Genomic DNA, 57,671 nt, shown 5'->3' with positions numbered 1-57,671 from the left:
GCGCTGCCTGCTTCTTCTTGAGTCCATTCTCAAAACGCCTGCGTTGGTGGATCGCTTAGGTGCAGTACTTGCGCCGATAACTCAGACCGCTAAAAAAGCCTCTCCGGTCTCCAGAAAGAAGTCTGTGAAATGAACACGCTCTACCTTATCTGCTTCGTTCTCGGTCTCGTCCTCAGCCTTATATCCGCCTTTTCAGGATTAGGCCGTCTCCACTTCGGCCACACCCATACCGGGCATCTGCACTCCAGCCACCAAAGTTATCTTTCGGCTCTCAACGGCTTCACGCTGCCGGCGTTCCTCTGCTGGTTTGGCGGCGCTGGTTACCTGCTCCACAACTACAGCCCGTTGATGACCTCCGTGGTCCTGCTTCTGGCGATTGTTGCGGGCCTGCTCGCGGCAGCCTTGTTGTACGCTGCTCTCTTCAAGTTCCTGCTTCCGCGCGAGCGTGTCCTCTCGGAAGAGGACACGCGGATGGAGGGTGTTCTCGCTCGCGTCTCCGACACCATTCGTAGCGACGACGGAACCGGGGAGATACTCTTCACGCAGCTCGATACGCGTCGCTCCGCAGCAGCCCGTAGTGAAACAGGAATACTAATTCCGCGCGGCACCGAAGTGATCGTACTTCGCTATGTGCGTGGCATTGCGTATGTCACTCCACTTGAGCATCACCTCTCCTGATCTCGCCAACGGCGCAGTCTCACTCTTAACCCCTAACCTGCTCTTTACAAGGAACGACCATGCTAACCCCCGTAACAATCGTTGTTGGTCTTTGTGTCATCGCCGTACTTGCCCTGCTCTTCGCAGTCGGCAAGATGTTCCGCAAAGCCGCTCCCAACCAGGCCATTATCGTCTACGGTTTTCGTAAGGCCCGTGTGATCAAGTCCGGTGCGGCAGTCATCTTTCCGGTCATTGAGACGTACCGTGAGCTCACCCTCGAGCTTATGAGCTTCGATGTCGCACCCCAGCAGGACCTCTACACCAAGCAAGGTGTCGCTGTCACTGTCGAGGCCGTCGCACAAATCAAAGTTCGATCGGACAACGAATCCATCCTCACGGCAGCAGAGCAATTTCTCTCGAAGTCGCCTGACCAACGCGAGTCCCTGATCCGTCTCGTCATGGAGGGTCATCTTCGCGGCATCATCGGCCAACTCACGGTCGAGCAGATCGTGAAAGAGCCAGAGCTTGTCGCCGAACGCATGCGCTCTACCTGCATGGACGACATGTCGAAGATGGGCCTTGAGGTCGTCAGCTTTACGATCCGCGAAGTGCGCGATAAGAACGAGTACATCACCAACATGGGCCGTCCCGACGTAGCCCGTATCAAGCGTGATGCCGAGATTGCGACCGCTGAAGCCGAGCGCGATACAGCGATCCGCCGCGCCAACGCACTTCGTGAGGCGGCAATTGCCCGTGCAGCTTCTGACCAGGATCGTGTGATCGCCGAGACAGCATCGCTCGGTAAACAGGCCGAAGCCGAACGGGATCTGGCAATCCAAAAAGCGCAATACACAGAGCAATCGCGTCGTCAGGAGGCGCAGGCCGATAAAGCATACGAGCTCCAGACCAATGTCATGCAGCAGCAGGTCGTTGCAGCACAGGTCAAAGTCCTTCAGATCGAGAAGGAACAGCAGGTCAAGGTGCAGGAAGCCGAGATCCTGCGGCATGAAGCCGAGCTCATTTCGACTGTTCTAAAAGGTTCAGAGATCGAAGCACGTCGCATCCAGAACATCGCAACCGCAGAGAAGGCTCGCATCACCATTGAAGCGGAAGGCCACGCTGCTGCGGCCCGCGCTCAGGGCGAGGCACAGGCCGCTGTCACGCGACTTCAGGGATCTGCCGAAGCTGACATCATCTTCTCCAAGGGCGAAGCCGAAGCCAAGGCGATGAACGTCAAGGCCGAAGCCTACCAGGAGTGGACTCAGGCCGCGGTCGTCGACAAACTCATCAGCAACATGGCCGAGGTCGTCCGTGCGATGGCTGAGCCCCTATCAAAGATCGATAAGATCACCATCGTCTCAACCGGAGCCGACGAACACACCGGTGTCAACAAGCTGACCGGTGACATGACACGCATCGCTGCCCAGGTGCCAGCGCTCTTCGAAGCTCTTAGTGGTATGAAGATCTCCGACCTCATGGCTAACGTAAAGCCAATGCAGCCTCGCGTCGTCGATGCCGAGGACTCCAAGTAATCACGTGGGGCGCCGCTCCTTCTCAGGGCGCCTCTTCGCCTCTTTCCTCAACCAGAAAACCCCCAGGGAGCTCTGCCATGGCACTACTGGAACGCGTCTCGACACTTCTCCGCGCCAACCTCAATGATCTCCTCGCTCAAGCTGAAGATCCAGAGAAGCTGGCCCGGCAGCTTGTCCTCGATATGGAAAATCAACTCATGCAGATCAAGACTGAGGTGGCAATCGCCATCGCCGATCAACATCTCTTACAGAAGAAGCAGTTTGCACAGCAGGAACTTCACACGCAATGGCTGCGCAAGGCTGAACTTGCTGTCTCGAAACAGCAGGACGATCTGGCTCGCGCCGCCTTGGAGCGGGCACTGTTCACCCAGCGAATTGCCGAAGCGCTCGAGCAGCAACATGCCGAGCAGACCGCTGAAACGGAAGCCCTTCGTGCTGCCTACAATCGCCTGCAGCAGAAGCTGTCGGAGACGCAGGCCCGTGTTGATCTTCTGAGCGCACAGCTTCGTCGCAGCAGGGCGGTTCACAAAGCAGCTACAACTCAGAGCGCTCTGCAGACGGCTTCGGCTCAAGCAACGCTCGCTCGCTTGGTTGCCGCCGTCGACGAAGCTGACTCTCGCAATCACGCCTCGCGCGTCTTGCTTGCCGCTTCATCAGAAACACTTGAGGAGCGCTTTGACTCACTCGACCGTACTGACAAGATCGAGGCGCTCCTTCTGGAACTCAAGGAACGCCAGCATCGGCTCGCGTAAATGAAACAATATCGCCCTGCACATAAAGAATCGAAAAATCACTTCGTTAGGCTAAATCATTTGTCGTTAGAGGAGAGTAATTCTGAGATGCCTAGGTATCGGAAAGGGAGGAGAAAATTCTAATTCTTCTTTCGTTGCGGTTCTTCCCATTGGGATGAACACGGGTGGATGTTCCCCCGATTTGCTATACAGAATGTGCTGGTAGCCTTCAAATACAAGAGTTTCCAACTTGTGAAATGGCGCATTATGGGAAACGCTAAGCTCTCACGGATCAGTAGATACAGTCTCAATCGATGTACGATTCGCTACGGTGACTCGAAAGCTTATTACCTGAGACCTGATGATCGCAATATTCTTCATCGCTCCTGAGCCGCGTTGCTGCAGTTTCTTCAAAAGCGTATTGGAGAATCTTCAAACTTAGCGGATAGCAACGGTATTTAGTCAAACGATTCGTCACACTCGATCTTTCATTTCAGAAGCTTTGCCTTCATAGAATTCGAATGAGGAGGAGCGTTCGGTCGTCTTCCTGCGGTCCGAGCGTCTTTACGGCGGTAAGAATCCTGTGTGCGATCTCGTGAAGCGAGAGATCGCGGCTATCCAGAAGGAGTTGTTCAAAGAGGTCTGTGCCGAACTCGACGCCATCTTTCCCTGCGGTCTCAAGAACTCCGTCGGTTGTGGCGACGAGCAGGTCACCGCAGTCGGCGTGGACGACCTGGCTGCGATAGATGGCATGGGGCAGAATCCCGAGTGGAAGTTGCTCATCTGCGAGCCGGGGGTGGGGGTTTCCCGATGCGGCGAGGTGGTAGATGGCAGGATGCCCGGCGAGGGCGTACTCGATGTTGCATCCGGCGCCACTGCAGGGTTGAATGTAAATCGCAGCGCAAGTGGCATACATGTTTGCCTCCTTCACCTTCGGCAACACCTGGTTGAGATTGGTAAAGAGAGCTTGTGGCGAGGGAAGGTTCAGCAGGCTTGTGCGGGCGGCTGCTTTGACCATGCCCATAAGGATGCCTGCCTGGAGACCGTGGCCTGCAATGTCCGCCACGTAGGCGACGGCTGATCCGTTCGGAAGCGTTACGAGGTCTACGAGATCGCCCCCGACTTTATCGCTGGGGATCGACACACCGTAGATTTGAAATCCGACACCAACGGTATCGATGATGGGGACGAGAGTGGCCTGGATGGTATGCGCGAGGGCCAACTCCGTCTGACTGCGAAAGGCGTGCCGACCTTCGGTCTGGATAAAGTAGAAGAACAGGGTATAGGCGAGGGCTGAGAGGATGGTCGCGATAGATGCGTATAAGCTGACCACCTCACGATAGCTGGGGTTTGTCCAGACGAGACCGCTGGCCGCAAGCAGAGATGGCATCGCTTTGATCACAGCGAGTTGTGACAGGATGGCGATCGGGAAGTATCGGGGTTTGCGGGTGGCTAACACAATATAGACAACACCCATGACACCCGTGAGCAGCGCTGAAGTTGAACTACGCAGAAGGTCGGTCGCATGCTCTCCACGAATATTGGAGATGAAGCCTATGGATGCGAAGAGGCAAAAGACAGCGGCGCACAGCAGGGCCATGCGCCTCAGCTTAATGGACCGAAAGTATGCGAAGCGCTCTTTGCGGGCAGTGGTCCAGATGCTGCTTTGAATGCGGTCGCGGATGGATTCCAAGAAAGACACGATAATGGGCTGAGGATAGCAGAAGACGAGAGAAGGTCCTGCGCACTGATGCTGATAGACGCTTTTCGTTTGTGATCTCTCAGCTGAAACCGGCGGGCGCGGCCGGGTGATCGTTGCGAGAGCACAGTCTACATCTTGCGGGTACACGTTTGTCTTGTAGTTGTGCGGGTTGCGGTGAGTCGATACCTCTGAGGATAAGATTGATCCCTGCAAGAAAATTTACTCTGTCATCGTGATGTCGGATCTGCCCGGCTGCGCTTCGTGTAAACGGATGTGGCACTCCTTTATCGATTGGCTGTTGGAAAGACAGGCCGCATGACGACCTAACCATGCGGTGGAAGAAGAAGGCGTGTCACGGAGTGACATCGTAGAGACAACTGGCAATGGGCTGAAGCTGCCGGCAGTTTCGATCTCTTCAGACAAGGCTGGTGAACACTGAGGATATCGCGCGCTTTGCGATGCTGGACATGCCGGTTTCGAGCAAGTGGACGCGCAAGATTCTGGGATGGGAGCCAACCGGACCGGGGTTGATCGAAGACCTCACGAACATGAGGTACTTCGAATAGCTCCGCACTGATTAACTTCAGCCATCGTTTGTTGAGACAAGAAGGGCCTAAGTTCTGTGAGCCCTTCTTTGCAACTAATTTAGTGTCGATAAGTAGTCTTCTCGCCAGCTGTTTGCTGAGTACTACTAGCCGTCAAACCGGTGCAGCACAGCACGATGCTGCCCATGCCCAAAATCTACTTGCGGAGCAGCAGCACATCCCGGCAACCTCGACGATTTGCTCAATCACGGCCCACGGCCACCCGTCATTTCAACACTTGAGGTCGTTCAGCCCGTCCTCTCGCCTCTTCAAAGAGAGAGGCTCCCCATACCTATGGCACCAGTAACGGCAGTAAAACAGAGGAGCGCCCGAACGGTCTCGATGTTCTTAGGGCGTCGCGGGATGGACTGCTGGTCAGCCCCTCGCCAATCACACCCGAAGCCGCAGACAGGTAGTAGGTGCGCTGCACCTATGCTGGAACTTGAAATGCGCATGGCGCTTCGCGCTCTCGGTACCAGTTTGCTCATCGCACTTTCCGTTGGCTGTCGATCACAACCAAGATCCTAAAGATCTGTGGGTTCAAATGGCTTAGCAATTTTATTAGCAGCATCCTCAAAGCCATGCTATTCTCCAATTCATCCGAGTCACAATATGTTTTTAGAGCAAGCAGGCTCTCCGCTTCTTTATGTGTCGAAGCGAAGAATTCTCTCCCTACCCTTTCGGGGCTAGGGGCTCGTCTCACCATTGTTCAAATGCATGGTCCGTTTACTCCTCACTATTCGAAACAACTGGAGGATCACCGAATGCGTTTACGCCTTACACTCATCTTGCTGTTGGTCATGAGCATTTCAGTGTTGTCTCCTCTGGCTTTCGCCCAACAAACCGGTTTAAGTGGTGTTATCACGGACGGGCAGGGCGGCGTTTTGCCAGGTGTAAATGTGGAAGTGAAGAAGACAGATGGATCATCTTTCTTCTCTAAGACCAATGAGCAGGGTGCCTACGTGATCCCGAGCCTGCTTGCAGCCGAGTACACGATCACGGCATCGGCACCGAATTTTGCTACAGTGCAAAAAAAGATTCAATTGCTTGTTGGACAACTGGCGCAGGTCGATCTTTCTATGCCTATCGCAACTGCGACATCTGCGGTGATTGTGGAAGCTAGCGATGAAATGGCGATCGATACAACTTCTTCTGTGGTGTCCGGCAATGTAACTCCAAAGGAGGTTCAAGATGTGCCCATCAACGGGCGCAATTACATCAGTCTGTCGACACTTGTACCAGGCATCAAAGGAAACTCTTTTGGTGATGTCCCCGTTTCTGGGGGAGATGCAGAGACAGGGAAAGTTCAGATCACGCTTGATGGCCTTCAGGTTTCACAAAACTCAGTTGGGTCAAGCTTTGGTCAGCCGCGATTTTCGCAGGATGCCATTTCACAGTTTCAAATAATTACGAACCGGTTTGATGCGACGGCTGGTCGCTCCGCTGGAATCTATGTAAATACACAGTCTAAGGTTGGCACTAATCTCATCCACGGCGGAGCTTTCGGTTATTTTCGCAACTCGTTCTTCAATGGATCGGATCCTATCGCTAAGCGAGTGCTCAACTTTTCCGACCAGCAATACGGCGGAACATTTGGCGGGGCTATCAAGAAAGACAAACTCTGGTACTTCGGATCCTATGAAGGCGAGCATCAACCGAATACGTTTACTGTTACACCTACGGTGACGAATGTTCTCTTTACGCATCCCACGCTTCTTCAAATTAATGAGTATCTTGGTCGTGCCGACTATCAACTCAATGATAAGAATCACATCTTTGCGCGCGGCGATGCATTTAACTACAGTTCAAGTTATGATGGTGCGGCTGATCCCAGTACGGCAAGTTCCGATGCACGAAATAGTTACGGTTATGTCGCTGATTGGAATCGTAATGTCAGCGATCATTTCATCAATGACTTGCACGTGGGCTTCCATTATTTCAAAACAACATTTCTCGAATTAAATGAAAGCCCTGTATTGCAGCTGCCAAATCCTACGATTACTATAGGAGCGCCTTACAACCGCCCGGAGACATTCACGCAGCCGACACAACAGTACCGCGACGATATTTTTTGGCTCAAAGGAAAGCACAATATTAAGGTTGGCGGAGAGTTCTTATATCTTGTCAACAATGGATATTTTGGACAGAATGTACGTGGCTCCTATAGCTGTACAAAGACCGGTACTGCGGCACCTTCTTATGCAACACTTTTTCCAAATGGAACGACCGACTCTTCAACTTGGAACTATGCGTATCTACGTTCCTACTGCACTTCCATCAGTTACGTAAAAGGCTTTGGCAACTACACTATCCATATTCCACGCAAGATTATTGGCATCTGGGCACAAGACGATTGGAAGATTCTCCCGCGTTTCACCGTCAATCTTGGCGTTCGATATGATAATGACATCGGTGCGTTCCTCAACAACCTCCGCTTCAACAATGGTCTTCTCACTCCGACAACAAATCCCAACCTGAATTTCGCGCCACGGCTTGGATTTGCATACGATGTCTTTGGTGATGGAAAGACGTCAGTCCGGGGTGGAGCCGGTCTCTACTTTGCTGACATCAATGCAAATCCAACCATCGACGACCAACTCTTCAATGGAGTTACAACGGTTCAAGCGACCGTAAGCAATCCTACGAACCTGGCAGACCCCTTTGCAGGACAGGATCCTCTGGCTAACCCTAGTCTCTATCAGCAGACCCCTCAATTCCTAGCGCAAGGCGCAAGCACGCCCTATTCACTGCAGGCATCTTTCGGCATGGCGCGACAGCTCCCCATGAACACAACCATGACTGCGGATCTTGTGCATACGCGGACTTACAACGACTACATACTCCTGGACGGAAATCTACTCCAAAATCCGACGAATCCTCAACGAAATTTAGATCCTACCTTGGCGCTTTCTCCCTCAACTACGCGCGTGTGTGCTAACGGAGCGATATCGCTTGATACCGTTACAAACTTTGCGACGGCCAAGAACCTATGCAATCAACACTTCGGTGGATCATCTGCAGCCACGGGTGGCAATCGACAATTCACTACGACTCCCGGTGCAGGCATGCTCTCTGACGCTCTTCAAATAGGTGTGAAGCATGCAACGACAAAGGGGTTTACGGCTGCAATTGCATATACCTGGGCACGTACCAAGAATTCTACAAATGGGGCATTCTCTTACCCCAACAAGCCTTTCTTGCCAGGCATACAGCAGGAGTGGGCAAATGGTACAGACGATCAACGTCATACGCTGACAGTGAACGGGCAGTACAACTGGAAGTATGGATTGATGCTGTCTGGTCTCTATCACTTCGGATCCGGTCTTGCCTATGCGACTACCTCCGGGAACTCAGGCGTAAATGGCTATACTGCCGCAACGCGAACGTTTGCTGCCAATACAACACCGATTGCACCGGGCCAGACTTGCCCCGCTGCTCCCTGTATTGTCATATACGCTCCCTTGTCAAAGGTATCGTTTGACCCCGGATATGGATATTGGGTCATTCAACGTGATGCTTTCCGAGGCCAGGCTTATCACCGTCTCGATTCCAGATTGCAGGAGTCCTTTACTTTGCACGATCGTTATAAAGCGATTGTTGCAGTGGAAGCTTTCAATCTTCTCAACCACTCTAACTACGCTTCCTACGGAGGGGTTGCTACTTCCGCTACTGCTGCGAACGGTTATGGAATACCAACCGCTGCCGGGTCCAGCGCCTTGGAATTCTCTGCGCGATCCCTGCAATTTATCGGACGTCTTCAATTCTGATCTCAGACCTAGAGAACGAGCTTTAGCAGACCGTCTCGAGTTGGTCTTATGACAATGGTTCAGAGTACAGCAACCACAGGAGCGACATTGATGAAATGGAAGAACGGGACATTCAGTCTGATCATTTGTGCTAACACGTTAGTGCTGAGCGTTTCCGCCCTCCATGGTGAAGTCGCCCCCACACAATCCTCGCCAAAAAAGCAGACCTTGATTGATGTCACCGTGAGTGAGGGAACGTCGATGTCCGTAGGAGTATCTCCTGACGGCAAGACGGTCGCAATGGATATGCAAGGAAGTATCTGGACAATCCCCGCATCAGGAGGAGTTGCAAAGCGGATCACCTCTCTCTTTAACGATGCTCGGCAGCCTACATGGTCCCCTGATGGGAAGTGGATCACGTTCTTTGGCTATCTGGATGGGGGTTACGATATATGGACCATAGCGCCAGATGGCACCAACCAACACAAGCTTACCTGGGGGCCCTACGATGATCGTGAGCCTGCTTACTCTCATGACGGTACGCATATCGCATTTGCATCTGATCGCGACAATCCTCTAGGGAGCAGTTACAACATCTGGACACTCGATCTTCGTAGTGGTGAGCTAAAGCGAATGACCAATGATCCCTCCGAAAATCACATGCCTACCTGGTCCCCAGACGACAAAGAGATTGCGTTCTCGTCGACCAGGGATGAGGGAGAGGCCATCTGGGCGATAGATGTAGCAACTGGCAACGAGCGGAAGGTTTTGAGTGCCCATGGCACGGTGAGCGCGCCATCATGGGGTCCCGATGGCAAACTCGTGTATCACAGCACTAGCGGTAATGGAAGCCAGCTTGAAGTCGATGGGAAGGCCATCACCACTGCGGAAAATGCCTTTCCTTTCCGCGTTTCCTGGGATTCATCCAACGAGTTTTTCTATGTCTCCGATGGAAAGATTCGCAAGCGGTCGCCAGGTGCAAATGAATCGCGAACTGTAGACTTCAGAGCAACCATGCAGGTGATGCGCGCTTACGGCACGTACGTTCGACGCAAGCGCGACTTTGATTCAACAGCGCCCCGGCCAGTACTTGGGATCGTCCGTCCAATGATTTCGCCCGATGGAAAAATGGTGGCATTTGCGGCTGTTGGCGACATCTACGTGATGCCAATCGGTGAGAAGCCGGTGAATATCACGAAGGATAAATTTCTCGATACAGACCCAGCGTGGTCTCCTGATGGCCGCCAGCTTGTGTATTCGTCGGATAAGGGCGGCAACCATCTACAACTTCGTATCTACGATGTTGAAGCTAAAGTCGACCGTCAGCTAACAGATCTGCCCACGCAACCACAAGGGGCGTCATGGTCTCCCGATGGAAAGCGGATTGCCTTCTTCGACGTAGACAACGTTTGGCGCGCGGCACAGGTGTCGGTAGTTGATGTTCAAACGGGTAAAGTGACAAAGATCCATGAGACGTTGAATGCACCGGGAATGCCAACTTGGTCCCCCGATGGCAAACGGATTGCGCTGGCAAATATTGCGCCGTACTCCAAGACGGTTCGCGAAGGCACAAACCAGATCCTAACGATGTCTTCTGAAAATGGTGCAGACAAACCAGATGACAAATGGTTTGTACCCGTGCCGCACCTCTCAATCGACTCCCGCGGCTATTGTGGACCTGTATGGTCCCCAGATGGAACGAAGATGGCTGCAATCTATGAGGGCGTCCTCTCGGTATGGCCAGTGACGGCTGCCGGCGAGCCTCTCGGGCCACCTCGCCATATTACAAGCGAAATCGCTTACGCCCCAAGTTGGCAGGGTGACTCCGAACACATCTTGTATCAGTCGCTTACTAAGCTGAAGACAATCGATATTCAAAGTGGCGAAGTACATGAGGTGCCTCTAGACCTGAGATACACTCCTTCGATTCCAAAGGGTCGGATGATCGTCCATGTAGGCCGTCTGGTCGATGGTAAAAGCCAGACAGTGCGAACCGATATGGACATCGTCATCGAGGGCAATCGGATCAAGGCCGTAAGAAAGCACTTGGCGGGTACTGTTCTGGGAGCCAAAATGATCGATGACTCACACTATACGGCTATGCCAGGTCTGATCGAATCTCACTCTCATTTGCAGAAAGATTATGGTGAAGCAGAGCATCGCGCTTGGCTTGCTTTCGGTATCACTACAGTGCGAAGCCCGGGCAGCACACCATACGAGGCCGTGGAGGATGTCGAAGCCAACGAGTCGGGCGTACGGCCAGGCCCTCGTCTTTTCAGTACAGGCTATCTCTACGAGTGGGGACGGACTTACTACAAGATGGGCATCGCGATATCCAGTCCTGCTCATTTGGAACTAGAATTGCAGCTTACCAAAGCACTTCAACATGATCTGCTGAAGAGTTATGTACGGTTACCTGATCTACAGCAAAAACGTGTCGTCGAATTTGCCCATAGCATCGGAATTCCGGTGACAACTCACGAAATCTATCCAGCCGCCTTCCTTGGGGTGGACGCAACAGAGCACATTACTGCAACGAGCCGGCGAGGGTACTCTCCCAAGCAGGGAACACTCCAAAGAAGTTATGACGACGTTGTTCAACTCTTTGGTCAATCGCAGCGCTACCTCACTCCGACCGCATCGGCACCTGGTCTCAAGAAACTGTTCGCCAGCGAACCTGAGCTCAAGAACGATCCACGCTTCAACATCTTCGCGGAATGGCTACGCCTGCAGGCTACCGGGCAAGTAGAAGGTGAAGGAGGAGGACGAGGGGGCCGAGCCGGTGCTCGTGCTGCTGCGGCCAGGAGTGGCATCGGTGGTGTCAAGATGGCCATTGATGCAATGCATGCCGGGGCAAAGATCGTTGCCGGTACTGACACGCCTAACGCCTTTGCTCTACACGGGGAACTCCAAACGTATGTCATGGCAGGCATGACACCATATGAAGCTCTTAAGGCAGCAACCGTTACCCCCGCAGAAGCTCTGAACCTGGATGCCGGGTCGATCGAAGTTGGGAAGCTTGCGGATATTGACATTGTGGACGGCAATCCTCTAGAAGATATTGCTAATGCACATAAGATCAAAAGCGTGATTGCGAACGGAAGACTATTTGAACTAAATGATCTAGTTACCGGAAATACGACGTCTTTTGTAGCTAAGTAGGTCTAGCTCGCAAATGACACGAAGCAGGATGTGCACCTGTAACTCAACTGGAATTCCGAACGCTTGGCAGACTGGCATCGATCAACTACTTGGAACTCGCTGTTGGCGGAGTCGCCTACCCTCCTATGGTTAGTGCGGGCAAGAACGCCCACTGCAACAGGTGTTCCGGTCGAGTGGCATCCCCGATCCCTGTAGTTTCTTACTGGCCTTCAATTCTAACGACGTAACCACGAGATCATATTTGAGGTCTCGCAGCATTAAATGCTGCGAGGCAATACTAGGGGACTAGCAAATGGAAAAAACAACAACGCAGGCTCGCATCCTTCCGCTTTTGGCCATTCTTTTTGCAGTCACATGTACTGCCGTTGGTGCTCCACCGGCAAGAGAAAAGATGATCACCATCTCCGAAGGCACCAATGTCTTCGTGACAGCGTCGCCGGATCACAAGATGATGATCGCCGACCTGCAAGGTCTTCTGTTCTCGATCCCTTTCGAGGGCGGCCCTGCAACCCAAATCACCACTGCCTATCAGGAAGCTTCCCACCCTGACTGGTCCGCGAAGGGTGATCTCGTTGCCATTCAGTCCTATGCAGGCGGGACTTTCCATATTTGGACTATGCATCCTGACGGCTCTGCGCTGAAGCAGGTAACTAAAGGTCATGGCGATGATCGCGAACCACGAATATCTCCCGATGGCAGCACCATCGCCTTCGCCTCGGATCGTGCTTTCAAAGGAAATTACGACATCTACACCGTAGCAATTTCGGGGGGCGAGCCGAAGCAAATCACCTCCGCCGATGCCGATGAGTTCGGGCCCACCTGGTCACCCGACGGACATAAATTGGCTTTCGTAAGTGGCATTGGTCTCAACGCGAAAACAGTCGAATCGATTGACCTCTTAACGAACAAGCAGACCACTCTCGTTACCAGTATCCCGGAAGGCCGTGTAGAAGCCCCCAGCTATTCTCCAGATGGAACATCCCTCGCCTATGTGCAATTCCATGGAGCTGGTCTTTTCGTCAACTCTGCTCAGCTGATTGTGACAGGTTCGATTACGTACACCGGTAAAGCTGGAGACGCTTTCCCGTTTCCCACGACTTGGCTCTCGAATTCTGAACTTCTCTATACGGCGAATGGACACATTCTGCGCACCAACCTCACTTCCGGAACTGAGACCCCGATCCCGTTCACTGCGGCAATTCACTCCGTTCGCCCTCAGTATGCCCACAAGGCCTATGACTTCACCAGTACTGCTGCCCACCAAGTAAAGGGCATCTATGCGCCTGCCCTTTCACCTGACGGGACGCAGGTCGCCTTTGTAGCCCTCAATCAGCTCTACCTCATGAAGGTAGGGAGTGCCCCTATCCCGCTTACTCATGATTCGTTCTATAAGCAAGGTCCGGCATGGTCTCCTGATGGTAAGAAGCTGGCATACGTCTCTGACCGCGACGGTATCGAAAATATCTATCTGCACGATCTCTCCTTATCGGACACGCTTACCGATAAAGCCATCGCACCCAGCAGAACAGCGCAGATCATGCCTGCCTGGTCCCCTGATGCTTCCATGATTGCCTTTCAGGATCAGGGCGGTGCCACACTACTTGTCAAGGTAGCGACAGGTACGATCACGCCACTTGCACCATCCACCTTTTTCCCGGGCCGACCTGCCTTCTCAGCAAATGGGAAGACTGTAGCGATCGCTACCATCAAGCCCTATACCAAACGCTTTCGCGAAGGGACAAGCTCGATTCTCACTGTAGATATCACCACCGGTAAGACAGAGTTCTTCGCGCCCGCTCCCTTCGAATCCATCACCACTCGAACCGAAGACGGTCCCATCTATTCTCCCAACGGGAAGGAAATGGCCTTCGTCATGGACGACCTGCTCTACACGATGGCGGTGGACGGTGCGGGACACCCGAATGCCGCCGCAGTCAAACTCAATGATGAAGTGAGCGACGCACCCACCTATAGCAGCGATTCTTCCAAGATTCTTTATCTTCACGACGGCCAGCTCAAGCTTATCAACCGCGCAACGAGATTGATTACTCCAGTTGCGGCAGATCTTACGTTCACTAACACAAAGCCCTCGCAAAGACTCCTCATCCATACGGAACGGTTCTGGAAAGGATCTGGCTCCGAGGAACTCCACGATGTTGACATCCTCATCACGGACAATCGCATCACCAGCATCACTCCTCATGCTGCGACACCACCTGCAACTGTCACTCAGACTATTGAAGCTGGTAACAATACAGTCATGCCGGGTCTATGGGAAAATCACGCTCATACGGATTCCGATAACTCCATCTACTATGGAGATCGCTTCGGTCGCCTTTGGCTTGCCTACGGAATAACCGAAATCCGCGCGATTGCCGACAATGCCTATCGCGCACTCTCGCACCGCGAAGCCTACAACTCCGGAGCTGCCATTGGGCCGCGACTTTTCACGACTGGCGAGGCCATAGACGGTGAACGTATCTACTATCCCATGATGATTCCCACCACCAGTGAGGCTCAGCTCCATCGTGAGTTTGAGCGTCTCAAGGCTCTCGATTTCGACTTTGTGAAGCTTTACGTTCGGCTGCCCTACTCCTGGGCAGAACAAGGAATCCAGTTTGCTCACAGTCAAATGGGTGTCGAAACTGCTTCGCACTATCTACTTCCGGCCGTTTCTCTTGGCGAGGATGGCATGAGCCATCTCAGCGCCACGGCTCGCACCGGCTGGGCCTATTCACGGTCGCTCAGCGGAGTCAGCTACTCTGATGCCCGCACCCTGCTCGCTCAGTCCGGTATGTGGACCATCTCTACCACCTTCAGCCAGGCGCAATATGCGGACGATCCAGATCTTGCCACCGACCCTCGCCGCGCCCTTTCACCTCCTTGGGAAAACGTCCGTCTCAACCTCGCATTGAAGACAGCACAGACTACCGATACGGCTTCGGCCTTTGCCCATCTCAAAGAAGAAGAATCCACCATCAGCGCGGTCCTCAATGACGGAGGAACCATCCTCGCTGGCACAGATTCTCCTCTCGATCTACCCGCAACCAGCCTCCACTTGAACCTTCGTGCTCAGGTAAAGTATGGCCGTGCTCCATGGCAGGCACTCGAGACAGCAACAAGCCTTCCGGCGAAAGCCTACGGTCTGGACAAGGATCTCGGCACCCTCGAACCGGGACACCTTGCCGATCTCATCATCGTTTCAGGCGATCCGCTCAAAAATATTGAAGATGCCGCCAGAGTTCAGTGCGTGATGAAAAATGGTCTACTGCTCTCCGTGGGAAGCATTATGGCTCCATTTGCCAGCAGCACCATAGGTAGTTCAATCTGCCCGTGAATGTAAAGAAGCACCAGAGTTATAGACAAGCTATTTGTGGCTCAGCCGACCCTCCTGATCCGCTGAGGTATGACTTTGGAAGACACTGCAATGCCTATTCTCAATTGTCGCGAAAACTGATCAGTAGCGTTGCTGAGGACCTGAAAGACGGTGACACACACACGTGGCCATCGTTGCTCATTTGGGTAGACCATCTCTGATGGTGATTACGCGCTGCGCGTACAATTTGAGGCATCTTGGTAAACGTCGGGGAAGCAGCGTAATGAGTGAGTCAAAAAATCCTTTAGAGTCCAGCCGCCGCTCTTTTCTCAAGTCAACAGGCCTTGCGGCTGCGGCGGTAATGGCGCCTGTTGCGATGAGCTCGGAAGCGCAGGTACCTACGGTTACACAGCATGCATCGACTAAGGGCGCACGGTTGGTAAGCCCTGTCACGCTTGTCAACATTCTGCAGGGAACAGACTCTACGCCTTCTTTCTCGCGCGGAAACACATTGCCAATCGCAGCACGTCCCTTTGGCATGGCGCACTGGACGCTACAGACGACACCAAGCACTCCATGGATGTTTCAGCCCGGGCAGCGACGCATCCAGGGGTTTCGCTCTACGCATCAGCTGAGCCCGTGGCTCGGTGACTATGGTCAGGCAACGTTCCTACCCATATGCGGTAGACCCGAGTTGGACTATGGGGCGCGCGCAACGTCATATCGTCCGGAGGATTCGCTGCTGTCGCCACACACAATGGCGATGAGGTTGCTGCGCTATGGTGTCGATGCCGAACTTGTGCCAAGTGAGCGCGGTGCGCTGATTCATGCGAAGTACACGAAGGAGCAGACGCCCGGCTTCGTCTTCGATGTGCCCGGCAACCCTCCTGAGCCAGAGCCAGATGCCGCAAGGCGCAGAGTTCGCTTCAGGTCGACGGTAAACTCGGGGGGTGTACAGAAGGATTTTGCCTGCTACTACGTCCTGCAGTTTTCAGAACCATGGACGGCGATCGAGAACAGAGACCTGAAGACTCATCGCTCAACGCATGTCAGCTTTGCGGAGAGTGTTCGTTCTTTGGATGTACGCATCGCGACATCCTTCATTTCGTTTGAGCAGGCAGAGCGAAATTTGCAACTTGAGCTCGGAACGAAATCAGTGGACACGTTACGGACCGAGGGAGAGCAGGTGCGGAACAAGTATCTGAAGCGCATCGAGATTGAAGGCGCAACTGATGGGCAGCAGCGTACGTTCTACTCCTGCCTTTATCGCACCCTCTTGTTTCCGCGCATGTGGCATGAGCCTGATGCGAGCGGCGCTATGCTGCACCGCAGCCCCTACAACGGCAAAATCGTACCTGGTGTGATGTATGCGGACCACGGTTATTGGGATGTCTACCGGGCCTGGTATCCGATGATGACGATTCTGCTTCCCGAGCGGCTGGCAGAGATCCTGCAGGCTTGGGTAAATGCATTCCAGGAAGGCGGTTGGCTGCCCCAATTTCCATGTCCCGGATACCGCGCATGCATGACAGGTAGCCTGATCGATTCACTCTTTGGTGAAGCAGCCGTAAAAGGTATCAAGGGCTTTGATATGGCTGGGGCTTATGAGGGATTGAAGAAGCACGCTACACAACCGGGCAATGCGGATGCAGGCTATGGACGGCGCGGTATCGAGGAATATCTAAAGTTCAACTATGACCCTGCGGACAAGGTCGATCAGGCAGCCGCAGAGACTGTCGACGCGGCTTATGGTGACTACTGCATCGCACAGGTTGCGAAGGCTCTGGGCAAATCCGATGACCATGCAATGTTTATGAAGCGCTCAGAGAACTGGCGCAACGTCTTCGATGCGAAGACGGGTTTCTTCCGTGGTAAAAAATCGGATGCAAGCTTCCTCGAGCCATTCAGCCCGATACGCTGGGGCGATCCTTATGTCGAAGGCGCAGCGTATCAGCATCGGTTTGACGCGCCCCATGCCATGCTGGCACTAATTGAAGCTATGGGTGGCAAGGAAAAAGTGGTAGTCGAGCTCGAGATGATGCTAACAATGTTTCCTGAGTTCGAGGTGGGCGCCTATGGCAGCGAGATCCACGAGATGTCGGAGATGGCGGCCATCAACTTTGGGCAATATGCGCACAGCAATCAGCCATCGCATCACATCCTTTATGTCTTTACCCTGGCAGGCAGACAAGACCGTGCGGCTTACTGGACGAAGCGCGTAATGGATGAGCTTTATACTCCGGATCTGTTCGCAGGCGACGAGGATACGGGATCGATGGCTGCATGGTACATTCTCAGTTCGCTTGGGTTTTATCCACTTTGCCCAAGCAAACCGGAATACATTCTTGGAGCGCCTCTATTTCCACGGGCTACAGTGCATCTGCCGAATGGCAAATTGCTGGTAGTAGAAAATGCTTACAAGGGCGGCCGTCTGGTTCGTACCTCGCTCAACGGAAAGGCGTTAGTCGGTGGCGTAATTCAGCACGATGAGATAACGGCTGGCGGAAATATTCGCTTTTCTTAAAAGATGATCCCAGACGAAGGACGGGCTGCTACGCACCTCGGAGAGGCGCACAAGCGGGTTCCGGGAAGGAGAGCGTGCGTCCGAAAAGCGTGCATGCTTTGAGCACAGCACGCTGCACGCAGACAGACAGGTCGAACCGGAAGGGAGACTCGCCTGCTCGACTGGCATCGCTCATGGACCTGAATCCATGGAAGCCTGCTCAGAAGGGGCGATGTCACCCTTACCTTACGCTGCTAATCGTGAAGCTCCTGGTGCCGATTCCAAAGAGAAGAGCTTAAACTCTCTCCGCGCTTTCGATGCAATTGAGGTGCCCCTTGGCGTGAGTTGCGGCAGGGGATGGAAGTAGAGGTTGCTCGAGTTGCAAAGGAACAAAAGAGACCTGTGTTGATCGCATGAGACCACAACAAGATTGTGAAATTATCGCCTTATCTCAGATGACCCAGCTATCCCTGGAGAATAGCCCGAGTCGAACTCTCGGGTTCAGCAGCGAGTCGAAGAGAGGATCAGACTTGATGTTGGGGGACCCACCACCAGCCGATCGAACCGTTGAACCGAAGGAACTCACCCCTGAATGTGTCGAGAAACCCTACTCGGTCACATCGGCAGACGCTAGCCAGGCGAAGGCGTTCGCAATCGAGAGGAAGGCTCTTCTTAAGACTGGCAGGGGCTATCGAGAAGATCGCGTCTTCAGGGCGGAAGCATTGGAAATGCTGAACCTAAAACTGCTACTAAGAAGAAGCCCTGTGCCGAGTGCCAGGCAGAACCGAAGAAGGGAATCGGGTTAATCAAAACACCTGCCAAGGTGGCTTTGAAGAAGTCAGCGAAGAGGGGAACTGCAGAATTCAAAGAGAGTGTTCTTTGGTGGCAACGGAAAGCGCCCGCTGCAATGAAGCACAAGGGATACCGTATAGAAGTATCATTTCGTATCACTTTTCTGACTTAGCGTCCTAGCTGAATGTTTTGGGGTTGGCTAACTCCATTGTCTTTGTTGGGGTTTTTGGTTAGAGCGCTAGGGCTCGAACCAGGACCAACGCCCTAAAAAAGGGCGATTCAGAACATTGCAATGGGTCGCAGGAACTAGCTTGTGGTCCCTAAACACCAGTAAATACGGGCTTGCTGGACGGCGTGCTTGCTGTACGCTGCAAGAAGGCGCAAGGGATACAAGAAACAAGTATCACTTTACCCCGTATGCTCAAGCTAACGCCCGGAGCGAAAATAAGGCACCGGTAAAGGAGCTGATTTGCCGCCTCAAACCAAAAAAGTCAAAGGCGTCTATGAATGGGAAGTGGGGAACTGGTGTGGTCGGTATCTGACCCCTAACGGCAGGTGGGTCCGGAAGAGTTTCGGACGTGACCGGGCAGCCGCATTGGATTGGGTGGACGAAGCATGTCGGTTGCGCCGGACAACCGATGGAGTGCTGGCTACAACCGCTAAGACACACAAAGTGGTCGAAGAGGTCAAAGTCGCTGTGGTCACAGTAGACATGCTGTGCATCGAATTTCTTGCCTACATCAAAAAAAATTTGGACGAATATAGAGACCAGGAGAACCCTGCACGACGGATTGAAGAGATCAGGGGTGCCTTCGGTTACAGGGAAGCAGCAGGTGTAAACGCTCCCGAGATCGAGGATTGGCTCGACACGACGCAAGACGATCGTGAACTGGCCAACGCTACTATGAATTAGCTTCGAGGTACGTTCTCGATGCACTACAAACATGGAAGGCGCTAAGGATTAGTGGACTTGAATCCCGCAGGGGACGTCCCTCTCAAAGACCCGGGTAATGGGCTGGAGCGTTTCCTTTCACTTGATGAGGAACGCCGACTAAGGAAGGTCTTGCAGGCAGAGAATAGGATCCCACGATCCTGACCGCCATCCACAACTACGCAAGCAAGCTTTGCCCAGAAGCCTGAAGATCAGACACCATCGACGATTGCCCAATGGTGATCGAGGTAAGCTTGTTGCTCCGCTAGACTTTTAAACTGGAAGAGTCCCTCGATCCGCCTTCTTCCTTGTAAAACCCTGATAAACGCAGTGACGAGCCGTACCAGAGATTCGAATTTGCCAGCATGAATGATGGCATCTCGAATTGCTTCCTGACGGCTTTGCCAATAGGCAAGCACAGAAGAAGAGAGGTCTCCGCTGAGTGTCTCGAAACCTTTAGTCTCTCCCTGGACGGAGTAAGCCCGAGGAAAGCGTGCAAGTCATTGCATGCGAGCCGACGAATAGCTGCGCTCTTCACCTCCAGCAGGTACTACTGGGTGGGGTTGATGTCTACGGCGAAGATTTTACCTGGGTTGTCCAGCAGCGGCGTAAAGGTATTACAGCATCCGAAGGTCACGGTCATGACCGTCTCGCCCGGTCTTATGGCCAGCGCCCTGCGATCCGCTGCGGGATCTTACCAGTTCATGGCAAACAGCAGCTTATAAAGGGCGCCCTGGTCCTTGTGGTCCGCTGGTGCGGCACTCATCTTATTTTCATTTTCACACAGAATCGCGGAGATGAGATGCGGGCCGATTGCGCTGCAAGTGGAAGAGGAGGATCATACACGCTCCTCTCAAGTTCTTTTGAAGATGTTCAAAGCAAGTCGCGAATTGAAGCTTGCTCTTAGTCGCAGGGTGATGGAGTTTGGCAGCCAAAGAGTACCTGGCCCGTCCCATAATCGAAGGTAATGTACCCGGGGTAACTTGGTTTTTGTATAGCCACGCGCGCTTCCTCTCGGCTACGATGCTGCCACACTTAAAATTCAACCTTGGAGGAGCAGATGACCGCACCGGTGAAGGAATCAATTTATATTATTCAGGACGACATGGAAGCAGTAAGCGGAAAGTTCAAGGACGAGGCATTACTGGAACGCTTTGTGGCGGACCCGGAACTCAAACAGCACATCCGCCAGACTGAGAAAGCATTCCCAAAATATGAACTCATTGCCGAATAGATTATCTCAGAGGGAGATACCGTCGCCCTGAGAGGCACCTTTCATGGCACGCACTTGGGTCCGTTTGCAGGGATTCCAGCAACTGGGAAACAGGTATCGGCTCCAGTGATGTTGTTCTACAACGTAGAGAACGGTCGCATCAACAAGCACTGGATGGTTCTGGATACGATGACTCTCTTCGGTCAATTGAACAGTTAGGTTTAAGGAATCACGCTAAAGAGAGATGGCTTCGGACGAAAGTATTGATTCTCAACTTTAGGAACCTTCAGCATACTTAGGTTCGCATCGAGGAGCTATCTATGGTGAACAGCAAAACATCCGACTGGATAAGCCGTCTTCAACAAGGTTTTGGAGGTGTACTCCTCTTGCCTCATCATGAGGAGTATCACGGTGCACGTCGCATCTGGAATGGCATGATCGATCGCACACCTGTTGCCATCGCACGTTGCGGGTGTACTGCTGATGTGGTTGCCGCGGTGAAGCTTGCCCGTACCGAAGGTCTGCACCTGAGTGTTCGTGGAGGAGGCCATAGTGTGGCGGGGTTGAGCGTCTGCCAGGACGGCCTCATGATTGACCTTTCGACGATGAAGGGGATCGAGGTCGATCCTGAGGCACTTGAACTCAGTGCTGAGCCTGGAGTGCTATGGGCAGAGCTCGATGCTGCTGCTGAACTTCACGGTTTGGCGACAACCGGAGGTCAGATCTCGCACACAGGAATCGCAGGGCTGACGCTCGGCGGCGGTATGGGTTACCTCATGGGTAAGTTTGGAACTGTCTGCGATAATCTGCTCTCCGTCGAGATGGTTACGGCCGAAGGGGAAATCGTCACGGCGAGCGAACGAGAGCGGCCTGATCTCTTTTGGGCCATGCGAGGGGCGGGAGCAAACTTTGGCATCGTGACCAGGTTTCATTATCGTCTTCATCCGCTCGAAGGTGTGCTTGCAGGGCTTCTACTTCATCCGCGGAGTCGTGCCGAAGAATTGTTTCGCTTCTATCGGGACTTTCTGGTTGGTACACCAGACGAGTTGACGACCACCTTCCTGTTGCTCAACGGTCCAGACGGTAGTCCGCTCGTCGCTGTGATCGCAGTGTATGCGGGTCCACCCGAAGAAGGTGAACGCGTACTAAAGCCTCTGCGAGAGTTTGGGCCACCGATCGCGGACCTCATCCAGCCGATGTCCTATACAGCCTCGCAGAAGATGGTCGATGCAGCGGCGCCTGCCGGGAAGAGGTATTACTGGAAGTCTAACTTCGTCGACAGCCTGGACGATGGCCTTGGCCGCATTCTGGTCGCTGGTGCAAACGTAAAACCCTCACGACTCTCGATGATTCTGCTCTTTGAGATGAAAGGTGCGATTCACCATGTCCCCAGGGAAGCGATGGCTTTCGATCATCGTGATGCGAACTTTGAGATGTCAATCATTGCCGAGTGGGACAGCCCTGCGGACGATGAGGCTAATATGCAATGGGCACGAACCCTATGGGAGAGCACACAGGCTTTTGTATCGAATGCTGTCTACGCAAATCACATGACCGCGGATGAACCGGAGGAACGAGTGAGAGCAGCCTACGGCACGGCAAAGTACGCTCGATTATCCGCGTTGAAGGCGAAGTACGATCCCACAAACCTCTTCTGCCATAACCACAACATTCCTCCTGCTCATGCATGATCCCTGGAGGCCATAAAGTGCTGTTGAACAGAGTGCTTCTTTGCTGTCACCGCTGCAAACATCGCGAAGACGATGTATGAGCGAGGTAGTCTTAGTCCGACATTTCACATTCTGCACGTTGCGTCGTTGCCGCTCCTATGTCGAACCCCTTAGCTCCCGTAGGAAGGTTGTCCTCAATACCCTCACGCTGGATGACACAACGGCGATGCAGAACCGCATGGCTTAGCGGCTTGCCCAGTCTCTCGCCTTCGTCATGGTCCTCCGGATGTACGCAGATCGTTTCGAAAAACTGGGTCGCGAGAGAGATAGTCGTCCTCAAGGGCTCGTTCGATCCGAATTTCACCATGCCATTGGCAAAAGCGGCAACGCAGAAGGCGATGTCTGCAGCGGCGGGGCGGTAGTTGTATTTGCTGGAGGTGCGGAAACGTTCCAGTGATAAAGTCGATAACCTCGGTCCCCTTTGGGTAGAAAGAGAAGCCTGCAACCGTCGGCCTCACGTTCCTGCTCGCGTGCTTCGTAGAGCTTCGTGATCTCCTGTACGAAGGCTTCGGCCATCGGGCACTGCTCGCCGGTGTGGATGCGCAACTGTACGAAAGGGAAGAGCCCGTCAGGCCTCTTGTACTTGGGTTTGCAGTTGGTAAAGCCAAGGAGTCTGCCGAACCGTCTCCAGTCTGCTGCGCTCGGATCGGCGTCGTAACGGGCGGCGAGCGTCTGCGCGGCGAAGGTGCCGATCAGCTTCTGAAAGAGGGCGGGGTGTCTGAGCCATGCCTGAAAGTTGCCGGCACTGGTCTCGACGACGGCGCACGGAGTCAAGCCGTCCACCGTAGGTTTTACGAGCGAGATCGCGGAGAGATCGTCGAGAAGGTGCATCCGGGTTGGTGCTTGTCTCAGGCTTGCCACGCGGCTTCGTGGATCGCGTCCATGGAATCGCTTTCCTTAGAAATTCCCGATGGGCAGAGTCGAGCATGAGCCGTGCCTGGTGGAGGTCATAGAGGGAGTAGCAGGTGGAGCATCCACCCTTGATGCCGTTGCGTCCATCCCGTTCGGGGTTGTAACGGGGATGCCGCTCGCACTTGGCCTTTACCCTCTCGGCACCTTGAGTTTGTAGCTGAACTGGAACATCGTCTTCCTCTTTGGGTAGGAACGTGCGAGGGAGCCGATGGGCTGACTCCCGCTGTGGTTTTAGGCTGCAATCTGCTTCTTCGCTGTCTTTTGCTTTTTGGTTAGGGTGGTGGATTTAGGCATCTCGACAGGAGTGTTCCTGGTCCTCTTCGCTTTTGCCTTCTTCTGCGGTGGGGCGAAGACGGCTTCGGCTTCGGTGAGGAAGTCGGGTTCGTTCTCGCGCGGGATGCCGACGTGCCCGGCGAGGGCGAGGCGAAGCGCAAAGCAGGTCAGCTTGTCATCGGTGGTGTTGTCGATGGCGGAAAGCAGAACCTCTTCGGCACTGCGGTGATCGTTCTCATCGGCAACGTCCTCGGACAAATCGTCCGCGAAGGTGTAGGGGTCAAGCTTGACGATGGCGCGTAGCAGAACACGCAGTTGCGCGGCGGTAAAGCTCTCGGGTGCGTTCTCAAGGATGCGCTCGAAGGTGCTCTCACCGCCCGCAGTGCGGCATCTCAGGCAGAAGAAGTTCTGTATGAGTGTTTATGCGAGTGTGGCGTCGTCCGCAATCATTCCTTGTTTACCAAGAAGAATTGAAGCTGAGCCTGTCAGTGCTGTCTAGAAGGCAAGCGCGCCTGACACACGCATCTCATTGGCTTCTACAGATTCAGGCAATTCCGACAGCCAGGATCAGATTTAGACGTTGACTTCACGCCGTGCGGACCTTGCCGTCCAGGCTCTGGCTACCTCTAGCGTGCAGACGCGCCAAAGCGGAAGGGTGGGGGCTCCACCATGACGAGTTCCGGGATTGCGTCCGCAGACATGCCCGGGATGTCCTCGAGAGGTAAACCGGCAAGTTGATCCAATACTGAGAGGATAGCGTCGACGGCTTCAGGGTCCAGACGATGAGGAACGTCGAGCGCAAGCTGTTGCTGGATGTGCGCAGGGCTAAGATCCTCTCGGTACGGTCGGCTTTCCATAAGAGCGCTGAAGACGTCGGCTACCTTCAGGATGCGATACTCCACCGAGAGTTGCTCGGCACGAAGCCGCGAGGGATAGCCACGGCCGTCGAGGCTCTCGTGATGTTGTCCTGCGAGGACTGCGATCTCGCTGAAGGCGCCGACGCGCGAGAGTATTTGCTGACTGAGAACCGGATGGCGGTGAATTAGAGACCATTCCTCGCTCGTGAGCGGCCCCGGCTTATCAAGAATCGTGTTGGGGACGCCTAGCATCCCGATGTCGTGCAGCATGGCGGCGCGGCGAACGACATCCACGCGATCAGAGGCTAACCCCATGGCATTGCTGATGAGCACCGCCGCCTCGGTCGTGCCCACGGCATGACGATAGGTGTATGGGCTTTTGGCGTCGATCACGTCGGCAAACCCGCTGCAGATCACGTCGATGTCACGAGCGGCGAGAGCAGTGGAACTGCCCGGATCGAGCGCGAGCACCGCGGACTGCAGCGTCCCAGGGTCGGTGCTAGGCTCACATTGAGGCCACAGAATTCCTTGCTGATGCAGGCTCTCCGCCGCGCGTACGAGGTCCGGGTCATACCAGGTACCCGCGCGCCCGGCGAGCGTATCCATCGCCTTGGCTGAGCCGAACTCGCTGCAAAATAGATCGAGATGTTGAGCGACCGAGCAGATGCGACCAAGCAGGGGAATGTCATGACCGACCAGATGATCGGGCAGCAGACCACGGCCGTTCCAGTGCTCGTCCAGCGAGTACACTGCGGCGCAGGTCTCGATTCCCATTCCCAATTTGTGCAGGATGACGCCACCACGTTCGCACCGCGCCTCGATCATCTCGGCGGTCAGATTCCCGGGGCTGCGAACCATGCGATAGATCTGACGAATGCGGTTCCATGCGTTCGCCGTCGGCGCTACATTTTTCCAGACAAAGGTGAGCGCCTCGCGGTTGGGTTTGCCAAGCTTCTCCTGGTCGATGAACTTGAAGTGCTGCTTGACCACCTGGTCGTCTGCGGCGAACGCATCGGCCATGCGCGCGGAATTGCTGCTGCAGCCAATGTCTTTGAGCAGAAGGGCGTAATACAGGTCGGCGAGCGCCTGTTCGGACAACCCGATCTGCTTGCCCACGCGCATCCCCAGGAGGCAGGCACGGATTGAGTGCCCGGGACGCGCACCCTCTGTAACATCTAGCGCAAAGGACAACGCAGACAGGGTCTCGCCAAGAGACACGGGCTGGGTAGCGGCAGAGTGGTCCGACGGGTTAGGAGAGGGCTTGGACATCACATGATAGGACGGCAATTTATTTAGTTAGATGGGACATTTCTGAATTGCGCTGCACCCGCCGTTAGGGGCGGCAAATCTCACTATCCGCGTTCCGAGGGCGAAATGCAACCGATCTGAGGATTCGTCGAGCGCGCAGTTGCGTACTGCTGGGGAACCGTGTGTTCGCGACGATCTGAGTGCCGTCTCGACAGCACCACCTTCAGCTGGCCTTGATCGTTGGTAAGGATCGGTGAAGATGCCTGGATCTGTAAGGCCAATTCGAACGACTACTCTCTCGGAGCAATAACTTCAGATGATACCGCAACTCTCTGGCCAACCTCATTTTCTACACGCCGTCAGAGACCAAGATGACAATGTGCCGATCCCTGGAGAAGGTGACGAGCCTTACCCAAGTTCTGTCAGGTCAAAGCGTCGTCGGACCATGGTAATGTGGAATCCCGCTGGGATATCCAAGGCTTCTGGAAAGGGTGGAAAGCTCCTTTTGCTTTCCATGCTTTCCATACGCCGTCATTTCCATGGTCAGTTTTGGGACTTCTTTGATTAGCGGAATCAGAAAAGCCTTGTCATGCACCTTTGGCCCGGCTCTCCTCAACGAGTGACGCGGCCTGTTATTGTCGTCAGTTCAGGGCGCCCTCTGCGCGTTGCGCCAGTATCCCACCTACTACACATCCGTCGCTTCTTCCGTCAAACGCTGAAGAGAGGAATGAGCGCCTTCACACGCTCCTTGTGCCGGCCGGGTGGAAGCCGCTTCATTCTTGTGAGTTCCGCGATGCCATGCAGGCTTGCCCAAAACACCTCTGAGAGCACCTCTGGCTTCGAACTCTGCCCTTGAAACAGCTCTAGGATCTGCGAGAATGCAAATTGCAGTTCAGACGGAGTCGCCGCCTTCCCGAATGGCACGTTCAGGCTGAGCGAAAACATCGCCTCGTATAGTGCGGGTGAAGATGCGGCGAACTCGAGATATGCGTTCGCGACCAATTCGAGCGTGTTCCCAAGCTTGACCCGCTTGCGTGCCTTCTCCATTGTCAAGCCAAGCTCCTGAAATCCCTCGGTTGCAACTGCGGCAATAATCCCTTCGCGGCTTCTAAAATGACCGTAAAGAACCGGTTGGCTATAAGAAATCTCGTCAGCCAATCGTCGAACCGTTACATTCGACCATCCTTCAAGCTCCGCGATCCGCCGAGCTACTTGAATTATTTGTGCCCGGCGAGCCAGGTTGGCCCGCACCTTTCTTTCCGCAATCCTGCCTAGTGGCGTTACTTCCATGAACCAAATTATAGCATTGCTAGATAATATTTGAACCTTATGACAGAAACTTTGCGTCTTATCTAGCGTTGCTAGAATATCTATAAAGGAGAGTCCCATGTACGCCGCAATTCCGTTTGCCCTCGCCGTTCTCGTCTCTGCTGGAATCATTTTCATCGGCTGTTTGTACGTTGCTTCTCCGGAGCGCATCATCGGCGGCTTCGGCCTCAAGCCGCCCGCACCCGATGCTGACACGCGTGCTTGGCTCCGCTTGAAGGGTATTCGCGACATCACATCCGGACTTGCCGTGCTGACCCTGATGCTGACCACGAACAGCCGAACCGTAGGGATACTCCTCCTCGTTTTCGCCGTTATCCCCTTCGGCGACATGTCTAACGTCCTGGGATCAGGCGGCCGCAAGTTCACCGCGTTTTCCGTTCATGGCGTGACCTGCGCGGTCATGCTGCTCGCCGGCCTCCTGTTGATCCACGCATCTTGAGAAAGCGGCTCAACCTGACCGGCAAGTTCACGAAGGACAAATCGATCTACCAAGGAAGCGTATTTTTATGTGGATTCATGCCATAGCCGGAACTCTATCGTTTTCCATCTTCAGCCTCGGTCTTTTTCTCGGAGCTGGCGTGCGGCCATTGCTGATGCCAGCAATGAAGAGTGAACCGGCTCTCATCGGGCCGGTGCTCACGGGGATGTTCAGTAGATACAACCTTGTTGCGTTGGGGCTGTCAATCGTAAGCCTGATTATAGAGATGACGTCCGCGCCTTCGCTGACCAAAGTCTCGGTCTCGGCCTCGCTGACGCTCATCCTCGCCCTCAAAATCGCCTTCGACAGAGTAATCAAGCGCAGAGAAAGATCCGCACAAGTCCGTGGAATCGGCGAGGAAGGCAAACGGCTGAACCTACTTCATCAGATTGTGGAAAGAGCGACCCTTGTGGTCATCATGCTCTCCTTCAGCTTGTTCGTTCTGAACCTGCTCGCGGTTGGCAAACCGTAACTCCAGAGAGTCACGCTGTTTCCTTCGCGGGAGGTTCACGTTACAGAAGTTAGGATAGGCTGCCAACTTCCATTCGTCGCAAATATTCCGGATTCGTCGTGGGGATTCAGAAATCCTCTGTTTACTTAGGTAGTAAGCGTCGAATGAGGCCTTCAACGTATGACGTTGAGATAGGCTGTCCACTCACCAGTACACGATAGTAAATCGGTGAGAGCAGCTGTTCTACAGCAGCCTCAGTGTCGAATTCCCAGGAGAGCTCACCGCGCTTGACTGCCTGTTCGAAAGGAAAGAGATCCCGAAGACGTTGAGGCTCGATAAATTGAGTTCTAAGACGAATAGCCAATTCCGAGTCGTGTTGTGCCTCTGCGAGCAAGGCACGGAAGACAGATCCCGTATCTGATTCTGCCAACATTTTTGCCAGCCCAACGAGATGATGCTTAAGATCAGTCTTCAAGTTTCCTGAATTCGGAGGAAGTGAGGCTTGTGCCACATCTTCTAAAAAAGCATCCATCAGGACGTCCGTCTTCGATTTCCACCAGCGGTAAATTGTCTGCTTAGCGACACCTGCCGCTGTTGCGATGCCTTCGATCGTCACACCAGCAAATCCGCGCTCAACTAGAAGATTATCGGCTGCTTCGAGAATCGCTGTTCGGGCCTCCTCACTCCTGCCATGACGATTTCCACGATGTTCGACAACAACTGAGACTGTCTTAGCCACTGTTTTTTTGGCCGCTCGTCGGGGCTTGCTCATCTTTTGAGTCACCGGGCTCCTTGACTAGACGATTCGTTGCGTCTAGTGTAGCTTCATGTCTTACGTTAACCTTATCTCCAATTACTCTCCAGTGAGACAACTCAGAGTCGTAGCGCTCCTTGTATCTGCTTTCTTATCTACTTCGTTGATCCTCCTTGAGAAGGCGTCCGCACAGGCGGGCACGATTCTCGCGATCAACGAGGGAGAATCAACGCTTTCGATCATCAATGCCGAGACCGGCCAGGAAATAGCCAGGATTGCGGAGGGTGGAGTTGCCGGCCACGAGGTTGTGGCTTCGTTCGATGGAAAGACAGCGTATGTCCCTATCTACGGCGACTCAAGTGCAGGGGACCCGGGATCGGATGGCAGCGAGTTGGTTGCTATCGATCTCGCATCACACAGGATCGTGGGGCATGTCGATTTTGGCCACGGTGTGAGACCTCACCAACCTACGCTCAATCCAAACGACGGCATGCTTTACGTCACCACCGAGCTGGACCAGAGCATCACGGTCATCGATCCCAAAACTATGAGAATTGTGGGCACCATCCCAACTGGCCGGGCTTTGAGCCACATGATGGTGATGGATCATGAGGGGCGATTCGGATACACGGCGAACATTCAGCCGGGAAGCGTGTCCGTGCTTGACATACGGGAACGGAAATTGCTGACCATCCTCCACGTTGCCGCAAAAATTCAGCGAATTGCAATCTCTACAGACGACAAGAAAATCTTCACAACCGATCAGACGGAACCTAGAGTCGCGGTAATCGCTACGGCGACTCGTCAGGTTGCATCGTGGATTCCGTTGCCGGCGATCGGGTATACCCTCACCACGACCCATGACGGACGTTGGTTACTGGTCGGCATACAGAGTACATCGCAGGTCGCCGTTATTGATCTTGCGTTAAACAAGGTCGTAAGGACAATCGATCTTCCGAAATCACCACACGAAATTCTGATGTCGCCTGATGGAACAACAGCCTACGTGTCCTGCACAGCCAATGACCAGATTGCGGCAATCCGTGTTTCAGATTGGACAGTGACAAAGCTTATTAAGGCCGGGACTCGGGTCGATGGACTGGCGTGGGCGCAGAAGCGCTGATCGCACGCTGTTCCGTTATCAGGCAAACAAAAGAGAGTAAGTTGAAAGGTCCGGACTATGGCTGAGGGAGTACAAGTTCTAAACGAGCGAACAATAGGCCAGAGGCCGTATTCATTCATCCAACGCATGCGCAGCTCGAACGTGCCCACGGTCGATGCCCGGTATTGGTCGGCGATCACACTCGCAAGCATCTTCGGTTGTAACCTTGGTGATTGCCTTTCGTTCTACGCGCATTGGAATCACTGGATAGGGTTGGCTCCACTGGCTGCGACCTTTGCCCTACTAGTCGCGGGTGAACGCCGATCAACCCGTGCCACACAAGCCTGGTATTGGATCGTCGTGATTGTGCTACGCGCAACAGCGACGAACTTAGCGGATCTTGCCACCCACACATTTGAGTGGCCCTATGTGCGAGTCATCCTTGGATTGGTCGTCCTCCAGATACTTGTGGTCTGGCCAGTCTTGCCTCGACCATTTCTGCCAGCGGGCGATCCAACGAACAGGCCGGCGACGACTGGCTGGTACTGGCTCTCTTTACTAACTGCCGGGACTCTGGGCACCGCAATAGGAGATTGGTTCGCAGAAGAGCTCCATCTTGGCACCGGATACGCCACCCTGGCATTGGGCGCTATCTTCGCGGTAGTGCTCTTCATCGGAAGAGAATCGAAATGGACGACCAAACTGGCTTTTTGGTCTGCGATTGTCGCCGTACGAGCCGCCGGAACAACAGCGGGCGATTGGATGGCTTTCCGAGAGGAACCGGGACTAAGCAATGGTCTTAACCTTGGACTGCCTCTCAGTACAGCCCTGAACTGCGCTTTATTCGTGGGTCTTCTATTCTTGTGGAAGCCAAATCGTGGGATAGATTCTGATTCACTTTAGGATGCGGTCGGGAAAGCTGTCCCGCTTGCCGAGGCGACGAACACCTCGGCAAGTTCCTCGACGCCTTTGCGACAAGCGATCTGTTCTGAGTCGTTCCAGCAGCGACTTTTTCACTCTTTATTAGCCGCGTTGGTAAAGCGTTCTTTGAGGAATTCCCCGATAAGTTGAAGGGTCGCTGCCGAAGCTGCCAGGCGTCCCAAGCCCCCGAGATACCCATGAACCATCCCGTGCCACAGGTCGAGCCGAACGTCGACTCCTGCCGTCGCCGCCCGCTTGACCAGGCGGATCGAATCGTCAAGCAGGACCTCGTCGTTGCCGACATGCACACGGAGCGGTGGCAGCCCTCTAAGATCAGCGTAAAGCGGTGAGGCGACCGGGTCTTCCGGACGATGTTCATCCAGATAAGCCCGCACCAGTTCGTCAGCTTGCTGCCGGATGAAGTACGGGTCGGCAACTGCCCGCGTCGACCAACTGTCTCCTGACAGGGTGAGATCGGTCACCGGCGAAAGCGCCACTCCGCCAACCAGCGCTCTTCTCCCCGGCCCATTGCTCGTTGTAGCAAGAACGAGCAAAGCAAGGGCCAGGTTGCCGCCAGCCGAGTCACCCGTGACGGCGATCTTCGTAAAACGTCGCTCGATCAGACCGAAATAACAGGCTCGTACGTCTTCAGCCGCAGCAGGGAATGGATGCTCCGGAGCGAGCCGATAGTCAGGCACGAAAGCCGCTACGCCAGCACTCACCGCGATATGGCCCGCAAGATGGCAAAATGCCTGTGCGGAGCCCCAGTTGAACCATCCACCATGGAGGTGCATCACGGCCTCGCCGGGCCGAGCGTCTTCGGGCCGGCACCACCATCCCGAAATGCCCCCCACAGTGTCGGCCTCGTAGACTACGCCAGCCGGGGCAGAGACGCGCTTCATGATGGCGTCGAACGGAACGCGAGCGGCAACTCCTCGAAGCTTCCCTTTGTTGGGCTCGACGATGGAACGCATAGCGGTCATGGCAGCTTCATCCTCCGCGCTCAATGGATGATGCACTAACCATGAAGCTGGACCTTGATCCTCTCGAAGCGTCTGCATTGTTGTTCCTCACTTTCGTCCAGTTTTAGAATTAATACACTTTACTAGACGTAAAGAAAAGTTTATCGATGCATTTATTTTTACGCTTCGTTCAGGTAAGTTGATGTCATGTCGAAATCGAGACCCAAACCGCTGCCGATGGGAAGACCACGCAGCGACGCGGCCGTCTCACACACCGCGATCATGGACGCCTTATCCGGGCTGCTGGAAGAGAAGCCCGCTCGTGACCTGACCATGGATGCGGTCGCAAAACGAGCGGGAGTCGGAAAACCGACACTGTACAAGTGGTGGCCCTCCAAGGCCGCTCTCATCATGGCCATGTTCCATGAGCGGTTCAATGTCATTCTCGAGATACCGGGTGCAACGACGGCAGAAGAGGCACTGCGAATAAGGGTGAAGCACCTCGTCGTCCAATGTAATGGCTTGTTCGGAAAGGTTGTCGCGGACTTGATCGCTGAGGGCCAGGGTGATCCGTCGATCCTGGAGGAGCTCTACGAAAGCCACATCCGCCCGCGACGGGCTTCCACCGTGGCAGACATCGAGCGTGGAGTGGCATCGGGTGAGTTCGTGGCTGAGACAGACCCTGAACTCCTCCTCGATGCGATTGTCGCGCCACTGTACCTTCGGCTTCTGCTTCGCCACCCCGCTGTGACGGAGGAATATGGAGATCAACTCATCGATAAGGCGCTCCTCGGTATCCGGGGCTCCAGGTTGAAAGCCGGACGGCGAAAACGGAACTTCGGTCAGCCAGGATCGGCAACTTAGAGTGCTTGGTGCAAACAGGCGCCGATAGTGCAGACCGTCCCACATGTCTTGCAACCGTTTCACCTCTCGCCCGAACCGGGCTGCAACATTGCAACGCCGGTGGATGCGAGGTGGGTTATCTTCCGTGTGGGAGACTCCATATGTTCGCAATTCGCCATTTCGTGATCACTACTGTCCTGTTAACCACTGCTTCTATGCCTCTAACCGTGACGGCGCAAACGGCGGCAAGGCCCGACCCCTTAAGCCAGTCGTTCGATAAGGTCTTGTCACAGTTCGAACTTCAGTTCCTGGCGGTTTCGAAGGCGATGCCTAGTGAGAAGTATGACTTCACCCCGGCTACGCTTGAATTGGCGGGGGCTGATTACAAGGGGGTGCGAACCTTCGCTGCCGAGGTGAAGCACGTAGCCGAGATGAACTTCGTCATCTATAGCGTCATGAGCGAACTCAAGCCCGATATGGACATGGATTCCATAAAAGACCTGAAGAGTAAGGACGAAATCATCTCTGCCCTGACTCGCTCGTTCGCTTACGGACACAGAGCGTTACTCACTCTGAATGCTGGGAATTCTAGCGAAATGCCTCCAGACTCCCACGGAATGACGAAGACTGGAATCGCTGCATACGTGATGGTTCATGACGCAGACCACTACGGGCAGCTTTCAGAATACTTGAGGATGAATGGAATCGTTCCGCCACAGAGTTTGAAGTGAAAGAGAGTATCGGCTGACGGTACGGTTCGCCGCTCAGGGTGTGATATTTTGCATGCGAGCACGTTGTAACCTGGGTTTACGGAGAAGACTTTCCAACGCCGAAGTCGGCTGCCCAGGCTAACTGGGCCATGAAGCCATTGCAGCCAAACCGCGCTCCATCCTGCTTCCTGGGCAGGACAACTTACGGCATAACTGTTGGCAGCTTTATACGGTTCGACGCGGTCATTCCGCCGTCCGTGGAACTAATGTCTTTCAATCCCTGAGCTTCATGCAGGCTTGCTGCGATGAGATAGCCACTGCCGCAGACTGTAACGACGGCCAAATTCCTCGGAAGTTCTCCGATTCTGCCAGCGAGCTCCCCAAGTGAGATGTGAATGGCTCCAGCGATGTGACCCTCTGCTCACTCTCTCTCGTTGCGAACATCGAGTCTCCGCGCATCCGGACGTAGCTCGGCGACCTCTTTTGTTGACACTTGACAGGTTCGGTTGAAGTCCATACCCGCATCAATCCATGCGGGTGTACCCTTCTGGAGAAATCCATCGATCTGATCCAGTCCAACCCGGACGAGCGCACGGCGCGAGACTTCGTCATCCCCCTGATCGAGCTTCGATGCCAGAGTGATCACTTCCGTGACACCGAGGAGGTCGAGATCAACGAGGAGTCACTGGACTCGCCGAATCGCTGATCGCTAAGCGAACTTCGAAGCTCGACATGAGCAAAATTCACGGACGGGTATGAGGGTGGCGGTGAGGAACTGGTCAATGCCAAGATTCATCACTTGCCGTTGCCGAAGGATGAGGTGGAGCAGCCGACCCGTGGGAAGGTTGTGACCCTGATGGACGCGCTCAGGAAGAGCATCGGGGACGCTGGCACGGAAGTTGCGCCCAAGAAGAAACCTGTGGCGAGTACAAAGGCCGAGCCCAAGAAGGGAATCGACCTGGTCAAGACACCTGCTAAGGAGGCCCTGCGGAAGAAGTCAGCCTAGCCGCAAGCTATAAGACTTAGAAAGCCTTCTAGGGTGCCGAGGGACAGAGGCAGCGACTGCAAGGAAGCGCAAGAGATCCCGAAAAAAGTATCACTTTAGTATCACTTCGCTGAACCAGTGTCTTAGATGAATGTCTTGGTTCGAGCTAAAACCCTTGTCTCTATTGGGTCTTATGGTGAGAGCGCTGGGGCTCGAACCCAGGACCAACGCCTTAAAAGGGCGATGCTCTACCAACTGAGCTACGCTCTCATGCCACTCAAGAAGGTTACCACGTCAAGGCAGCCTACAGACCTTTACCAGGGTGTTTTGGTATGGGCAGACAGATGCTGTTTGTGCATCATGCTGGAGGACGACCCAGTCTGCGTTGAAGGCACGCAATGCTGCCAGGCGTTCCGCGTCGCTCTCTGCGCTCAGGTGGGATTGTGCGTGTTGACCGCTGGTCCACTCACGGGCGAGTGAAGGGGTGATTGAGGCTTCGCCACCATCTTTGGAATAGTCAGGAAGAGCGCTGCGTTCAGCGATAGCCCGGAAGCTTTGGGCATCCTCGCCAGGCAGCGAGATGTAGTCAGCATCAAGAGCAAAATTGGCGGTAGTCGGTGTGTTGTGACTGATCCAGAAAAAGGCTTGCTGCCATCGATTTACTGGCCTTGAATTCGTCCATTCGATATGGGCTGACGACGGGTAGGTACTGCGCTGGACATAAAACATGATGCTTCCTAGCATGCTGAAGACCGCCAACCAGCGCCACATATTGCTGCGAAGAAAGTGTTCGCCGAGTGCCGCACCCAGGGTGAGGATCATCATGAAGTAGATTGTCTGGAAGCTCCGGAGGGGTTGCAGGCGCGCAACAAGGTGTGCCGGGGAGCCTTGCTGCGCAAAAACAAGAGCTACTGAGGTGGCAGTAGTTCCTGAAGCAAGGGCCATGAGTGCGAGTGCACGTCGAGCAATTATCAGAGTGGGGCGTTGTCCCCCGGCAGGGCGAGCACGTGCTTGCCAAACGACCCCGCCAAGGATCAGGAGCGGCGCGATAAGCCCGGCAACCTCGTACCAGTGCCATTCCGATAAGAACCAATAGTAGCGGGTCATGGCAACCTGAACGTAGTCACTGTCATCCGGATGCGAGAGGACCTGGAGTACTCCCGCCACAAGAAAAGCGAGGACGCAGAGAGCGGCCGGTCCCCAACGCTGGATCGTTTGTCGCTGAGAGAGCACAGCCGCGAGTAGAAGCACATCACCAACGGCGTAAGCCGCCATCAGCGGATGAACCAAGGCTGCGATAAGGAGGCATGCAAGGCAACAGGACATGCTTCGCAATCGGGCACGAGAGGAAGAGGCGCAGAAGAAGTTTAGGACAGCAGCAAACGCCAAAAGGGTACACGGACTAGATATGCTGCGCGCTGTGACATACGGATCCTGCAGGATGAGCGACGTACCTGCCACTGGCACAGTCAGCCATGTGGCAGTGAGGGCTACGACACCGAATCGTGCTGCAGGGTTGCGGTAGCAGTGCTTCGCCAAGAGCCATACACCAGCGAGCGTTGCGGCAATGCCGAGCAGATAGGTGCCAGCCAGGACTGCAGGCAGACTGAGATGAGTGATCCGGACAGCGGCGGCGACGGCTGGCGCGAAGAGTGAGTATCTGAGGTGCGCCTCCACAAAGCGGTGACTGTGAGGATAGAGCGCCGGGTTCAACAGTCCTTTTACGCCTGCCGCATAAAGGCCGCCGTCCTCGGAATAGGGATGGTAACCGTGTATGGCGAATGCCAGACCCGTCAAGAGAGTCAGAACGACCACATGAAGCAGACGACTTCTCCACGGCCGCATGGAGCGCCCTGAACGCGAGACGGTTGATTCCGCGGCTAAAACGGTAGTGCTCAATGAAATGCTTTCAACTGACGCTCCGCTTGGTCAAGCTTACTGGTCCGCATGTGGCTGATGATGTATAGACCAAGGCTTGGCGGTAAAGTTTTCTTCTGTCAGCGATAAACCCTATCGACATACTGGTACGGCAAAGTCGGAGACATCACTCAGGTGCATCGGCTGTTTGCCTTTGGCCATTTACAATCGTAATTGCCTATGCATACTCCCAAGTCTGTCTTATATGAAATCTGCCAGGTTCTGCGACCAGTTACCCTTCGGACGGCCGCGTGACGGATTCTTCGCCCAAGAAGCAACGTAATCTTCTGAAGACTCTGCCGGGCCTGCTGATCAGCGCTTTTTTCCTCTGGTATACGTTCCACAAGATTACATTCGCCGAGTTTCGAGCGGTACGCCTTGTGCAGCCGATCTGGATCGTCGGCGTGCTTGCCTTTACGCTGGCCAGCTACACACTTCGCTGCCTGCGATGGACGCGGATGATGCTGCCAACCGGAGCGAGCTTTGGCGTATGTGCGCGAGTGTTGATGACATCGCTGGCGGCGAACAACATCCTCCCACTGCGCATTGGCGATATTATGCGAGTGTTTACGTACGCGGGTGATCTGGGTACCTCGCCGTCAGTCATTCTGAGTACCGTCATTCTCGAGAAACTTTTGGATATCTTTGTACTAGGCCTGCTCTTCGTCTCCACGATGGGCAGCATCGCAACTCATAGCTATCATGTTGCCGCTTATACCTCCCTGGCGATCTCGTTCGCCGGGCTCCTAGTTCTCTTAGTCGGGGCAAAGCCGCTACAGCCGAGGCTTGCTGCTATCTTTCAGAAACTCCCGACCAACGGGATCATGACGAAGCTGGAGCACTGGATCACGTTGGCTCTCGACGCGACTGCGCGCCTGGGTGTCGGAGGGTCGCTGCTTCTGTTGGTCTACTCCGCTGTAATCTGGACCTGCGAGGGGATGATCTTTGTCTCGGCTCTGAAGCTTGTAGGCGTGCCAACCGATCGCGTCGGACCTTGGCTTGCGGTCTCCTTTGCCAATCTTTCGTACCTCATTCCCAGTTCGCCAGGAGCAATTGGGCCGTTTGAACTGGCTGTGAAGACGTCCCTGGTCAGCCATGGAGCGCCAGCGTCGCAGTCAGCATTATTCGGATTGATGCTGCATGTCTGGCTGCTGATTTCGATTACAGGTGCGGGCGGCATCATCTTCCTGCTTCACCGCATCAAGATTCACAATCACACGCCGCTGCTGACAGAGATCGAGACGCTTCCCGTAGAGTTGCCGTAGACCTACAGGAAGTTCGTACGGTTGTGTCATTCGGCCCACTGAAGAACGCCAATTTACCATTTTTGAACACTTTGTTTCTTTATGGCTTGAGATAGGAAATCACCTATGTATCGCACGGTTCAGCAGCTTCTTTTAGCTAAAATTCAGACCATTCTTCTCTCGAAATATGATGTGTCCTTCACGCAACTCGCGGTGGAGCAGCCACCGGGCATTGCGCTAGGGGAGATAGCTCTGCCAGTGGCGTTTGAACTAGCGAAGCGACTTCGGAAGGCGCCCCGCGTAATCGCGACGGAGTTGGCGAACGAATTGATGGCGGCGCTGCCAGAGTTGGAGGGCGTAGCGAGCATTGAGGTGGCCGGTGCGGGTTATCTGAACATACGGTTGGATCGTGCGGCTACGGTACGCAGGATTGCTGCCGATCGACATGCCGATATCGGCGGCGCGGGTTTTAGGCTGATCGAGCATACAAGTATCAATCCGAACAAAGCCGCACATATCGGCCATCTGCGGAATGCAATCCTCGGCGATACGTTTCAGCGGCTGCTCAGACCTGATAGCTACAAGCGGGGTTGGGAGGTGGGCGTTCAGAACTATATTGACAACACTGGAGTGCAGGTAGCGGATGTGGTAGTTGGGCTGACGCATCTTGAGGATAAAACGCTCGAGAGCACACGTGAGTTGCTGACAGAGTTGATTGAGACGAACCAGCGAATCGACTTTTACTGCTGGGATCTTTACGCGCGAGTCTCGCAGTGGTACACAGCAGACCCGGAGCAACTCGCAATACGCAAGCAGCTTCGTCTGGAGACGCTCCACGCGCTTGAAGAGGGAGGCAACGATACAGCAGCTATAGCCGACCTAATCTCAACAGCGGTGCTCTACCGGCATTTGCAGACGATGGAGCGGCTCGATATTGAGTACGACTTTCTGCCACGCGAGAGCGAGATTCTTACGCTACATTTCTGGGATGCAGCGCGTGCCTTGATGCTTGACAAAGGTGTGCTTTATCTGGAAACGCTTGGAAAGAACAAGGGCTGCTATGTGATGCGACGCGCGGGTACACCGGAGGAGACTGCGACGGCTGATTCGAGTCTTCCGGATGAAGATGCCAAAGTGATCGTCCGGTCGAATGGGACGGTGACGTACGTGGGGAAGGATATCGCCTATCATCTCTGGAAGTTCGGATTGTTGCCGGGCAAGGACTTTGGATACAAGCCCTTCTATCAGTATCATCGCGAGGTTAAGCCGGATCGATGCTGCTGGATCTCTACTACCGATGGAGTCGATCCGCACCCGGTCTTCGGCAAGGCAGATGCGATTTATAACGTGATTGACTCGCGGCAGAATGACCCGCAAAACAACGTCATCCAAGCACTGCGTGGCATGGGGTACACGGATGCCGCTGATCGTTATACGCACTTCAGCTATGAGATGGTGGCGTTGACGCCGCGCTGTGCAATGGAGCTTGGCTACACCGTCAGTGAAGAAGATCAGGCTCGGGCCTACATTGAGGTGAGTGGGCGCAAGGGTTTTGGTGTCAAAGCAGATGACCTGCTTGATCGGCTGATCGCGGCGGCAAAGGCCGAGGTAGATGCTCGGCACGCCGAGCTTGAGGAAGAGCCCCGGTTTGCCATTGCGACGCAGATTGCGGTGGGTGCATTACGCTACTTTATGCTGCGGTTTACGCGGAATACGGTAATCGCGTTTGATTTTCGAGAGGCCTTGAGCTTTGAAGGCGAGACGGGACCGTATGTACAGTACGCGATCGTGCGGGCGTCCAATATTTTCCGGAAGGCCGGAACCACCGAGGCCGAATCGCTGGAGGCTATAGCAGATCTGGATCTAGCAGCATTGCTGGATGGAGAGGGTGGCTCTCTGTGGGAGACATGGCTGCTGGCTTCCAAGCTGACACTGCTGATCGAGCAGGCCATTTCGACAGCAGAGCCAGCTTACCTTGCGAAGTACGCCTTCCAACTAGCGCAGCAGTTCAACAACTTTTATCACCGGCATCATGTGTTGAATGAAACGGACCCGACCCGTCGGATCCTGCTCCTAGCTACTGCGGCCGTGGCACGGCGGGAGATGGTGCGCGCTCTCGGCTATCTGGGGATCCAGGCGCCGCCAGTGATGTAACCGGCAGCGCTCGCATCTGTATCTAGGTCGCGTAGCTGCGGACCCATTCGACGATAGAGCGGACAGCGATACCCGATGGCCCTTTGGCGATCCAGGACCGCTGCTCATCGATCCACGCACACCCAGCGATATCAAGGTGAAGCCACGGCGTGTCCTGCGCAAACTCTTTGAGGAACATCGCAGCCGTGATGGCGCCTGCCCACCGATGTGCTCCCGTATTCATGATGTCGGCTATCTGACTCTTGATCTGCTCGCGATAGTCATCGGTGCAGGGAAGTCGCCAGTATTTCTCGCCGGACTTACGAAGGACGCTGAGGAACTGGATAAAGGTATCGTCGTCATTAGAGAAGAGACCGACATTATCCTTTCCGAGCGCGACAACACAGGCTCCGGTAAGCGTAGCGGCGTCGATCAGGTGAGTGCAGCCGAGAGTTTTGGCATAGTGCAGTCCGTCTGCCAGAACGAGGCGACCCTCAGCGTCTGTGTTGATAATCTCAATTGTCTTGCCGGACATTGCGGTGACGACGTCGCCCGGCTTGAAAGCTTTTCCATCCGGCATATTTTCAGCTGAACAGACGATGCCGATGACCTTAACGGAAGGCTTGAGCTGGGCAATCGCTCGCATCGCACCGATCATGGCTGCGGCACCCGCCATGTCGTATTTCATTTTTTCCATTCCGTCGCCAGGCTTGAGCGAGATGCCACCTGTATCGAAGGTGATGCCCTTGCCAACGAGCCCGAAGACGGGTGCATCGACCTGCGGACTTCCACCCTTCTCAAGCTTCGGTTCATAAGTCATGACGATGAGCGCGGGCGGTTCGGGTGAACCCTGGGATACAGCCCAGAACGCTCCCATCTTCAACTCGTGAAGTTTTTCGGTTGAATGAACCTCACAGGCAAGGCCGACTTCAGCGCACATGCTGGCCGCGCGCTTACCAAGCTCCGTCGGCGTGAGGACGTTGCCGGGTTCATTGACGAGGTCACGCGCAAAGTTCTGGGCAGCGGCGATGATACGACCTTCCTCGAAGCCCGCGATCGTCTCAGCGCTGGTTGCCTTTTCCGCTTCGCGGGCGATCACCGTGAGGGTTCTAAGGGAGCGGTCGACGCGATCGCTTCTATATATGTCATAGTCAGGGTCGGCGAGTTCGGCGCCCTCTACCAAGGCACGAGACATGAGCGCACAGGGCAGATCTTCAAGGTGTTCGTCGGAGAGGGCATGATCCTCCGGAAAAGCGATGGCGATGTCGCGAAATCCTCGGGGCTTGGCGGTGCGAACGGCCGTGCCGGCACCCTTGCGAATCTCATCGACGGAGAGCGACTTCGCCTTGCCAAGGCCGACTAGTAATAGTCGCTCAGCTTTAATCCCACTAGGTGCATGCAGCAGGAGAGTCTCGCCTACACTTGCTTTAAATTCTCCTGACGAGAGGACGCGTTCTGCGGCCCTCGATATGGTGTCTGAAGTCGTAAGTAGCGCGGGAAGTGGTGTCGCGTCTTTTCCGGTCGCTACATCCACAGCAAACACTGCCAACATTGGGATGACAAAGGCGTCAGCATCCTGAAAGAGAAGTCTGGTATCCATAGACTCTTATGGTAACCCGGCTTACAACTGTTCAGCGGAAGCGTACTTTGCGGTAAACAAGCTCGGCAGGAGTTAGCGTCGCTGACTCCGAGCAATAGCGGCCTTGGCCTCACCATCGGCCTCCCGTTTGCGCTCGGTTGCCCGTTTATCCCATTCCTGCTTACCCTTTGCAAGAGCGACCTCACATTTGACCCGCCCGTTGCGGAAGTAGAGCCGGACAGGGATCAACGTAAATCCCTTCTGCTTCGTCAAAGCTTCCAGCTTGCGGACCTCTGTTCTGTGAAGCAATAGCTTTCTCGTGCGCAGAGACTCATGATTCATGGCATTGCCGTGTGAAAACGGACCAATATGCGCGTTAAGGAGGAAGCATTCGCCGTCTTTGAGAAGGCCGTAGGCGTCTTTGAGGTTAGCCTTGCCCTCCCGGATCGATTTAACCTCGGTACCGCGAAGCGCTACGCCTGCTTCGAAACGGTCTGAAAGAAAGTAATTAAAGCTGGCGGAACGGTTAAAGGCGGCATCGCGATGGCCGGCGGCGATCGGATCGCGGTCCTTTTCCTTGACCACAGGCTTGGGCGGATGCGCCACAGTCGGATTGGAGAGAGAACGTGCCATGACAGAACTCTATTTTAACACTGTTGTCATGTATCCGATCTGATGAGTGAGCACATGTTGTCAGCCAAAGTCGTCATTCCCGCCTTACCCATTCCATGCGGGCACGTCTAAACCTCGTATCCAGCAGAGATCGTAGTTTGCATCATGGGAGTTGAGGGATGAGATTGAGTCCGGCGATGGGCATAGAGGCCATTAGAACGGCGCGATTCGCATGATGTGGCGAGTGCTACGAATGCTATACTCACCCGAGTCTGGGAAGCGCATCACTGCGGTCGATGGGCGCGACACGGATCTCCGAAATATGGATAACAGGGCAAGCATCTGGACATCTATCGGGGCAGGCGACTGCTCCTTTGATAGCCACACTCCGCATGATGTAAAGGACGCAAACGGAATCAGCATGAGTCGTGGGTCTCTATCGTTCTTCCCCCGGAAAACCGTCCGACCTCTTGTCCGCCGACTCATTCAAGGGTTGCTGCAGGTCAAATTTGGCATGGTTCCGATTATCGCTGTCATGGCGATGCTGCTGGTAGGCGATCTAACTGTCTCTGCCAAGGCGCAGTCCGCAGGAACCTGGTTCAAGCGAGCCCGCAACGCTGAGACGCGTGAAGACTATGATGGCGCCTACGAAGGCTACCGCCAGGCATTTCTGAAGAATCCAAAGGATCTCCGCTACAAGACAGGCATGGAACGCCTTCGTTTCCAGGCAGCTGCCTCGCATGTTGATCGGGGCCGGGTACTTCGCCAAAATGGCGATTTCACGGGCGCGGTCACGGAGTTCACACGTGCGCTCTTGATCGATCCTGGCGACCAGGTGGCCCAGCAGGAGATCGATATTACCCAGCGTCAGCAGCAGGCGGCACCCCCCGGTGGCACGGCGGAGGTAGTTCCTAAGCCGAATGAGATGCTGAGCGCAATTGGGTCTATCTCAGGGATCATCGAGTTGAAGCCCGTCTCGAACGAACTTATTACGTTGCACGCTGTCGACGACACCAAGGTGATTTATCAAGCTATTGGCAAGCTGGCAGGCCTGAATGTTCTTTTCGACCCGGATTACACCTCGAAGCGCGTTCCAGTTGATCTGACGAACGTCAGCCTGTCCGATGCGCTGAGGATCGTGGGTACAATCGCTGGAACCTTCTATAAGCCGGTCACTGCCAACACGATCTTCATCGCGCAGAATACGCGGACCAAGCGAACAGATCTGGATGAGGTAGCTGTCCAGACGTTTTATCTCAGTAACGCGAGTCAGCAGGCGGATGCGACCGAGGTTTTGACGGCAATCCGCAACCTGCTTGACCCAAGTGTGAAGGTGTATCTTGTCCCTTCTCAAAACGCGATTGTCATGCGGGCAACGCCCGACCAGCTATTGCTGGCACAGAAGCTCTTGAACGATCTCGACCGCGCCAAGCCAGAGGTGATCGTGGACGTGGCGATTTTAGAGGTGAATCGGGACAAGGTCCGCACCCTTGGAATCACTCTGCCGCAATCGATCGGCCTGACGCCGCAGGTGGCCAATTCAACATCGACTACTTCTACGTCGACCAGCAGCAGCAGCGACGGCACAACAACGCCGACCACCACTTCGACCGGATTGACTCTCAATAACCTGGCGCACCTGAATGCCAACAACTTCGGCGTTACGATCACCGGCGGAACGCTCAATGCCCTGCTTACGGACAGCGACACGCGCGTCTTGCAGAACCCGAAGGTTCGCGCTACGGATGGACAGCGTGCGACGTTGAAGATCGGTTCCAAGATCCCGGTTGCTACAGGTTCCTACAATGCTGGAGTTTCCACCGGCATCGCCAGTATTGGCGTGCAGACACAATTCACGTACCTCGATGTCGGCGTTAATATCGATATGACGCCGACAGTTCACTACGACCACGAAATCTCTCTCAAGATGAAGATTGAGGTGTCGACCCAGAACGGCACGGTCACAATCTCGAATGTTCAGGAGCCGATCATCTCGCAGCGCGTGGTCGACCAGACGATTCAACTAAAGGAAGGCGAACCAACCATTCTCGCCGGATTGCTGGAGAAGGATGATCTGCGAAACCTCAGCGGAACTCCGGGTCTTGCCGAGCTTCCGCTACTGAAATACCTCTTCGGTTCACAGTCCAAGGAAACGAAGCAGGATGAAGTCGTTTTTGTCCTCATTCCGCATATTGTGCGCGAGTCTGTCCTGACGCGCCTCAATACGCGGGCAATTGACACAGGAACTGGAGCTTCGGTTGAACTACGCCGCGATCCGAATCCGCGTGCTGATGCCGATGCGTATATCGAGCCAAGCGCTCGACCTGCTGGTTCGGGAACATCGGCTGCAAACGCTGCGTCGTCCATGTTGTTGCAGCTTCAGCAACAGAGCCAGCGTCCAGCTAATCCTGCTGATCAGTTGAACCCGCCCGCGACAGCGAAACCTCCGGCCGCAGCGTCAGGCGGTCCGCCGGTCAGTCTCAGTGTCGTTCCAGCCAATAGCGCACAGACGGTTGGATCAACCTTCCAGGTTGCAGTCATGCTGCAGCAGGGGCGCGATGTTTACTCAGTTCCGCTGCAAATGCAGTTTGATCCGAAGATACTTGACTTGGTGAACGTAGACGCTGGCGACTTCCTCGGGCATGACGGTCAAGCCGTTGCACTGACGCATCGCGACGATGGCAACGGATTGGTAACTGTTTCCACCTCTCGTCCACCCGGAGTCGCTGGGATTACAGGGCAGGGAAATGTCTGCACGCTGACATTCAAGGCCAAGGCGGCGGGCGATTCAACTCTGACGCTTGTTAAGGTGGGGGCTAAGAATAGCGCCCAGGCGAATCTGCCCGCAGTCGGTTCGCAGGCAGTGGTGCATGTGAAGTGATGGGGCGTGAACGAAGGCGGGATGGCGAAGCTGGCCTGACGCTGATTGAGCTGATTATCACGATTACGATTGTGGCGATTCTCGCTTCTGCCGCGGTTCCGATCGCTCGGTTCCAAGTGAAGCGGACGAAGGAACGAGAGCTGCGCCGGGATCTTTGGGAGATGCGGGACGCGATCGATCGGTATAAGGACGCAGCCGACAAGGGGGCCTTTATGACGAAGGCGGACAGCATCAACTATCCGCCGGATCTCGAAACGCTGGTGAAAGGCGTCGATGTACAGGACAAGAAGGTCAAGTTCCTGAGGCGGATTCCGATTGATCCTATGACGGGAACGACGGACTGGGGGCTTCGGTCAAATCAGGACGATGCGGATTCTGATTCGTTCGGCGGCCAGAATGTCTTCGATGTGCATAGTAAAAGCACCGATACGGGACTGGACGGGACGAAGTATTCGACATGGTGAAAATAGCTCCAACTCGACGTCGGACAGATGCTGAGCAGGGTTTTACTCTGCTGGAGCTAATGATCGTGATGATCATTATCGGCATCCTCGCGGCGGTCGCGGTTCCGGCGTACTTGCAGTCGGTGAAGAAGGCGAAGGAAGCGGTGCTGCGTGAGGATCTGCATGCGATGCGATCAGCGATCGATTCATATACGGTCGATAAGCAGAAGGCGCCGCAGCAGCTTGATGACCTGGTGCAGGCTGGATATCTGAAATCGATGCCGAAGGATCCCATTACGAACCGGACTGATTCGTGGGTTCCGGGCCAGGAGGATTCGCTGATGAGCATCGATCAGACCCAGGCAGGAATCGATGATGTCCACAGCGGCGCGCAGGAGACTTCCAGTGAAGGCACTTCGTATTCGACGTGGTGAAGCGGTCTCTCGCAATCGCTACCGAAAGAGCGCATACTACGTCTAAGATCACGTAGCGCTGCGTCCGTCCGCAGGGAAGCGGCCTTCCAGGAGAGATCCCCATGCGACCTGTTTCGATGCGATCCTTTTCGCGCCTGAGCCTTCCGGCTTTGCTGGTGTGCAGTGCGGTCGCGCTTGCCCAGACGACGACGCCTGCGCAGATTCCTTCGAACACTCCGACTACAACAACTCCGACGCCGACTTCGCCATCGGGTCCGCAGCCGACGACGGTTCCAGTTCCGCCGGTCCCGCCAACTGAGGCGGAGATGAAGGTTGCGCGGGATGAGGCGAGCAAGAAGACTGATTCGCTTCCGTCACCTGGAGAGTCGCTTGATCCGCATATCAAGGCGGGTAGCGAGGACGATGTTGCTGCGGTGGGAACGCGGAACATTGGCGGCCGCGGAACAGGGAACTGGTATTCAACGGACTGGGAGATTCGAAACGGCAAGTCGTATTCGATGGAGATTGAGAAGTCGGCGCATCTTGTGACCGATCCGGTGATCGTCGAGTACATCAATCGGGTGGGACAGAATATCGTCAAGAATTCAGATTGCAAGGTTCCGTTTACGATCAAAATCATCGATTCGGACGAGATCAACGCCATGGCCCTGCCGGGTGGCTTCTTCTATGTGAACTCCGGGTTGATTATGGCGGCGGATGAGGAGGCTGAGCTTGCGGGCGTGATGGCGCATGAGACGGCGCATGTTTGTGCGCATCATGCGGCGCGTGAAGCCACGAGGATGAACTACTTCCAGCTTGCGTCGATTCCGCTGATTATCATGACCTCGGGTTCCTACACCGGATATGGAATTTATGAGGCGACCCAACTTGCCATTCCGTTGACGTTCCTGCAGTTTTCGAGAAACTTTGAAGCTGAAGCAGACTGGCTCGGACTGCAATATATGTATCGTGCGGGCTACGATCCGCAGGCTTTTATCCAGTTCTTCGAGAAGATCGACGCGCTGGAGAAGCACAAGCCGGGAACGCTGGCGAAGGTGTTCGCTGACCATCCGCAAACTCCGGACAGGATTGCTCGATCTGAGGATGAGATCGCGACTATCATGCCGGCACGACCTGATTATATGGTGACGACTTCTGAATTTGACGATGTAAAGTCGCGGCTGGCTCGGATCGAGAACAAGCGCAAGATCAACGACGGCAAAGGCGGCAACAAGCCTACGCTTCGGCGAGTGGGCAGCAACAGTGATCCTAACTCGACAAATCCCAGCTCGACGACCGATGACCGCCCGACTTTAGGTCGGCGGAACTAAGGGCTTCAGCGTCAGATATCCAGATTGCGACTCCCCAAGGACCCTCCCGGCCGATGATTTCATTTTCGTCGGAGGTCCTAAAGCCTAGACAGCATTGGGTTTAGAGCTGAAGTCTGTCGTAAAGTATTCATTACATTGAAGTTACGACCAAGATATTCAAAACAAAGAGGTTAGTCGCGTATTCCGCTGGAGGGATTGAGTAAGCTTATGAAGACGAGAGATGCGAAGATTGCCAGACGACCGGCTGGCGACTGACGAGCGTCTCGATGCGCTGACTGCTTTCTATTTTCTCAGAAGCCCTAAGGTGTTAATAACAAAGGGTTTGTGGGTCATCGCACTGTAAACTCCTCATTGCAATTGGGTTACAGGCAAAGTCTTCAAAGCAAACAAGTTAGTCATACATTCTCCCCGATGAATGGAAGGGTTCCGTCGAAGAAAGTAGAGATGATTTCTGGCTGCTCCGCGGGCTAACAGATGCTGCGGCGCTGATGGTTTCGAAGGTGGTTGTTGCGCGATAAACTAGGACTATGACTACGCAGAAGACCGGTTACACCGACGACCACGCTATGGCGGGTCTTGATACAAAATTTCCTGACATCGATACATGGCCGAATCAGTTTAAAGCCTACGAGATCCTTGTGGATGATCCAGAGTTTACGAGTGTTTGCCCGAAGACGGGACTGCCGGATTTTGGACGGTTGACAATCCGTTATATGCCTCGTGAAAGCTGTATGGAGTTGAAGTCACTGAAGGAGTACCTGTTCACATATCGTAATCTTGGGATTTTTCAGGAGAATATCGTGAATCAGGTGCTGGATGATGTCGTGAGGTCCTGTGAGCCAGTCTGGGCGCATGTTGTTGGCGACTTCCGGCCACGTGGTGGAATTTCGACGATTGTGGAGGCAAAGTATCCGCGCCCTGTTGTGTAATTGATGTGCGGCTTGGCTCCTGGACTGCACGGCAGATCTTCACGAGACGAGAACGGGTGGACCGAGCAGTTCCGTTGCAAAGCACGCATCTTGGGCAGCCGTGAGGTAGGTGTCTCGCCCGCCTGGCTGCCTGTCGTGGGTGTCGAAGCCTTGAACCTCGTCGTTCTCTTGGGATAAGGATGCTGTTCAGGTCGTAGCGCTCCGACCTCTGACGGACTGGCAGAGCATGCCACAGGCGGAGGAGGGCAGGTAGGGGATTGATCCGGAAGTTTGCCGGGAGGGCGGTAGCGGCCAATTTGAGGACGCTCGGCACTTCGATATCGTCGCGGGGAACTATAAAGGGGGGATTTTAAGCAAGGCGTTATGGATTGGCCCATAAGCTATCTGTGATGCTCGACTCACCCTGCGCGGTACGGATGGGGCTGCCGCTGCCATCAGGCAGCGGCCCTTGGAAACGCCGCCTTACTTTGTGACGGCTGCGAGGATCTCTTTTTGATTAGCCAGGATTTGCTCGAGCGCTTCCTGGTTCTTCTCAATGCTTTTCTGGTTGTCGAGAATGGACTTCTGGTTCTCGACGATGGTGTCCTGGTTTTTCAGAATCGTCTCCTGATTACTCAAGATGGTCTTCTGGTTTCCGACGACTTCGCTATCCGACATGTCTTCCTTCTTTCTCAATGGTTTGTTGGCGCTGACCCATACATCCAGCGGTAGGAGCAGTTATACAGAGGCCAGACCGACCTCACAATCCAACCCAGGGTGGAAAGCTGGTTCCACCCTAGCCTTTGGACGGTCCCAAGTTCCGGGGGTTATCTTTTTGAACTTCGTCGCCGTCCTCTTCCGCCACACCTCTCTTCAACCCTATGTGAATTGAGGTTGTACTTGGTGAGCTTCCTACCTCAGCATCCTTCAACAGATAGGAACCTATCGTCATCAGTCGAGTGCGGTTAGCAAACTCATGGCGCAGTGGACCGTCGTTGGTTCCTCTCCAAGGGAGTAATGCCAGCGCCTCGAACAAGATACTGTCTCGGGCATGCGCATCAGTAATATCTTTTTGAGGCTCGTGCTTTTCTTTTTTACTAGTCTCTTGCGGTGATTGCGTATGGCTGGGCTAAGTGACTAGCGAGACGCAAGAAAGGGAAGAGGCCGTGCACCCCGCAACATCCTAGGTGAAAGAAACCTGCAATCTCCGTGTCTCACTCTCCTCCACTTGTGTTTGATAGAGCCTTTCCCTCGGTAAGGCCGCTCAAGTTGGTTGTGACCCGGTGAAGCGCTTGACAGAAGCTTCTTCGAAAGAATAATGTCGCGCTGACAGCAAAAACGACAACGTTGTCAACGTTATCATCCGGTCGGCCAAGGCTAACGACCAGCTTAGCAACTTGGCGGAAGCCAGCACGAAAGGGCCCTTATGCAACGGATTATTTCGTACCTGCGAACTGCCACTCTTCTTCAATTTATTCTCATACTCTCTTCGCAGAGCGTCGCGTTCGGACAGGCAGATCGCGCCACGCTGACAGGGCATATTACGGACTCCTCGGGAGCCGTCATGCAGGGCGTGACTGTTAACGCTACGAACACTGCTACAAGCGCAACCTTCAACAGCGTGACAAATGGTGCGGGCATTTACAGCATTTCGAGCCTGCCAATCGGCGACTACACCGTGATCGTGAGCCAGACGGGATTTCAGAATGCACAGTCCTCCGTGCACCTCGTTGCAGCGGCCGTGCAGACCGTAAATGTGAGCCTGACGGTTGGCTCAGATACCCAGACCATCTCGGTTTCGGCGACGCCGCAACTTATGGAGACCGACACCTCCAGCGTGACGAACACGCTCGAAGAGGGCGCGCTGCGCGACTTGCCCCTCAATGCAACGGACGGTCGCGATGCGTTGCAGATTGTTGTAGCGACTACCCCTACCACCTCGAAATCGAGTATCTCCGGCAACCAGGTTTACAGCACGCTTAACTTCGGCGGCGCGTATTCATGGACGAACACTGTATACATCGATGGTGTTGATGCCGCCGCCGGGCCGCAAGGCGCGATCGCCACACCGGGACTTGAGGCCTTGCAGGAGACTCAGGTGCAGACCACGAACGCGAATGCGGAGCTTGGCGCGACGGGCGGCGGCGTGCTCCTGTTTGAACTGAAATCCGGGACCAATAAGATTCACGGCAGCGCGTTTGAATTTCTTCAGAACGAAGCATTGAATGCAAACAGCTGGTCCAATAAGTATTTTCTCGCGGGCTGCAGTGCGGCCGATATTACTTGCCAGCGCGACAACTCAAGACCACGTGATCGCTTCAACGATTATGGCGGAAGCCTCGGCGGCCCTATCTGGAAGAATCGCACCTTCCTCTTTGGCGACTATGAATACTACAGTCAGACCAACTACGCGCTGAATCCGAACGCAACGACCGTTCCGACTGCCAAGATGCTCACCGGCGACTTCAGCGAGCTACTTACGGGCGGAACTAGCCAGGGTAATATCGTCACGAATGGCGCTCTAGCCATCAATCCCTGCACCGGCACGCCATATCAATATGGGCAGATCTTCGACCCTCGTACACAGAAGGTCGTCAACGGCCAGACCTGCGCTACACCGTTCGCAGGCAATGTCATTCCCGCGAGTCTCATATCGCCGCGTTCGCAGGCCATTGCGGGATTCTATTCCAAGTACTATGCGCCCACACTGACCAGCCGTATCTACAACAACTATCCAACGCTCGTCAGCAATACGCCAAGCGAGACGAAACGATCGTACGACATCAAGATGGACCATAACTTTTCCAGCAAGCATCACTTGAGCGCTTCGTTCGACTACGTTAAGTGGGTGAGTGTTACCGGGGGCGGTCTGGTGAGCACCCCCACAAGCCCTGGTCCACTTACCTCTGAGTGGAGCAACAACACACCGAACTTTACGACGCGTGTGATTGACAATTATTCGGTCACTCCGACTGTGCTGAATACCTTTGCACTTGGTTATTCGTCGACGCAGTACACGCAGATACCCGAGTTCGTTATACCGAGTGCTGCCACTTATGGCTTTAACGCCGATGGCAAGGGCTTTCCCACGATTTCCTACTCTGGCGCGAACGGTGTGGGCGTGGCCTCGAACGGCACGAGCGTGTACTCATACCAGAATTACTACGGTTATCACTTCCAGGATTCCGTTGCCTGGCAGAAGGGCCATCACTCCTTCAAATTCGGCGGGTACGTCTACCTCCAGGGCCTGAACTCAAGTGCCGGCGGGAATATTCAAAATTATAATTTCAACAATCAGACGGGTGGCCCTACCGATACATCAATCACGCCTTATGTAGGCAGCGGGTTTGCAAGCATGCTGCTCGGCAATGTGCAGTCGGCGTCACAGAACATTCCTCAGCCCACTTACCCCCGACAGAAATACCTTACGATGTTTGCGCAGGATGATTACAAGATCAATACCAAAGCCACTTTGAATATGGGAGTGACCTGGGTTTATACCTTTGCAGGCCATCAGCATGAAGGCCATTGGACCAACTTCGACTTAAACGCGCAGAATCCGCTCTGGGGAACGAACAAGGGTGCATGGACTTTCGCACAGAACTCCGGATCGACCTTTCAGACCGACAACACCCTTCGCCAGTTTGCCCCTCATTTTGGCGGCGCCTACCAGGTGACAAACAAGCTGGTGGCCCGAGCGAACTATGGCTTGTATTACGTTCCGTTGGGCGAGTTGAACTCCGGCTACGGCTACGGATTCCCGTCGCAGCAGGCGGAGTTCTGGAGTGGCACGAACACGGTGCCGAACAGCATTCCCGGATCTACTGCTTTCAACTGGACGGGCGGGTATCCGGGACAAACGGTACAGCTGGCTCGCACGATCACCCAGACAAGTTTTGATTATGGCCAACCGCTCTCGATCAGTCCGAAAACGCTGCACCTTGGCCATACGCAAGCCTTCTATGCGGGCATCCAATATGAACTCGCCAAAGGCATCATCATAGACACGCGGTACATGGGCACGCGGGGTGGCGGCCTGCACGACTCGCCTGAGTCAGTCGGGATCAACTATCCGGATTTTGGCACCTATAGCAAGCTGCTGACGTCCGGGCATATCAACGACACCATCAGCAACGCAGGCCAAGCTGCGGCGATCGGCGTGCCTTATCCGTACGCCGGGTTTACAGGTCCTGCTTATGCTGCCATCGCTCCCATTCCACAGGCCGCCTCGTTCAATAACATCCTTGTCCTGAAGACCGACGAGCAGGTCGGCGTAAGCTCCTTCAATGCGTTCATCGTAGAGATCAAAGCGAGGAGTGCACATAACTTAAATGCTGATTTGAGTTACACCTTGTCCCACCTTACCGGCAGCAACCTCTCTGGGAGAGACTCTGCTTCGAATGGCCAATACGGCTATCAGAGCGCGAGTGACGTACCTGATTCGCATCACTGGGTTCAAGGCATCGACCAGACGCATCTGCTCTCTGGCTATGTGACCTATCTTCTGCCCTTCGGCAGGGGTCAGCAGTTCCTAAGCCGGTCGCACGCACTCGACCTCGCCGTTGCCGGCTGGACCATTGGAACCAATCTCAGCTACGGCTCCGGCGGCCCGATCGGCACCGTCAACTCGCCTGTGCAGTATCCATTCTTCTTCAATCGTCAGCGCGACAACTTCGCTAACGGAGCGAACCCCTACAACATGGTGAACCACTTCCACGGCGGCAAGGTGAATCTGGGCAACACCCGCGACCCGGCCAATCAGGATTTCTCCCCAACCCTCTTCGCCACTCCAGCGCTCGGCACCCTCGGCAATACGCCTTACAACTACGATAAGTGGCGCTGGAACTCGGGAGCAGCCAACGAGAGCCTAGCCCTCTCGAAGGCTTTCGCCTTCGGTCCCGATAAGCGCCTGCAGGCCACGCTTCGCGCTGAGTTTTATGACGTCTTCAATCGTCACTACATCAACGGCCCGGATACAAACCCGAACGACACGACTTTCGGACAGATCACCGGTGTCTCCGGCACAACCCGTACTGGGCAGCTTGGAGCCCGGGTTCAGTGGTAGGTTGCCGGACGAACAAATAAGGTCAGCTAAGGAGAAAGATCATGTCTTTATCACGTCGTACCTTTATGGCCCTCACTGGAGCCGCGACCGGCAGTCGGGTCCTCCCATCTTTTGCACAGCAGTCAGGTATCAACGGCACGCTCCCTACGTTGCCTCAGGCGCGATTTCTTGAAGCTGCTGATCTCTCGACCCTCAACGGGGATGAGCAAACCCTACTCGTCACCCTGCAGGGCCAGATCAACCGAAAGGAACCTCGCCTCTATTTCTACTGGGGCACCGACCAGACCAACCTTACCTGGCTCAACACCATCAGCGTGCCTCACCGCATCTCCACCGAGCCATGGGATCTTTTCGCCCGCTACCGTTCCGAGATTCGTGGTGCCATCGTCTACGACCCGAACCAACCCGACTCCATCAACGTAGCCACCGCCATCGCCAGTCAGCGCAACGCCGTCATCGCAACCGCCGCCATCGCCAAGACTCACCAACTCGAAGTCCTCGACGATCTCACCGGCCGCTTCACCGGTACAGTCTCAGCCTACGAATACGCCCTCACCAATGTCTGGCCAAAGTCCTCAAAGCGCATTCTCACCGCCATCTCCCCAAGCAACACCGTCACCGTCGCAAACGTGTCATGGACCATGATCCTTCAGGAGACGCGTCCCATCACAGACTCCTCAAACCGAGCGATCTATACCGCCGACATCAGCGGCCTCCTCGGCGGTGAGGCAGTCTTCATCCGCTACACCGATAACTTCCCCAACGACGGCTGGGGGCCAGCCGTAGCCCAGGTCACGATCACCGCCGATGGTACTCCGATCGCCTCGTTTGTTCCCGGTACTGCAGCCGAGACGCCATTTCTCTTTGACGCTGACGGCTCACAAATCTCGCCCAGCGGATGGCGCTTCGCTGACGGAACCAATTACTTCATCTACAAATTCACACCGCCCGCAGGCACCAAGCAGCTCCTGCTCTCGAACGATCTCCAGAACGAATTCGTCGTCTCCGGCTCCGCCACCGCGCCTAGCGTGCAGCAGGGCAATGCAATCTTCCGCGACTACATCATTGCCACAAACTCACCAGTCTTCTGGCTTGACCCCGAGGTCGCCGATCAGGCCGCTTTATTCGAAACCATTCTCAAGCAGACGCCGCCCAACACGCCCTATCTAGGCTGGTTTCCGCTCGGGCACGAGATGCCCGGCGTCACTCTCCTGAGCCAGTACGCCTCGCCCGTCGTCGCCACCGACGACCTCTTCAACGGCTCCGTCTTCGCAGGCGTACGCGAATCCGTCGACGCCCGCATTCCCAACCCTCCGCACCTGCCCAAGCTCGAAAACAAAATCTATCTGACCCTCACCATGGTCGAGGGCGATAACGTCCAGTACTGCCAGCATCGCCTCCGCGATCTATGGGACGATCCCGGCCGCGGCAGCGTCATCCTCAACTGGAGCATCAGCACGCTCCTGCTCGACATCGCCCCCAGCTTCCTCCATTACTATCAACGCACCCGCACGCCGAGCGACCTCCTCATGGCTGGTCCTTCCGGCGCAGGCTACACCTATCCAGCCGAGTGGCCCGTCTCTGCCTTTGAGGTCTTCCCCCGCCATTCCGGCGAGTACATGCGCAGCACCGGCATGAACACCCTCTTCGCCTACAACCGCAACGATACCGACAACCTCCCTCTCAGCCCGCAGATAGCCGGCAGCTACGAGCGCAACATCCCCGGCCTCCTTGGCATCATGCTCAACTACGATCTCACCAGCGTCGTCAGCTTCGCTAACAAGCTACCCGTCGTCACCCTGCTTGGTATCAACGACATTCCCACCGGCACCACGCAGCTTGCACAAGTCGCCGCAGCCTGGGACGGCAAATCGCCTCTCTTCGTCGCTGCAGGCATAGAATCCTTCACCTCCTCGCTTACTCCCACCGGCGTCAAATCGCTTACCAATACACTGATCCCTGCCTTTGAAATCATACGAGGCGATACGTTTTTTAGAATGTTGCGCGCAACGCAAAAGCAGTAGCCGAAGCCACCAGGAGAGTCACGAACCATGCTCATTTGCCGCGGCAATATAACCCTATCCGCGTTCGTCCTCCTTACGTCCATCGCCGGCATAACCATGCGGGCTCAAACCGTCAGCAAAGCGCCCCTCGACTACGCCAACCCGTTAGTCGGAACGGCGCCGCTCGATGATCAGAAACTCATCGGCAACGCGCCTCCGCCGGGCGAGCAGATCTACTCTGGCTTCACCTCGCCTGGTGCCAAACTCCCACATAGCTCCACAGAGATGGCACCCATAAACGCCAATCTGCCACTTCAATATGTAGCTGGTGTTCCGGCAACCTACTACTACCCGAATCGCACCATCTTCGGCTTCTCCTATGGGGGCTATGGTGGCGGCGATGGTCCCGTCATCTCGCCAATCGTCGGCGATTGGGCACTTCCGCCGCAGCGTACCCCGTCCGTCTACGACAAGAAGCGTGAAGTCGCCTCGCCCGGCTACTACAGCGTTTTCCTCGATGACTTCAGGACCAAAGCTGAGATGACTGTGACCACGTGGACAGGGCTCTACCGCTTCACCTTCCCGCAGACCGACCAGGCACACATCCTCATCGATACGGATCGCGCTGGCGGCACGATCGAGATCATCGACAATAACACCGTACGCGGCGAGCGCCAGCATGGCACCCGACGCCACGGCCAAGTCGATGCCGACACCTTCTTCATCGCCGAGTTCTCCAAACCATTCACATCCTTCGGCGCATTCAAAGAAACTCCTCCGAATCAATGGCCCACGCGCGGCAGCCTCTTAGGCGATAAGAACATCGAGCCCGACACCCGCATCATCTCCGGCCTCTACGCCGGTGCTTACCTGCAGTTCTCAACCAAGGCCGGCGAGCAGGTCCTCGTAAAGATCGCCCGTGGCTCCAGCTATGCCATGGCCGAGCAGCGGCTACGCTCCGAAGATCCCGGCTGGGACTTCGAACGCGTACACAAACAGGCCGAGACCGAATGGGCCGGCAAGCTGAACATCATCGAAGTACAAGGCGGCACCGAAAAAGAGAAGATGCTTTTCTACTCCTCCCTCCTCCACTCCTTCGATAGCCCGCGTCTCGTAGCCCGCAAGGGTGAAGAGTTCACCGGCCATGACGGCATCCAGAAGACCGCCACCTATGACCATTATGGCTCGGTACCCTTCTGGGATACAGGCCGCAACCAGATCGTCCTGCTCACCCTTTTAGAACCGCAAACTAAGCTCGACATCCTCCACTCCGAGCTCGACATGGCCCGTGAATCCGGCTACATGGGCACCTCCTTCCACGGCGACAATGCCGTCTTCATGTACCTAGGCGATTGGGACCGGGGGCTCGACTTCGACTACGCCGCCACCTACGAATTCCTTCGCAAGAACGCTACCGACATCAAAGGCCCGCGAGGCTATCTCGACGAATATCAAAAGAATGGCTGGATCTCAGACATCATCCCACCCGGCAATCCCAGCCCACCCTATGCCGGTGGAAAGGCAGGCGCCGCCACCACGCTCGAATACAGCTGGGACGACTATGCCATGTCCCTCTACGCCCGCAAACTCGGTAAGAAGGAAGATGCTGAGATGTTTCTCAAGCGTTCGCATAATTACAAGAATGTCTTCGATCCGACAGTCAATTTTATGCGCGGCAAGACAGCCGATGGCCAGTGGATCTCCCCCTTCGATCCCGCCGAGCCGTACTACAACTTCATGATGAAGGAGGCCTCCGGCTGGTCTACCCTCTGGCTCGTCCCACACGATGTACAAGGCCTTGTCAACCTGCTCGGCGGCAGAGAAAAAGCCGCAGCCAAGTTAGACGAATTCTTCAGCACGCCCTACCATCCCAAAGGCATCTGCCGTGACTGCACTGGCGTCGTCGGCCAGTATGTTCAGGGTAACCAGCCGGACCAGCAGGCCCCTTACTACTACGACTGGGTGGGCCAACCCTGGAAGACGCAAGCCCTCACTCGCAAGATCCTGAAAGAGATGTACGGCAGCGACGCCTCTGGTTTCGGCTTTCCCGGCATGGACGATCAGGGTGCCACATCCTCCTGGTATGTCATGAGTGCCATGGGCTTCTACACTGTCGATCCATCCAGCCCCTACTACATTCTCGGTAGCCCGCTCTTTACCCGGTCCAGCATCCACCTCGGAAACGGCAAGACCTTCGAGATCGTCGCAAAGAATAATTCGGGGACCAACATCTACATTCAGTCCGCCACTCTCAACAACAAGCCCTGGAATAAACCCTGGTTCAGCCACACGGACATCGCCAACGGTGGCAAACTCGCTCTCACCATGGGACCAAGACCCAACACCTCATGGGGCAGCAGCCCCGATGCAGCGCCTCCATCCATGTCACAGCCCGCTGCAAGGGATCAGTAACCATGCGCTGCTTCATATCAGTCTTTGCTCTTGCCCTGACGCTGTCCGGAGGCGCACAGGATCGTCTCTTATTCCAGACAGACCACGAATGGTCGCCACGCACCAACATTAACGCCGACACCGTCATGGTCTACGGCATCGACGACACCACAGCCGCACGAATTCGCTCATGGAAGCAGCATGGCTATCGCGTCACCGTCATGACCGGCGTCGCGTGGGGACGCTATGCACCCTATCTCCGCGGCGATTTCGATGGCACAGAACACTGGGACGAAACCCAGCAGGAGAAGTCCGGCAAGCTCATCC

The 57,671-nt window shown here is 54.9% G+C and carries 43 protein-coding genes, 1 tRNA gene and 3 pseudogenes (1 of these 47 running past the window's edge); 32 read left to right on the top strand and 15 right to left on the bottom strand.

What is annotated here, in order from left to right:
- From OHL20_RS20250 to OHL20_RS20235, 4 genes are all read left to right on the top strand, one after another.
- Window positions 1-133: the end of a helix-turn-helix domain-containing protein gene (locus OHL20_RS20250; RefSeq protein ID WP_263385115.1), read on the top strand. 389 nt of this gene lie to the left of the window's left edge; only the last 133 of its 522 coding nucleotides appear in the window; its start codon lies off the left edge, out of view; the stop codon is at window positions 131-133.
- Entirely contained in the window at window positions 130-678 is a 549-nt protein-coding gene (locus tag OHL20_RS20245) for a hypothetical protein (RefSeq protein ID WP_263385114.1), read from the top strand. Before OHL20_RS20250 ends, OHL20_RS20245 begins: the two co-directional genes overlap by 4 nt.
- Window positions 679-737: 59 nt before the next feature.
- Window positions 738-2,189, top strand: a complete 1,452-nt coding sequence (locus tag OHL20_RS20240; protein WP_263385113.1) for a flotillin family protein — start codon at window positions 738-740, stop codon at window positions 2,187-2,189.
- Window positions 2,190-2,266: 77 nt separating this feature from the next.
- Window positions 2,267-2,941 carry a PspA/IM30 family protein gene (locus OHL20_RS20235; protein ID WP_263385112.1) on the top strand — a complete coding sequence of 225 codons (675 nt, stop codon included), beginning with the start codon at window positions 2,267-2,269 and terminating at the stop codon, window positions 2,939-2,941.
- Window positions 2,942-3,428: 487 nt separating this feature from the next.
- On the opposite strand, the gene OHL20_RS20230 is transcribed toward OHL20_RS20235, so the two are convergent.
- Window positions 3,429-4,520 (bottom strand): PP2C family protein-serine/threonine phosphatase, encoded by a 1,092-nt coding sequence (locus OHL20_RS20230; protein WP_263385111.1) that lies wholly within the window; start codon window positions 4,518-4,520, stop codon window positions 3,429-3,431.
- Window positions 4,521-5,050: 530 nt separating this feature from the next.
- Here OHL20_RS20230 and OHL20_RS20225 point away from each other — a divergent pair.
- The 6 genes from OHL20_RS20225 to OHL20_RS20200 all read left to right on the top strand — a co-directional run bounded on the left by OHL20_RS20225 (window position 5,051) and on the right by OHL20_RS20200 (window position 19,638).
- Window positions 5,051-5,188 carry a hypothetical protein gene (locus OHL20_RS20225; RefSeq protein WP_263385110.1) on the top strand — a complete coding sequence of 46 codons (138 nt, stop codon included), beginning with the start codon at window positions 5,051-5,053 and terminating at the stop codon, window positions 5,186-5,188.
- Between the two features lie 782 nt (window positions 5,189-5,970).
- Window positions 5,971-8,973, top strand: a complete 3,003-nt coding sequence (locus OHL20_RS20220) for a TonB-dependent receptor (RefSeq protein ID WP_263385109.1) — start codon at window positions 5,971-5,973, stop codon at window positions 8,971-8,973.
- A gap of 90 nt (window positions 8,974-9,063) precedes the next feature.
- Entirely contained in the window at window positions 9,064-12,114 is a 3,051-nt protein-coding gene (locus OHL20_RS20215; RefSeq protein WP_263385108.1) for an amidohydrolase family protein, read from the top strand.
- Between the two features lie 391 nt (window positions 12,115-12,505).
- Window positions 12,506-15,451: an amidohydrolase family protein gene (locus tag OHL20_RS20210; RefSeq protein WP_263385107.1), complete on the top strand. Its 2,946-nt coding sequence runs from the start codon at window positions 12,506-12,508 to the stop codon at window positions 15,449-15,451.
- A gap of 262 nt (window positions 15,452-15,713) precedes the next feature.
- Entirely contained in the window at window positions 15,714-17,954 is a 2,241-nt protein-coding gene (locus OHL20_RS20205; RefSeq protein WP_263385106.1) for a GH92 family glycosyl hydrolase, read from the top strand.
- Window positions 17,955-19,194: 1,240 nt separating this feature from the next.
- Window positions 19,195-19,638 (top strand): hypothetical protein, encoded by a 444-nt coding sequence (locus OHL20_RS20200; RefSeq protein ID WP_263385105.1) that lies wholly within the window; start codon window positions 19,195-19,197, stop codon window positions 19,636-19,638.
- A gap of 230 nt (window positions 19,639-19,868) precedes the next feature.
- Here the strand turns inward: OHL20_RS20200 and OHL20_RS25310 are convergent.
- Both OHL20_RS25310 and OHL20_RS20195 read right to left on the bottom strand, forming a co-directional pair.
- Window positions 19,869-20,093: pseudogene (locus OHL20_RS25310) on the bottom strand (DUF3419 family protein); the annotation flags it as partial.
- Window positions 20,094-20,206: 113 nt separating this feature from the next.
- Window positions 20,207-20,338: pseudogene (locus tag OHL20_RS20195) on the bottom strand (DUF3419 family protein); the annotation flags it as partial.
- Between the two features lie 378 nt (window positions 20,339-20,716).
- Here OHL20_RS20195 and OHL20_RS20190 point away from each other — a divergent pair.
- From OHL20_RS20190 to OHL20_RS20185, 3 genes are all read left to right on the top strand, one after another.
- Window positions 20,717-20,890, top strand: coding sequence for a hypothetical protein (locus OHL20_RS20190; RefSeq protein ID WP_263385104.1), 174 nt, complete (start codon window positions 20,717-20,719; stop codon window positions 20,888-20,890).
- The gene (locus OHL20_RS25305; RefSeq protein ID WP_396272744.1) at window positions 20,891-21,088 is read left to right on the top strand and encodes an ester cyclase; all 198 of its coding nucleotides are present in this window, start codon (window positions 20,891-20,893) and stop codon (window positions 21,086-21,088) included.
- A 101-nt stretch (window positions 21,089-21,189) separates the two neighbouring features.
- The gene (locus OHL20_RS20185; protein WP_263385103.1) at window positions 21,190-22,560 is read left to right on the top strand and encodes an FAD-binding oxidoreductase; all 1,371 of its coding nucleotides are present in this window, start codon (window positions 21,190-21,192) and stop codon (window positions 22,558-22,560) included.
- 339 nt (window positions 22,561-22,899) lie between these two features.
- On the opposite strand, the gene OHL20_RS20180 is transcribed toward OHL20_RS20185, so the two are convergent.
- The 4 genes from OHL20_RS20180 to OHL20_RS20165 form a co-directional block, all read right to left on the bottom strand.
- On the bottom strand, window positions 22,900-23,460 hold the full coding sequence (locus OHL20_RS20180) for a RepB family DNA primase (protein ID WP_263385102.1): 561 nt from the start codon (window positions 23,458-23,460) through the stop codon (window positions 22,900-22,902).
- 282 nt (window positions 23,461-23,742) lie between these two features.
- Window positions 23,743-24,042 (bottom strand): hypothetical protein, encoded by a 300-nt coding sequence (locus tag OHL20_RS20175; protein WP_263385101.1) that lies wholly within the window; start codon window positions 24,040-24,042, stop codon window positions 23,743-23,745.
- A gap of 368 nt (window positions 24,043-24,410) precedes the next feature.
- Entirely contained in the window at window positions 24,411-25,757 is a 1,347-nt protein-coding gene (locus OHL20_RS20170; RefSeq protein WP_263385100.1) for an HD-GYP domain-containing protein, read from the bottom strand.
- A gap of 840 nt (window positions 25,758-26,597) precedes the next feature.
- A complete protein-coding gene (locus OHL20_RS20165; protein ID WP_263385099.1) occupies window positions 26,598-27,278 on the bottom strand; it encodes a TetR/AcrR family transcriptional regulator in 681 nt (226 codons plus the stop codon).
- On the opposite strand from OHL20_RS20165, the gene OHL20_RS20160 reads away from it, so the two are divergent.
- Both OHL20_RS20160 and OHL20_RS20155 read left to right on the top strand, forming a co-directional pair.
- On the top strand, window positions 27,277-27,657 hold the full coding sequence (locus tag OHL20_RS20160) for a DUF4267 domain-containing protein (protein ID WP_263385098.1): 381 nt from the start codon (window positions 27,277-27,279) through the stop codon (window positions 27,655-27,657). The genes OHL20_RS20165 and OHL20_RS20160 overlap by 2 nt on opposite strands.
- A gap of 67 nt (window positions 27,658-27,724) precedes the next feature.
- Window positions 27,725-28,168: a hypothetical protein gene (locus OHL20_RS20155; RefSeq protein WP_263385097.1), complete on the top strand. Its 444-nt coding sequence runs from the start codon at window positions 27,725-27,727 to the stop codon at window positions 28,166-28,168.
- Window positions 28,169-28,289: 121 nt separating this feature from the next.
- Here the strand turns inward: OHL20_RS20155 and OHL20_RS20150 are convergent, their stop codons facing one another.
- Complete coding sequence (locus OHL20_RS20150) at window positions 28,290-28,931, bottom strand: TetR/AcrR family transcriptional regulator (protein ID WP_263385096.1); 642 nt, start codon at window positions 28,929-28,931, stop codon at window positions 28,290-28,292.
- Between the two features lie 43 nt (window positions 28,932-28,974).
- On the opposite strand from OHL20_RS20150, the gene OHL20_RS20145 reads away from it, so the two are divergent.
- Both OHL20_RS20145 and OHL20_RS20140 read left to right on the top strand, forming a co-directional pair.
- Window positions 28,975-30,024 carry a cytochrome D1 domain-containing protein gene (locus OHL20_RS20145; RefSeq protein WP_263385095.1) on the top strand — a complete coding sequence of 350 codons (1,050 nt, stop codon included), beginning with the start codon at window positions 28,975-28,977 and terminating at the stop codon, window positions 30,022-30,024.
- A 57-nt stretch (window positions 30,025-30,081) separates the two neighbouring features.
- Window positions 30,082-30,906: a COG4705 family protein gene (locus OHL20_RS20140; RefSeq protein ID WP_317890989.1), complete on the top strand. Its 825-nt coding sequence runs from the start codon at window positions 30,082-30,084 to the stop codon at window positions 30,904-30,906.
- A gap of 110 nt (window positions 30,907-31,016) precedes the next feature.
- On the opposite strand, the gene OHL20_RS20135 is transcribed toward OHL20_RS20140, so the two are convergent.
- Window positions 31,017-31,907, bottom strand: a complete 891-nt coding sequence (locus OHL20_RS20135) for an alpha/beta hydrolase fold domain-containing protein (protein ID WP_263385093.1) — start codon at window positions 31,905-31,907, stop codon at window positions 31,017-31,019.
- 186 nt (window positions 31,908-32,093) lie between these two features.
- Between OHL20_RS20135 and OHL20_RS20130 the strand changes: the two genes are divergently transcribed.
- Window positions 32,094-32,750, top strand: coding sequence for a TetR/AcrR family transcriptional regulator (locus OHL20_RS20130; RefSeq protein WP_263385092.1), 657 nt, complete (start codon window positions 32,094-32,096; stop codon window positions 32,748-32,750).
- A 140-nt stretch (window positions 32,751-32,890) separates the two neighbouring features.
- Window positions 32,891-33,460, top strand: coding sequence for a DinB family protein (locus OHL20_RS20125; RefSeq protein ID WP_263385091.1), 570 nt, complete (start codon window positions 32,891-32,893; stop codon window positions 33,458-33,460).
- A 181-nt stretch (window positions 33,461-33,641) separates the two neighbouring features.
- Here OHL20_RS20125 and OHL20_RS25300 read toward each other — a convergent pair whose 3' ends face one another.
- A complete protein-coding gene (locus OHL20_RS25300) occupies window positions 33,642-33,848 on the bottom strand; it encodes a rhodanese-like domain-containing protein (protein WP_396272742.1) in 207 nt (68 codons plus the stop codon).
- 84 nt (window positions 33,849-33,932) lie between these two features.
- Between OHL20_RS25300 and OHL20_RS20120 the strand changes: the two genes are divergently transcribed.
- Window positions 33,933-34,145: a hypothetical protein gene (locus tag OHL20_RS20120; protein ID WP_263385090.1), complete on the top strand. Its 213-nt coding sequence runs from the start codon at window positions 33,933-33,935 to the stop codon at window positions 34,143-34,145.
- A gap of 93 nt (window positions 34,146-34,238) precedes the next feature.
- The gene (locus tag OHL20_RS20115; RefSeq protein WP_263385089.1) at window positions 34,239-34,445 is read left to right on the top strand and encodes a hypothetical protein; all 207 of its coding nucleotides are present in this window, start codon (window positions 34,239-34,241) and stop codon (window positions 34,443-34,445) included.
- A gap of 173 nt (window positions 34,446-34,618) precedes the next feature.
- Here the strand turns inward: OHL20_RS20115 and OHL20_RS20110 are convergent.
- Both OHL20_RS20110 and OHL20_RS20105 read right to left on the bottom strand, forming a co-directional pair.
- Window positions 34,619-34,694: transfer RNA gene (locus tag OHL20_RS20110), tRNA-Lys, on the bottom strand.
- 24 nt (window positions 34,695-34,718) lie between these two features.
- A complete protein-coding gene (locus OHL20_RS20105; protein ID WP_263385088.1) occupies window positions 34,719-36,239 on the bottom strand; it encodes a hypothetical protein in 1,521 nt (506 codons plus the stop codon).
- A gap of 353 nt (window positions 36,240-36,592) precedes the next feature.
- Between OHL20_RS20105 and OHL20_RS20100 the strand changes: the two genes are divergently transcribed.
- Complete coding sequence (locus OHL20_RS20100; protein ID WP_263385087.1) at window positions 36,593-37,606, top strand: lysylphosphatidylglycerol synthase transmembrane domain-containing protein; 1,014 nt, start codon at window positions 36,593-36,595, stop codon at window positions 37,604-37,606.
- A gap of 105 nt (window positions 37,607-37,711) precedes the next feature.
- Window positions 37,712-39,739 carry an arginine--tRNA ligase gene (locus tag OHL20_RS20095; protein ID WP_263385086.1) on the top strand — a complete coding sequence of 676 codons (2,028 nt, stop codon included), beginning with the start codon at window positions 37,712-37,714 and terminating at the stop codon, window positions 39,737-39,739.
- A gap of 22 nt (window positions 39,740-39,761) precedes the next feature.
- Here OHL20_RS20095 and OHL20_RS20090 read toward each other — a convergent pair whose 3' ends face one another.
- Window positions 39,762-41,318, bottom strand: a complete 1,557-nt coding sequence (locus OHL20_RS20090) for a leucyl aminopeptidase (protein ID WP_263385085.1) — start codon at window positions 41,316-41,318, stop codon at window positions 39,762-39,764.
- A gap of 72 nt (window positions 41,319-41,390) precedes the next feature.
- On the bottom strand, window positions 41,391-41,930 hold the full coding sequence (gene smpB / locus OHL20_RS20085; protein WP_263385084.1) for an SsrA-binding protein SmpB: 540 nt from the start codon (window positions 41,928-41,930) through the stop codon (window positions 41,391-41,393).
- A 493-nt stretch (window positions 41,931-42,423) separates the two neighbouring features.
- On the opposite strand from smpB, the gene OHL20_RS20080 reads away from it, so the two are divergent.
- The 5 genes from OHL20_RS20080 to queF all read left to right on the top strand — a co-directional run bounded on the left by OHL20_RS20080 (window position 42,424) and on the right by queF (window position 47,906).
- Window positions 42,424-44,790, top strand: a complete 2,367-nt coding sequence (locus OHL20_RS20080) for a cohesin domain-containing protein (protein WP_263385083.1) — start codon at window positions 42,424-42,426, stop codon at window positions 44,788-44,790.
- Entirely contained in the window at window positions 44,790-45,254 is a 465-nt protein-coding gene (locus tag OHL20_RS20075) for a type II secretion system protein (RefSeq protein ID WP_263385082.1), read from the top strand. Before OHL20_RS20080 ends, OHL20_RS20075 begins: the two co-directional genes overlap by 1 nt.
- Window positions 45,248-45,667, top strand: coding sequence for a type II secretion system protein (locus OHL20_RS20070; RefSeq protein WP_263385081.1), 420 nt, complete (start codon window positions 45,248-45,250; stop codon window positions 45,665-45,667). Before OHL20_RS20075 ends, OHL20_RS20070 begins: the two co-directional genes overlap by 7 nt.
- Window positions 45,668-45,768: 101 nt before the next feature.
- Window positions 45,769-46,977: a M48 family metallopeptidase gene (locus OHL20_RS20065; RefSeq protein WP_263385080.1), complete on the top strand. Its 1,209-nt coding sequence runs from the start codon at window positions 45,769-45,771 to the stop codon at window positions 46,975-46,977.
- A 527-nt stretch (window positions 46,978-47,504) separates the two neighbouring features.
- On the top strand, window positions 47,505-47,906 hold the full coding sequence (gene queF / locus OHL20_RS20060; protein WP_263385079.1) for a preQ(1) synthase: 402 nt from the start codon (window positions 47,505-47,507) through the stop codon (window positions 47,904-47,906).
- 462 nt (window positions 47,907-48,368) lie between these two features.
- Here queF and OHL20_RS20055 read toward each other — a convergent pair whose 3' ends face one another.
- The gene (locus tag OHL20_RS20055; RefSeq protein WP_263385078.1) at window positions 48,369-48,563 is read right to left on the bottom strand and encodes a hypothetical protein; all 195 of its coding nucleotides are present in this window, start codon (window positions 48,561-48,563) and stop codon (window positions 48,369-48,371) included.
- 748 nt (window positions 48,564-49,311) lie between these two features.
- Here OHL20_RS20055 and OHL20_RS20050 point away from each other — a divergent pair.
- The 4 genes and pseudogenes from OHL20_RS20050 to OHL20_RS20035 all read left to right on the top strand — a co-directional run.
- A complete protein-coding gene (locus OHL20_RS20050) occupies window positions 49,312-52,950 on the top strand; it encodes a TonB-dependent receptor (RefSeq protein WP_263385077.1) in 3,639 nt (1,212 codons plus the stop codon).
- Between the two features lie 41 nt (window positions 52,951-52,991).
- Window positions 52,992-54,974, top strand: coding sequence for a GxGYxYP domain-containing protein (locus tag OHL20_RS20045; protein WP_263385076.1), 1,983 nt, complete (start codon window positions 52,992-52,994; stop codon window positions 54,972-54,974).
- Between the two features lie 27 nt (window positions 54,975-55,001).
- Window positions 55,002-57,365 (top strand): GH92 family glycosyl hydrolase, encoded by a 2,364-nt coding sequence (locus OHL20_RS20040; RefSeq protein ID WP_263385075.1) that lies wholly within the window; start codon window positions 55,002-55,004, stop codon window positions 57,363-57,365.
- 2 nt (window positions 57,366-57,367) lie between these two features.
- Window positions 57,368-57,671, top strand: a pseudogene (locus OHL20_RS20035) (hypothetical protein); the annotation flags it as partial.

The sequence above is a fragment of the Granulicella arctica genome, assembly GCF_025685605.1.
In the GTDB taxonomy this organism is placed as follows: domain Bacteria; phylum Acidobacteriota; class Terriglobia; order Terriglobales; family Acidobacteriaceae; genus Edaphobacter; species Edaphobacter arcticus.
The sequence above is the reverse complement of the archived record's forward strand: the minus strand, read 5'-3'. Positions and strand labels throughout refer to the sequence as shown.

Excerpts from the sequence above, each read along its gene's own strand:
- OHL20_RS20245 (WP_263385114.1), top strand. The coding sequence starts at position 130 with ATGAACACGCTCTACCTTATCTGCTTCGTTCTCGGTCTCGTCCTCAGC.
- OHL20_RS20240 (WP_263385113.1), top strand. The coding sequence starts at position 738 with ATGCTAACCCCCGTAACAATCGTTGTTGGTCTTTGTGTCATCGCCGTA.
- OHL20_RS20235 (WP_263385112.1), top strand. The coding sequence starts at position 2,267 with ATGGCACTACTGGAACGCGTCTCGACACTTCTCCGCGCCAACCTCAAT.
- OHL20_RS20230 (WP_263385111.1), bottom strand. The coding sequence starts at position 4,520 with ATGGCCCTGCTGTGCGCCGCTGTCTTTTGCCTCTTCGCATCCATAGGC.
- OHL20_RS20220 (WP_263385109.1), top strand. The coding sequence starts at position 5,971 with ATGCGTTTACGCCTTACACTCATCTTGCTGTTGGTCATGAGCATTTCA.
- OHL20_RS20215 (WP_263385108.1), top strand. The coding sequence starts at position 9,064 with ATGAAATGGAAGAACGGGACATTCAGTCTGATCATTTGTGCTAACACG.
- OHL20_RS20210 (WP_263385107.1), top strand. The coding sequence starts at position 12,506 with ATGATCACCATCTCCGAAGGCACCAATGTCTTCGTGACAGCGTCGCCG.
- OHL20_RS20205 (WP_263385106.1), top strand. The coding sequence starts at position 15,714 with ATGAGTGAGTCAAAAAATCCTTTAGAGTCCAGCCGCCGCTCTTTTCTC.
- OHL20_RS20190 (WP_263385104.1), top strand. The coding sequence starts at position 20,717 with ATGACCGCACCGGTGAAGGAATCAATTTATATTATTCAGGACGACATG.
- OHL20_RS20185 (WP_263385103.1), top strand. The coding sequence starts at position 21,190 with ATGGTGAACAGCAAAACATCCGACTGGATAAGCCGTCTTCAACAAGGT.
- OHL20_RS20160 (WP_263385098.1), top strand. The coding sequence starts at position 27,277 with ATGTACGCCGCAATTCCGTTTGCCCTCGCCGTTCTCGTCTCTGCTGGA.
- OHL20_RS20165 (WP_263385099.1), bottom strand. The coding sequence starts at position 27,278 with ATGGGACTCTCCTTTATAGATATTCTAGCAACGCTAGATAAGACGCAA.
- OHL20_RS20155 (WP_263385097.1), top strand. The coding sequence starts at position 27,725 with ATGTGGATTCATGCCATAGCCGGAACTCTATCGTTTTCCATCTTCAGC.
- OHL20_RS20145 (WP_263385095.1), top strand. The coding sequence starts at position 28,975 with ATGTCTTACGTTAACCTTATCTCCAATTACTCTCCAGTGAGACAACTC.
- OHL20_RS20140 (WP_317890989.1), top strand. The coding sequence starts at position 30,082 with ATGGCTGAGGGAGTACAAGTTCTAAACGAGCGAACAATAGGCCAGAGG.
- OHL20_RS20135 (WP_263385093.1), bottom strand. The coding sequence starts at position 31,907 with ATGACCGCTATGCGTTCCATCGTCGAGCCCAACAAAGGGAAGCTTCGA.
- OHL20_RS20130 (WP_263385092.1), top strand. The coding sequence starts at position 32,094 with ATGTCGAAATCGAGACCCAAACCGCTGCCGATGGGAAGACCACGCAGC.
- OHL20_RS20125 (WP_263385091.1), top strand. The coding sequence starts at position 32,891 with ATGTTCGCAATTCGCCATTTCGTGATCACTACTGTCCTGTTAACCACT.
- OHL20_RS20095 (WP_263385086.1), top strand. The coding sequence starts at position 37,712 with ATGTATCGCACGGTTCAGCAGCTTCTTTTAGCTAAAATTCAGACCATT.
- OHL20_RS20090 (WP_263385085.1), bottom strand. The coding sequence starts at position 41,318 with ATGGATACCAGACTTCTCTTTCAGGATGCTGACGCCTTTGTCATCCCA.
- smpB (WP_263385084.1), bottom strand. The coding sequence starts at position 41,930 with ATGGCACGTTCTCTCTCCAATCCGACTGTGGCGCATCCGCCCAAGCCT.
- OHL20_RS20080 (WP_263385083.1), top strand. The coding sequence starts at position 42,424 with ATGGTTCCGATTATCGCTGTCATGGCGATGCTGCTGGTAGGCGATCTA.
- OHL20_RS20075 (WP_263385082.1), top strand. The coding sequence starts at position 44,790 with ATGGGGCGTGAACGAAGGCGGGATGGCGAAGCTGGCCTGACGCTGATT.
- OHL20_RS20070 (WP_263385081.1), top strand. The coding sequence starts at position 45,248 with ATGGTGAAAATAGCTCCAACTCGACGTCGGACAGATGCTGAGCAGGGT.
- OHL20_RS20065 (WP_263385080.1), top strand. The coding sequence starts at position 45,769 with ATGCGACCTGTTTCGATGCGATCCTTTTCGCGCCTGAGCCTTCCGGCT.
- queF (WP_263385079.1), top strand. The coding sequence starts at position 47,505 with ATGACTACGCAGAAGACCGGTTACACCGACGACCACGCTATGGCGGGT.
- OHL20_RS20055 (WP_263385078.1), bottom strand. The coding sequence starts at position 48,563 with ATGTCGGATAGCGAAGTCGTCGGAAACCAGAAGACCATCTTGAGTAAT.
- OHL20_RS20050 (WP_263385077.1), top strand. The coding sequence starts at position 49,312 with ATGCAACGGATTATTTCGTACCTGCGAACTGCCACTCTTCTTCAATTT.
- OHL20_RS20045 (WP_263385076.1), top strand. The coding sequence starts at position 52,992 with ATGTCTTTATCACGTCGTACCTTTATGGCCCTCACTGGAGCCGCGACC.
- OHL20_RS20040 (WP_263385075.1), top strand. The coding sequence starts at position 55,002 with ATGCTCATTTGCCGCGGCAATATAACCCTATCCGCGTTCGTCCTCCTT.